50 protein-coding genes (2 of these 50 only partly in view) are annotated in these 56,666 nt (G+C 70.3%); 15 read left to right on the top strand and 35 right to left on the bottom strand.

All coding sequences use genetic code 11. From position 1 onward, the window contains the following. On the top strand, nt 1-1,447 hold the 3' portion of the coding sequence (acnA, locus tag PZE19_RS10190) for an aconitate hydratase AcnA (RefSeq protein WP_277860506.1). 1,271 nt of this gene lie to the left of the window's left edge; only the last 1,447 of its 2,718 coding nucleotides appear in the window; its start codon lies beyond the left edge, outside the window; it ends in the stop codon at nt 1,445-1,447. A gap of 469 nt (nt 1,448-1,916) precedes the next feature. Here the strand turns inward: acnA and PZE19_RS10185 are convergent, their stop codons facing one another. The 4 genes from PZE19_RS10185 to PZE19_RS10170 all read right to left on the bottom strand — a co-directional run bounded on the left by PZE19_RS10185 (nt 1,917) and on the right by PZE19_RS10170 (nt 8,266). Next, entirely contained in the window at nt 1,917-5,126 is a 3,210-nt protein-coding gene (locus PZE19_RS10185; protein WP_277860505.1) for an ice-binding family protein, read from the bottom strand. A 905-nt stretch (nt 5,127-6,031) separates the two neighbouring features. Next, the gene (locus PZE19_RS10180; RefSeq protein WP_277860504.1) at nt 6,032-7,315 is read right to left on the bottom strand and encodes a hypothetical protein; all 1,284 of its coding nucleotides are present in this window, start codon (nt 7,313-7,315) and stop codon (nt 6,032-6,034) included. Continuing rightward, entirely contained in the window at nt 7,200-7,748 is a 549-nt protein-coding gene (locus PZE19_RS10175; RefSeq protein ID WP_277860503.1) for a hypothetical protein, read from the bottom strand. The genes PZE19_RS10180 and PZE19_RS10175 overlap by 116 nt, the downstream gene beginning before the upstream one ends. Beyond that, on the bottom strand, nt 7,745-8,266 hold the full coding sequence (locus PZE19_RS10170) for an RNA polymerase sigma factor (RefSeq protein WP_277860502.1): 522 nt from the start codon (nt 8,264-8,266) through the stop codon (nt 7,745-7,747). Before PZE19_RS10170 ends, PZE19_RS10175 begins: the two co-directional genes overlap by 4 nt. A 444-nt stretch (nt 8,267-8,710) precedes the next feature. On the opposite strand from PZE19_RS10170, the gene pdhA reads away from it, so the two are divergent. From pdhA to lpdA, 4 genes are all read left to right on the top strand, one after another. After that, on the top strand, nt 8,711-9,724 hold the full coding sequence (gene pdhA / locus PZE19_RS10165; RefSeq protein WP_277860501.1) for a pyruvate dehydrogenase (acetyl-transferring) E1 component subunit alpha: 1,014 nt from the start codon (nt 8,711-8,713) through the stop codon (nt 9,722-9,724). 2 nt (nt 9,725-9,726) lie between these two features. Beyond that, the gene (locus tag PZE19_RS10160; RefSeq protein WP_277860500.1) at nt 9,727-10,704 is read left to right on the top strand and encodes a pyruvate dehydrogenase complex E1 component subunit beta; all 978 of its coding nucleotides are present in this window, start codon (nt 9,727-9,729) and stop codon (nt 10,702-10,704) included. A gap of 79 nt (nt 10,705-10,783) precedes the next feature. Continuing rightward, the gene (locus PZE19_RS10155; RefSeq protein WP_277860499.1) at nt 10,784-12,112 is read left to right on the top strand and encodes a dihydrolipoamide acetyltransferase family protein; all 1,329 of its coding nucleotides are present in this window, start codon (nt 10,784-10,786) and stop codon (nt 12,110-12,112) included. A gap of 188 nt (nt 12,113-12,300) precedes the next feature. Further along, on the top strand, nt 12,301-13,686 hold the full coding sequence (lpdA, locus tag PZE19_RS10150) for a dihydrolipoyl dehydrogenase (protein WP_277860498.1): 1,386 nt from the start codon (nt 12,301-12,303) through the stop codon (nt 13,684-13,686). A 96-nt stretch (nt 13,687-13,782) separates the two neighbouring features. Here lpdA and PZE19_RS10145 read toward each other — a convergent pair whose 3' ends face one another. The 3 genes from PZE19_RS10145 to PZE19_RS10135 form a co-directional block, all read right to left on the bottom strand. After that, nucleotides 13,783-14,535 (bottom strand): PEP-CTERM sorting domain-containing protein, encoded by a 753-nt coding sequence (locus tag PZE19_RS10145; protein ID WP_277860497.1) that lies wholly within the window; start codon nt 14,533-14,535, stop codon nt 13,783-13,785. A 70-nt stretch (nt 14,536-14,605) separates the two neighbouring features. After that, a complete protein-coding gene (locus PZE19_RS10140; RefSeq protein WP_277860496.1) occupies nt 14,606-15,304 on the bottom strand; it encodes a ferritin-like domain-containing protein in 699 nt (232 codons plus the stop codon). 139 nt (nt 15,305-15,443) lie between these two features. Continuing rightward, nucleotides 15,444-16,313: an RNA polymerase sigma factor gene (locus PZE19_RS10135; protein WP_277860495.1), complete on the bottom strand. Its 870-nt coding sequence runs from the start codon at nt 16,311-16,313 to the stop codon at nt 15,444-15,446. A 217-nt stretch (nt 16,314-16,530) separates the two neighbouring features. Here PZE19_RS10135 and PZE19_RS10130 point away from each other — a divergent pair, with 217 nt between their 5' ends. Together PZE19_RS10130 and PZE19_RS10125 are read left to right on the top strand one after the other, a co-directional pair. Continuing rightward, nucleotides 16,531-16,947, top strand: a complete 417-nt coding sequence (locus PZE19_RS10130) for a hypothetical protein (RefSeq protein ID WP_277860494.1) — start codon at nt 16,531-16,533, stop codon at nt 16,945-16,947. A 35-nt stretch (nt 16,948-16,982) separates the two neighbouring features. Beyond that, nucleotides 16,983-17,969, top strand: coding sequence for a DUF1559 family PulG-like putative transporter (locus PZE19_RS10125; protein WP_277860493.1), 987 nt, complete (start codon nt 16,983-16,985; stop codon nt 17,967-17,969). 14 nt (nt 17,970-17,983) lie between these two features. Here the strand turns inward: PZE19_RS10125 and PZE19_RS10120 are convergent, their stop codons facing one another. The 7 genes from PZE19_RS10120 to groL (PZE19_RS10090) all read right to left on the bottom strand — a co-directional run bounded on the left by PZE19_RS10120 (nt 17,984) and on the right by groL (PZE19_RS10090) (nt 24,327). Further along, nucleotides 17,984-18,193, bottom strand: a complete 210-nt coding sequence (locus PZE19_RS10120; protein WP_277860492.1) for a DNA gyrase inhibitor YacG — start codon at nt 18,191-18,193, stop codon at nt 17,984-17,986. Next, the gene (locus PZE19_RS10115) at nt 18,193-18,513 is read right to left on the bottom strand and encodes an FmdB family zinc ribbon protein (RefSeq protein ID WP_277860491.1); all 321 of its coding nucleotides are present in this window, start codon (nt 18,511-18,513) and stop codon (nt 18,193-18,195) included. Before PZE19_RS10115 ends, PZE19_RS10120 begins: the two co-directional genes overlap by 1 nt. A gap of 23 nt (nt 18,514-18,536) precedes the next feature. Continuing rightward, on the bottom strand, nt 18,537-19,076 hold the full coding sequence (gene grpE, locus PZE19_RS10110; protein WP_277860490.1) for a nucleotide exchange factor GrpE: 540 nt from the start codon (nt 19,074-19,076) through the stop codon (nt 18,537-18,539). 70 nt (nt 19,077-19,146) lie between these two features. Then, nucleotides 19,147-20,304: a molecular chaperone DnaJ gene (gene dnaJ, locus PZE19_RS10105; RefSeq protein WP_277860489.1), complete on the bottom strand. Its 1,158-nt coding sequence runs from the start codon at nt 20,302-20,304 to the stop codon at nt 19,147-19,149. A gap of 222 nt (nt 20,305-20,526) precedes the next feature. Continuing rightward, nucleotides 20,527-22,152 (bottom strand): chaperonin GroEL, encoded by a 1,626-nt coding sequence (groL, locus tag PZE19_RS10100; protein ID WP_277860488.1) that lies wholly within the window; start codon nt 22,150-22,152, stop codon nt 20,527-20,529. 54 nt (nt 22,153-22,206) lie between these two features. Further along, nucleotides 22,207-22,506: a co-chaperone GroES gene (groES, locus tag PZE19_RS10095; protein ID WP_277860487.1), complete on the bottom strand. Its 300-nt coding sequence runs from the start codon at nt 22,504-22,506 to the stop codon at nt 22,207-22,209. Nucleotides 22,507-22,635: 129 nt separating this feature from the next. Continuing rightward, nucleotides 22,636-24,327 carry a chaperonin GroEL gene (groL, locus tag PZE19_RS10090; RefSeq protein ID WP_277860486.1) on the bottom strand — a complete coding sequence of 564 codons (1,692 nt, stop codon included), beginning with the start codon at nt 24,325-24,327 and terminating at the stop codon, nt 22,636-22,638. 336 nt (nt 24,328-24,663) lie between these two features. Between groL (PZE19_RS10090) and PZE19_RS10085 the strand changes: the two genes are divergently transcribed. After that, entirely contained in the window at nt 24,664-25,629 is a 966-nt protein-coding gene (locus tag PZE19_RS10085) for an alpha/beta hydrolase (protein WP_277860485.1), read from the top strand. Here PZE19_RS10085 and PZE19_RS10080 read toward each other — a convergent pair. From PZE19_RS10080 to PZE19_RS10040, 9 genes are all read right to left on the bottom strand, one after another. Then, nucleotides 25,617-26,555, bottom strand: coding sequence for a hypothetical protein (locus PZE19_RS10080; protein WP_277860484.1), 939 nt, complete (start codon nt 26,553-26,555; stop codon nt 25,617-25,619). The two genes, PZE19_RS10085 and PZE19_RS10080, sit on opposite strands and share 13 nt — an antisense overlap. A gap of 473 nt (nt 26,556-27,028) precedes the next feature. After that, the gene (locus PZE19_RS10075; RefSeq protein WP_277860483.1) at nt 27,029-28,249 is read right to left on the bottom strand and encodes a deiodinase family protein; all 1,221 of its coding nucleotides are present in this window, start codon (nt 28,247-28,249) and stop codon (nt 27,029-27,031) included. A 50-nt stretch (nt 28,250-28,299) separates the two neighbouring features. Continuing rightward, on the bottom strand, nt 28,300-28,707 hold the full coding sequence (locus tag PZE19_RS10070) for a hypothetical protein (protein ID WP_277860482.1): 408 nt from the start codon (nt 28,705-28,707) through the stop codon (nt 28,300-28,302). 25 nt (nt 28,708-28,732) lie between these two features. Next, entirely contained in the window at nt 28,733-29,689 is a 957-nt protein-coding gene (locus PZE19_RS10065) for a DUF1559 domain-containing protein (RefSeq protein WP_277860481.1), read from the bottom strand. 376 nt (nt 29,690-30,065) lie between these two features. Continuing rightward, nucleotides 30,066-30,482: a hypothetical protein gene (locus PZE19_RS10060; protein ID WP_277860480.1), complete on the bottom strand. Its 417-nt coding sequence runs from the start codon at nt 30,480-30,482 to the stop codon at nt 30,066-30,068. A 186-nt stretch (nt 30,483-30,668) separates the two neighbouring features. After that, nucleotides 30,669-32,429 carry an aspartate--tRNA ligase gene (gene aspS / locus PZE19_RS10055; RefSeq protein ID WP_277860479.1) on the bottom strand — a complete coding sequence of 587 codons (1,761 nt, stop codon included), beginning with the start codon at nt 32,427-32,429 and terminating at the stop codon, nt 30,669-30,671. Nucleotides 32,430-32,552: 123 nt separating this feature from the next. Further along, entirely contained in the window at nt 32,553-33,860 is a 1,308-nt protein-coding gene (gene aroA / locus PZE19_RS10050; RefSeq protein ID WP_277860478.1) for a 3-phosphoshikimate 1-carboxyvinyltransferase, read from the bottom strand. A 17-nt stretch (nt 33,861-33,877) separates the two neighbouring features. Further along, nucleotides 33,878-34,201, bottom strand: coding sequence for a DUF167 domain-containing protein (locus PZE19_RS10045; protein WP_277860477.1), 324 nt, complete (start codon nt 34,199-34,201; stop codon nt 33,878-33,880). Further along, nucleotides 34,198-34,899, bottom strand: a complete 702-nt coding sequence (locus PZE19_RS10040; protein WP_277860476.1) for a YggS family pyridoxal phosphate-dependent enzyme — start codon at nt 34,897-34,899, stop codon at nt 34,198-34,200. The genes PZE19_RS10045 and PZE19_RS10040 overlap by 4 nt, the downstream gene beginning before the upstream one ends. Before the next feature lie 133 nt (nt 34,900-35,032). On the opposite strand from PZE19_RS10040, the gene PZE19_RS10035 reads away from it, so the two are divergent. Further along, nucleotides 35,033-35,236: a hypothetical protein gene (locus tag PZE19_RS10035; protein WP_277860475.1), complete on the top strand. Its 204-nt coding sequence runs from the start codon at nt 35,033-35,035 to the stop codon at nt 35,234-35,236. Nucleotides 35,237-35,250: 14 nt separating this feature from the next. Here the strand turns inward: PZE19_RS10035 and PZE19_RS10030 are convergent, their stop codons facing one another. Next, the gene (locus PZE19_RS10030) at nt 35,251-36,498 is read right to left on the bottom strand and encodes a hypothetical protein (RefSeq protein WP_277860474.1); all 1,248 of its coding nucleotides are present in this window, start codon (nt 36,496-36,498) and stop codon (nt 35,251-35,253) included. A gap of 1,384 nt (nt 36,499-37,882) precedes the next feature. Between PZE19_RS10030 and PZE19_RS10025 the strand changes: the two genes are divergently transcribed. Next, complete coding sequence (locus tag PZE19_RS10025; protein ID WP_277860473.1) at nt 37,883-40,324, top strand: exo-beta-N-acetylmuramidase NamZ domain-containing protein; 2,442 nt, start codon at nt 37,883-37,885, stop codon at nt 40,322-40,324. A 16-nt stretch (nt 40,325-40,340) separates the two neighbouring features. Here the strand turns inward: PZE19_RS10025 and PZE19_RS10020 are convergent, their stop codons facing one another. From PZE19_RS10020 to PZE19_RS10010, 3 genes are all read right to left on the bottom strand, one after another. Beyond that, nucleotides 40,341-41,078, bottom strand: coding sequence for a tyrosine-protein phosphatase (locus PZE19_RS10020; protein WP_277860472.1), 738 nt, complete (start codon nt 41,076-41,078; stop codon nt 40,341-40,343). A gap of 226 nt (nt 41,079-41,304) precedes the next feature. Continuing rightward, nucleotides 41,305-42,216 carry a polysaccharide biosynthesis/export family protein gene (locus PZE19_RS10015; RefSeq protein ID WP_277860471.1) on the bottom strand — a complete coding sequence of 304 codons (912 nt, stop codon included), beginning with the start codon at nt 42,214-42,216 and terminating at the stop codon, nt 41,305-41,307. Between the two features lie 233 nt (nt 42,217-42,449). After that, on the bottom strand, nt 42,450-42,926 hold the full coding sequence (locus tag PZE19_RS10010; protein WP_277860470.1) for a hypothetical protein: 477 nt from the start codon (nt 42,924-42,926) through the stop codon (nt 42,450-42,452). 377 nt (nt 42,927-43,303) lie between these two features. Between PZE19_RS10010 and PZE19_RS10005 the strand changes: the two genes are divergently transcribed. The 5 genes from PZE19_RS10005 to PZE19_RS09985 all read left to right on the top strand — a co-directional run bounded on the left by PZE19_RS10005 (nt 43,304) and on the right by PZE19_RS09985 (nt 48,460). Further along, complete coding sequence (locus tag PZE19_RS10005; RefSeq protein WP_277860469.1) at nt 43,304-44,173, top strand: hypothetical protein; 870 nt, start codon at nt 43,304-43,306, stop codon at nt 44,171-44,173. Nucleotides 44,174-44,377: 204 nt separating this feature from the next. Beyond that, nucleotides 44,378-45,937: a YcjF family protein gene (locus tag PZE19_RS10000; RefSeq protein ID WP_277860468.1), complete on the top strand. Its 1,560-nt coding sequence runs from the start codon at nt 44,378-44,380 to the stop codon at nt 45,935-45,937. 33 nt (nt 45,938-45,970) lie between these two features. Continuing rightward, a complete protein-coding gene (locus PZE19_RS09995; protein ID WP_277860467.1) occupies nt 45,971-47,413 on the top strand; it encodes a YcjF family protein in 1,443 nt (480 codons plus the stop codon). Next, entirely contained in the window at nt 47,410-47,850 is a 441-nt protein-coding gene (locus tag PZE19_RS09990) for a hypothetical protein (protein WP_277860466.1), read from the top strand. The genes PZE19_RS09995 and PZE19_RS09990 overlap by 4 nt, the downstream gene beginning before the upstream one ends. Before the next feature lie 40 nt (nt 47,851-47,890). Next, on the top strand, nt 47,891-48,460 hold the full coding sequence (locus tag PZE19_RS09985) for a hypothetical protein (protein WP_277860465.1): 570 nt from the start codon (nt 47,891-47,893) through the stop codon (nt 48,458-48,460). Nucleotides 48,461-48,653: 193 nt separating this feature from the next. Here PZE19_RS09985 and PZE19_RS09980 read toward each other — a convergent pair whose 3' ends face one another. From PZE19_RS09980 to PZE19_RS09945, 8 genes are all read right to left on the bottom strand, one after another. Next, complete coding sequence (locus tag PZE19_RS09980) at nt 48,654-49,526, bottom strand: hypothetical protein (RefSeq protein ID WP_277860464.1); 873 nt, start codon at nt 49,524-49,526, stop codon at nt 48,654-48,656. Between the two features lie 6 nt (nt 49,527-49,532). Then, nucleotides 49,533-50,039 (bottom strand): ExbD/TolR family protein, encoded by a 507-nt coding sequence (locus PZE19_RS09975; protein ID WP_277860463.1) that lies wholly within the window; start codon nt 50,037-50,039, stop codon nt 49,533-49,535. Between the two features lie 50 nt (nt 50,040-50,089). Continuing rightward, nucleotides 50,090-50,563 carry an ExbD/TolR family protein gene (locus PZE19_RS09970; protein ID WP_277860462.1) on the bottom strand — a complete coding sequence of 158 codons (474 nt, stop codon included), beginning with the start codon at nt 50,561-50,563 and terminating at the stop codon, nt 50,090-50,092. Nucleotides 50,564-50,604: 41 nt separating this feature from the next. Then, the gene (locus PZE19_RS09965; RefSeq protein WP_277860461.1) at nt 50,605-51,525 is read right to left on the bottom strand and encodes a MotA/TolQ/ExbB proton channel family protein; all 921 of its coding nucleotides are present in this window, start codon (nt 51,523-51,525) and stop codon (nt 50,605-50,607) included. A 388-nt stretch (nt 51,526-51,913) separates the two neighbouring features. After that, nucleotides 51,914-53,281 (bottom strand): DMP19 family protein, encoded by a 1,368-nt coding sequence (locus PZE19_RS09960; RefSeq protein WP_277860460.1) that lies wholly within the window; start codon nt 53,279-53,281, stop codon nt 51,914-51,916. 40 nt (nt 53,282-53,321) lie between these two features. Further along, entirely contained in the window at nt 53,322-54,074 is a 753-nt protein-coding gene (locus PZE19_RS09955; protein ID WP_277860459.1) for a 3-keto-disaccharide hydrolase, read from the bottom strand. Nucleotides 54,075-54,193: 119 nt separating this feature from the next. Further along, the gene (locus PZE19_RS09950) at nt 54,194-55,855 is read right to left on the bottom strand and encodes an alpha/beta hydrolase (protein ID WP_277860458.1); all 1,662 of its coding nucleotides are present in this window, start codon (nt 55,853-55,855) and stop codon (nt 54,194-54,196) included. A 200-nt stretch (nt 55,856-56,055) separates the two neighbouring features. Continuing rightward, nucleotides 56,056-56,666: the 3' portion of a purple acid phosphatase family protein gene (locus PZE19_RS09945; RefSeq protein WP_277860457.1), read on the bottom strand. 1,417 nt of this gene lie beyond the right edge of the window; only the last 611 of its 2,028 coding nucleotides appear in the window; the start codon falls outside the window, past its right edge — the gene reads right to left on this strand; its stop codon occupies nt 56,056-56,058.

Raw genomic sequence — 56,666 nt, 5'->3', positions numbered from 1 at the left:
CCTCAAGCACGGCTCGGTCGTGATCGCCGCCATCACGAGCTGCACCAACACCTCGAACCCCTCGGTCATGCTGGCCGCCGGGCTGGTCGCCAAGAAGGCCGTCGAGCGCGGGCTGGAGACCAAGCCCTGGGTCAAGGCGAGCCTCGCCCCGGGGTCGAAGGTCGTCACCGAGTACCTCAAGTTCGCCGGCCTCGACACGTACCTCGACCGCCTGCGGTTCAACACGGTCGGCTACGGCTGCACGACCTGCATCGGCAACTCGGGCCCGCTGCCGGCCGACATCTCCGACACGATCCAGAAGAAGGACCTCGTCGCCGTCGCCGTCCTGAGCGGCAACCGCAACTTCGAGGGCCGGATCAACGCCGACGTGCGGGCCAACTACCTGGCCTCGCCGCCCCTGGTCGTCGCCTACGCCCTCGCCGGCACCATGGACGTCGACCTCGCCGTCGAGCCGCTCGGCCTCGACAGGCAGGGCGAGCCCGTCTTCCTCAAGGACGTCTGGCCGACCCAGCAGGAGGTCCACGACACGGTCATGGCCTCGGTGAAGTCCGACCAGTTCCACAAGGAATACAGCGCCGTGTTCGACGGCGACCCCCAGTGGCAGGGCCTCCCCACGCCCCAGGGGGATCTCTTCGCCTGGGAGGACGACTCGACCTACGTCCAGAACCCGCCCTACTTCGTGGGCATGCAGCTTCAGCCGACCCCGCCGAAGCCGATCGAAGGCGCGCGGGTCCTGGCCGTCCTGGGCGACAGCATTACGACCGACCACATCTCGCCCGCCGGCTCGATCAAGGCCGACGGCCCCGCCGGCCGCTACCTGATCGCCCACGGCGTCAAGCCGGCCGACTTCAACTCCTACGGCTCGCGCCGGGGGAACCACGAGGTCATGGTCCGGGGGACGTTCGCCAACATCCGGCTGCGGAACAAGCTCGCCCCGGGCACCGAGGGGGGCTGGACCCGCTACCTCCCCGACGACGAGGTCATGAGCATCTTCGACGCCTCGGTGAAGTACCAGGCCGCGGGGACGCCCCTGTTCATCCTCGCCGGCAAGGAGTACGGCTCGGGCTCCTCGCGCGACTGGGCCGCCAAGGGGCCCAAGCTGCTGGGCATCTCGGCCGTCATCGCCGAGAGCTACGAGCGGATCCACCGTTCGAACCTGGTCGGCATGGGCATCGTCCCGCTCCAGTACGAGCCCGGCCAGAACGCCGAGAGCCTGGGCCTCACCGGCGAGGAGATCTTCCGGATCGAGGACCCCGACGGGTCCGTCGCCCGGCGCGTGGCCGCCGCCAAGTCCCTGGTCGTCGCCGCCGAGAAGGCCGACGGGACCGTGACCCGCTTCCCGGTCCGCGTCCGCATCGACACCCCCCAGGAAGTCCACTACTACGAGAACGGCGGCATCCTGCCGTACGTCCTCCGCCAGCTCCTGAGCGTCAAGACCGACCTCTGAGATCGGCCGTCGACGACCGCCGCCTCACGACGCCCCCCGCCCGCGCGGGGGGCGTTTGGGTTTCGAAGATGGGCGAATCTGGACCTCGCCGCGTTGCGATCCGGATTCGTGCTTTCGTCGGCATGGGCCCCTTGAGGGACCGGCTTCGATTTGGGTCCGTCCGCTCGCCAGGCCAACAAAGCCATTCGACGCAACGCTTGATTCAGATGGTCTTTAAGTTCGGAATTTCGCACGTCGACGTCGGAAAGACACTCGTGTTTTCTTCTTGTCGGAGCGGGTCGTCTTCGATCGGGTCGATGGGTCTCGATCGGCCCGAGACGCAACCCTTCAAAGGGACTATGGGCCCGGCTCGCCGATTGGCGAAGAGAAAAGGGGCGGGCTGCGGCCGACGGCCCTCCCAATCGCTGACGACGAGCCGGGCGGTCGGGTCCTGATTCCGTCCCGGGCTCGTCATCGTAGCGGTCGAGGGTCAGTTGGCGGAGGTCATCGTCCCGGCCATGTAGGACGGGAAACGAGCGGACAGGCCCGCTCGCAACGACAGTCCGGCGCGAGGCTGGGTTGCCGTCTGCCGCGCCGCGACGGTCGACGGAACGATCGATCGGGTCGACAGGACGCTCGCCACCCGGGGCAGGCGAGCCGTCGGGGTGGACGTGACCCGGGCCGTCGCGGGGGCCCGTCCCGCCAGGGTCTTCATGGAGATCACGGCGACGTAATCCGTGCCGGGGCTGCCGGCCCCGGCGAGCGGGCCGCCGTCGAGGCCCGCGACGCCGTCGGGTGCTGCGCCCAGGATCGTGAGCTGGTAGAGGTAGTGGATGTTCAGGCGCTGAGCCAGGTGCAGCGTGACGGTCTGCGCGATCGGATCATAGTCGACCTGGGTCACGTTGATGACCATTCCCCGGTGGCCGGCCTGTCCCGGCCCTCCCAGCAGGCTGATCCGATAGTTAGCCGGGTCCTGGGCCCCGACCGGGTCGAGCGGCGTGCTGAAGCCGATCACCAGGGTCGTCGCCTGGGCGTGGATCCCGAACCGCTGCAGGGCTACGACCACGGGGGACACCGGCGTGATCGGCAAGGCTGCGACGATCGCGGCGGCGGTCTGCGAGTCGTTGGCCGGATTGAGGTCGGTGGTGATCGTCGACGCGGACGCCGTGTTGACCACCTGGGTCCCGCCGGGGAACGAGGGGGCGATCATGACCGTCACGGTGAAGACGGCCGACGCGCCGGAGGCGAGCGAGGCCAGGGTCCCGCCGATCGAGCCCGTGCCGCCGACGGCGGGCGTGGTCAGGGCGAACGTCGGACCGGCCGTCTGCACGGCCGAGAGGAACGTCGTGCCCGCCGGGACCAGGTCGGCGAGCGTCACGCCCTGCGCGTCGCTGGGGCCGACGTTGGAGACGGTCACCGTGTAGGAGATCGCCCGGCCCGCCACGACCGTGCTCGACGAGACCGTTTTGGTCACCGCGACGTCGGCCTGGGCGGCGACGGCGGCGCTGGCGCTCTGGGAATTGTTGGCGGGGACGGAGTCGGTCGTCGCGGCCGTGACCGACGCGGTGTTGGTCACCAGGGCGCCGTTGCCGGTGGATGGCAGGATCAGCAGGGTGACCGTGAAACTCGCCGAGGCGCCCGCCGCGAGCGAGGCCAGGGTGCCGGAGATCGAGCCCGTCCCGCCGACGGCCGGCGTCGAGAACGTGAACGTCGGGCCCGCCGTCTGGACGACGGCCAGGAACGACGTGCCGGCGGGGACCAGGTCGGCCAGCGCCACGCCGACGGAATCGCTGGGGCCGACGTTGGACACGGTCACCGTGTAGGCGATCGCCCGGCCCGCCACGACGGGGCTGGACGAGACCGTCTTGGTGACCGCCAGGTCGGCGACGGCCGCGACGAGGGCGTTCACGGTCTGCGAATTGTTGGCGGGGACGGGGTCGGTGGTGGTCGTCGACGCGGACGCCGTGTTGACCACGAACGTGCCGTTGCCGGTGGAGGGCAGGATCAGCAGGGAGACCGTGAAGCTGGCCGAGGCGCCCGCGGCGAGCGTGGCCAGGGTCCCGCCGATCGCGCCCGTGCCGCCGACGGCGGGCGTGGTCAGGGCGAACGTCGGACCGGCCGTCTGCACCGCCGAGAGGAACGTCGTGCCCGCCGGGACGAGGTCGGCGAGCGAGATGCCCTGCGCGTCGCTGGGGCCGACGTTGGCGACGGTGATCGTGTAGGCGATCGCCGAGCCGGCCACGACCGGGCTCGACGAGACCGTCTTGGTCACCGCGAGGTCGGCCACGGCGGAGACGGCGACGATCACGGTCTGCGAGTCGTTTTCCGGGTTGGGGTCGGTGGTCGTCGTCGTCCCGGTGGCGGTGTTGGTCACCAGGGCGCCGTCGGCGAGCGACGGCGAGGCCAGGACCGTCACGGTGAAGACGGCCGACGCGCCGGAGGCGAACGAGGCCAGGGTGCCGGAGATCGCGCCCGTGCCGCCGACGGCGGGCGTGGTCAGGGCGAACGTCGGACCGGCCGTCTGCACCGCCGAGAGGAACGTCGTGCCCGCCGGGACGAGGTCGGCGAGCGAGATGCCCTGCGCGTCGCTGGGGCCGACGTTGGCGACGGTGATCGTGTAGGCGATCGCCGAGCCGGCCACGACCGGGCTCGACGAGACCGTCTTGGTCACCGCGAGGTCGGCCACGGCGGAGACGGCGACGATCACGGTCTGCGAGTCGTTTTCCGGGTTGGGGTCGGTGGTCGTCGTCGACCCGGAGGCGGTGTTGACCACCAGGGCGCCGTCGGCGAGCGACGGCGCGATCAGGACCGTCACGGTGAAGACGGCCGAATTTTCGGAGGGGAGCAGGTCGAGCGAGCCGGAGATCAGGCCCGTGCCGCCGACGGCGGGCGTCGTGAGCGCGAAGGCCGCTCCCGAGGTCTGGACGGCGGAGACGAACGTGGTGCCGAGGGGGACCTGGTCGGTGAGGACGACGTCGGCGGCGTTGCCGGGGCCGATGTTGGAGACCGTCACCGTGTAGGAGATCGTCGAGCCCGCGACGACCGGGCCGGGGACTAACGTCTTGGCGACCGCGAGGTCGGCCTGCACCGCGGTGACGGAGTTGGTATCCAGCGTCACCGCGCCGTTGATCGCCAGCGCCCGCCCCTGGATGCTCGCGCCGGTGGTCACCGAAATGCTCTGGTCGGCGAGGATGTTGCCCGCGAAGGCCGTGCCCGTCCCCAACGTGGCCGAAGTGCCGACCTGGAAGTAGACGTTGTCGGCCTGGGCGCCGTTGATGAGGTTGACGGCCGCACCGGTCCCGGTGATGAACGTCGTCCCGATCCGGAAATCGAAACGGGCGTTGGGGTCGCCCCCGGCGTCGAGCGTAAGCGTACCGGTCAAGGGGGCCGACGTCGCGAAGAAGTAGACGCCCGGAGAGAGCGTCTGCCCGCCGAGGTCCTGGCCGGTCAGGATGTTCGCGGGCAAGACCGGCTCGCCCGCGATCAGGGCGTAGGCCGTCGCGGCGTCCGCCTGGGCCTGGACCGCCGTGGCGTCGTTGGAGTGGATCGCGCCGCCGGTGACCACGCCCGGGGGGAAGCCGGTGACGGCCGTGCCCGGGCTCACGCCGAGGTCGCCGACGATCGCCGACGGGCCCGTGTTGGTCACCGTCGAGCCGCCGAGCACCGCGAAGGTCTGCGCCGCGCCCAGGATGGACGCCATCAAGACCCGGTCTTCACACTGCTCGATCGCGAGATCCGCCAGCCGGCGACGACCCCGGCCTCCTCGTCCGGCGGCCGAAATGGCACGTGATCGGATGGTCCGCGTACGGAGGCTGCTTTCGGGGATCATGGGGGCCTTTCCGGAGGTGGAGAGCCGTCGTCGGCCTCCAACGACGCGGGCGCGCCGTCACCGAGATGATGAGGGACGGCCCGACGTCTCAAGGGCGAAGGGATGCGGCGCGTCGGCGAGCGGGCGGGGCCGGGCTCTCGTCCCGGACTCCGCGGGGGAGGATCGGCCCGGCCTTATCCGAATCCCGCCGCCGGACTTCGGCCTGGGGGCCGCGCGGGGCGCGGCTCGGGGCTTTCGCCGTCGTTCGAGGTCCGGCCCGGCGTTCCGATCGGCGGATATTGATAATTAATCATGTGAAAAATTATGGATATGTCTTGTCGAACGCTTCCTGCGTCGTGCACGAGGCACCTGATTTGAATCATACGACGCGGCGTCGCTCGGTGCGTGCGACATTTTCCTTAAAAGGGCCGAGGGGTGCGGCCTGAGGGAAGCCCCAGGTTTTCGACGGAGTGTCTCGGCAAAATTGTTTGAGGCAGAAAGACTTTCTGCAAAAAGATTTGAGTCGTGTGTGGCGGCGAGGTGAGGACGTTGATGCTCGGCGAGAGAAGCGTCGTTTTCTTTTTGCTTATTTTTTCCGAATTGTCGACCGGCAGGGGCCGACGCGCCGGAGGGAAGCCGGATCGCCTCGGTGCGGCCCGCGGGCCGAGGCTCGAAGACCTGGCGGCCCTGCCTTGCGATGGGGACCGCCCGGGCCCCGTTCAGGAGGGAGGCGACGCCCGCGGGCGGAATCGCCGACCCCCCGGGGTGGGACCTCCGCGAGCCGTACACGGAGAGGCTCAAGGGGCTTCCGGGTCGTTACGACGGCTTGAGGCCCAGCCCACGTCCTTGTCCTTCGTCAGGGTGCCGCCGTCGTCGACGAGGTTCTGGCCGACGGAGTAGATCAGCCAGCCGGCCGGGCCCTTCTTTACGATCAGGGGCTCGTCGGTGAAGGGGTCGAGGGTGGCTTCGGGGGGGAGGCCCAGGGCCACCAGGTCCGCCGGGGCCGGGGCGTCGGCGGGGGTTCGCGCCAGCAGGGCGTTGAGCACGCGGAGCGACCGGACGGCCGCCCGCTGGCGCTCGGCGCTCTCGCGCAGGAGCGTCATCGCGGGTTCGAGGAGCTCGGCGAGGACCTTCAGCGGGTGCCGGTAGCCGTCGAGGCTCGAACGCGCCGGCGTCGACCGGAGCTTGGGATAGGGGATCTCGGACCTCCGCAATTGCTCTTCGTAGAGGTCGAGGAACATCAGGACCAGGTTGTTACGCATCCAGCCCCGGAGCCAGAAGAGGTTGTTCGACATCTCCGCGGCCGATGTCAGCGAGAAGGCCCGCTCGTTCTTGAGGGCCTGCCGCACGGGTTCGAGGCCGTCGTGGTCCGTCAGCTCGGCGTCGAGGCGGCGATGGGCCTCCCCGGAGACGGTTGCGGACTGGAGGACTTCGCTCGCGGCCTTCATCGCCACCCGGGCGCAGGCGATCGACGTGAAATAGGCGGTGAGCGTCGGCAGTCGGCGCGCGTGCCGCGCCAGCCTCAAGGCGTCGATCTGGGCGTCGAGCGCCTCGTCGGCCCGGCCCTCGGCGACGAGCAGGGCCGACCAGGCCTGCAGGATCCGGGCGATCCGGCGATGCTTCTCGCAACGCGTCATGAGAGTGAGTGCGAAATTCGAGGACGGCAGCGTGACGTCGAGGGGAGGGTTGTAGTCGGGCCGGGCGGCCGCCTCTTTCAGCAGCGGGACGAGCCCGGGATACTTGCGGAAGAGCCCGGCGAGCTTCTCCCGCCGCTCGGTCGGGAGCGTCCCGATCGCCGCGGCGCCGTCGGGGAAGCTCGCGAGGAACTCCTTGTGGGCGAACTCCAGGTCGACGTCGGCGCGGCGGAGCGGGACGTCGGCGTCGACCTCGGGCGGGATCGCGATGCGGGCGAAATCGGCGATCGACAAGGGTTCGCCGGGCCGGGGGATCGCGGCGAGCCGCTCCTCAAGCCGGCGTGCCGTGACCCGGGTGTACCAGGCGCTCCACAAGAAGAAGCCGGCCAGCAGCAGGCCGGTCGCGATCGCGGCCCACTTGAGGAATTTCACGAGGCGTCGCTTCATCGTCGTCCTCCCGGAGATCGAAGGTCAGGTCGCGGAGCAGGCGTTCCAGGTCGGCGGCGTGGCGCCGGAGGTCGGCCTCGGTGGTGGCGGGGGGCGGCGCCGCGAGGCGCTCGAAGACCCAGCGGCCGGCGACGGGGCCGGCGGCCGCGGCGACGTCGCGGGCCGCCGCGACGGCCTCTCGCTCGATCGGACGGGGGCCGAAGACCCGTCCCAGCCGCTCGTCGTTCGCCCGGTTCGTCCATTCGTCCAGCCCCACGCTCGCGATCAGGGCCGCGGCGACGGCGGCCAGGACGGGGAAGCGGCGCCGAGGCCGACGGGAGGGGCCGGCCGCCGCGAGTTCCTCGGCCACGGCACGCAGCACGCGATCGCGGAGGTCGGCCGGCGCGGGGCGGGGGGTGGCCTGATCCAGGAGCCGTTCGACGTCGTCGTTCATCGCCGCTCCCTCACGAGGTGGGTCCGCATCCGGTCCAGGGCCGCGCGATGCCGCATGGCGACGGTCGTCAGGGGCCGGCCCAGGATCGCGCCGATCTCGCGGAAGGTCAGGCCGGCGTAGGTCTTCAGCTCCACGATCTCGCGGTCCTCGTCGTCCAGGCTCGCCAGGGCGCGGGCGATCGCCTCGGCGGTCTCGCGGGCCTCGAGATCGTCGGAGTCGGCCTCGGCGAAGAGGCCCCGGGCCGTCGCCGCGACGATCGTCGCGCCCCGGCGGCGGCGGGCGTCGAGCCAGCGATTCGCCTCGTTGCGAGCGACCGTGAATGCGAAGGAAACGGTGTTTTCGACCCCGCGCCACCCTTGCCGATTCCGGACGAGCCGGACGAAGGTCTCCTGGAGGACGTCGTCGGCGTCGGCCGATGCCCCTAGACGAGCCACCAGATAATGGTGCAGGCGGTCGCCGACCGCTTCGTACAATCGGGCGAACGCCTCGGGGTCGCCCCGGGCGAGTCGGTCGGCCAATCCATCCATCGTCGCTCCGGGGGGTGGCCTGGCGTCGTCGGTGCCTTGGCGGCGGGCCGGTCTGCAAGAAGAGACCCGTGTCGGCGCGAGATTTTCCAGGGTTCTTTCGATGGGGGCGAATTTTTATAGAGGGCGGGCGCGGGCTGCGGGTTCGATTCTTGGTCAACCTTCCTGGCGGCGGACGGGAAGTTTCGTATAAAATGACAGAATCAAAATACGATCGACGGACGGTGGACCTGAAAGACGGCCCGGCCGCGGCGTCCCTCCGGTTCGGGCCGCGAGCCCCACGACCCGTCGAGAGGAATCGTCGCCCTCGACGGGCGGACGATGAGCGCGACCTTCCCCCCGCCGCCCGACGTCGCCCGATGGATCAGCCTCCGAACTCGCCGTCGCCGGCCCCCCGGCATCCGCTTGGTCCGCCGTTCACTCAGGAGTCAGGTTGATATGGCCTCAGTGCAAACGGAAGCGAAACCGATCGTCGACGAGTCCAAGGCCCTGGGCTGGCTTCGACAGATGATGCTGATCCGCCGGTTCGAGGAACGGGCGGAGATGCTCTACCAGAAGGGCAACAAGATCGGCGGCTTCTTCCACCAGTACAGCGGCCAGGAGCCGGTGGCGGTGGGGTCGATCGGCGTGCTCCGCGAGGACGACTGGGTGATCACCGCCTACCGCGACCACGGCCACGCCCTGGCGCTGGGCATGACGGCCCGCGCGGGGATGGCCGAACTGCTGGGCAAGGTGACGGGCTGCTCCCGGGGCAAGGGGGGCTCGATGCATTTCTTCGACGCCGAGAAGGGGATGATGGGGGGCCACGCGATCGTCGGCAGCCACATCCCGCTGGCGGCGGGCTTCGCCTTCGCCAGCAAGTACCGCGGCGAGGACCGGGTGGCCCTCTGCTACCTGGGCGACGGCGCCATCAACCAGGGCTCGGTCCACGAGGCCCTGAACATGGCGGCCCTCTGGAAGCTGCCGGTCATCTACATCGTCGAGAACAACCTGTACGCGATGGGGACCTCGCTGGTCCGCTCCAGCTCGCACCAGGACCTGACCATCCGCTGCGCCACGCCCTACGGCATCCCCGGCCACCGGATCAACGGCAACGACGTCGAGCTGATGGCGAAGACCACGCTGGAGGCCGTCGACCACGCCCGCGCCGGCGAGGGGCCGAGCTTCATCGAGGCCATGACCTACCGCTACAAGGGCCACTCGATCAGCGACCCGGGCAAGTACCGGATGCGCGACGAGCTGGACAGCTACATCAAGAAAGACCCCATCGTGGTCTACGAGACCCTGCTCAAGCAGCGCGGCTGGATCGACGACGACGCGATCGAGGCGATGCACGAGGAGGTGAAGGCCGAGATCGAGGAGGCGATCGAGTTCGCCGAGAAGAGCGAGAACCCGCCCCTCGAAGCGGTCTACGAAGACATCACGGTGGCCCCCTTCATCTCGCAGGAGTGACCATGTCGGCTTTTTCGTATCGTGAGGCGCTCAACCAGGCGATGACCGAGGAGATGGATCGCGACGATCGCGTCTTCCTGATGGGCGAGGAGGTCGCCGAGTACGACGGCGCCTACAAGGTCAGCCAGGGGATGCTCAAGCGGTTCGGCCCCCGGCGGGTGATCGACACCCCGATCTCGGAAGAGGGCTTCGCGGGCATCGGCATCGGCGCGGCGATGGTGGGGCTGCGGCCGATCATCGAATTCATGACCTTCAGTTTCAGCCTGGTGGCGATCGACCAGATCGTCAACAACGCGGCCAACGTGCGGTACATGAGCGGCGGCCAGTTCGCGGTGCCGATCGTCTTCCGGGGCAGCTCGGGCATGGCCGGCTGCCTGGGGGCGACCCACTCGCACCGGCTGGAGGCCTGGTACGCCCAGATTCCCGGCCTGACCGTCGTGATGCCGGCCACCCCCGCCGACGCCAAGGGCCTGCTGAAGACGGCCATCCGGTCCGACGACCCGGTCATCTTCATCGAGCACGAGGTCCTCTACCACGAGAAGGGCGACATCCCCGACGGCGACCACACCGTCCCCTTCGGCAAGGCCGAGGTCCGGCGGCCGGGCAAGGACGTCAGCCTGATCACCTACTCGCGGTCGCTCAAGCCGACGCTCGCCGCCGCCGAGGAGCTGGCCGCGCAGGGCGTCGACGCCGAGGTCATCGACCTCCGCAGCATCCGCCCGCTCGACCTGGACACCCTGATCCAGTCGGTCGTCAAGACCCACCGCGCCGTGATCGTCGAGGAGGACTGGCCCTACTGCGGCCTCGGCGCCGGCATCTCCGACCGGATCACCCGCGAGGTCTTCGACGAGCTCGACGCCCCGATCCTCCGCGTCGCCTCGGCCGACGCGCCGATCCCGTACAACAAGCAGCTCGAGGCCTCGATGCTGCCGTCCGTGCCGCGGATCCTCGCGGCCGTGAACGACGTGGTCTACCGCTGATCCGACCGACGACAACACGAACCTTCCGCCCGTCGCCAAAGGGCGGGGGGCCGTCGCGACGGCCCCGAGGAGCAGACTCGTGCCGATCGAAGTGACAATGCCCAAGCTCAGCCCGACCATGGAGAGCGGGGTCATCGCGCAGTGGCTGGTGAAGGTGGGCGACGCCATCAAGGAAGGCGACGCCCTGGCCGACATCGAGACCGACAAGGCCACGATGCAGATGAAGTCGTATGACGACGGCGTCATCGCCCACATCGACCACGCGGCCGGCGACGAGGTGGCCCTGGGCGCGCGGGTGATGGTCCTGGCCAAGAAGGGCGAGGACCCCAAGCAGGTGGCGGCCGGCGTGACCGGCGCCAAGAAGCCCGAGGCCAAGGCCGCCGCCCCGGCCGACGCCGCGGGCAACGGCAAGCGCCCGGCCGAGGAGCCCGAGGCCGACGACGGCGAGGAGGCCGTCGCGGTGAGCGGCGGCCGCGTGCGGTCGAGCCCGCTGGCCCGCAAGATCGCCGCCGAGGCCCGCATCGACCTGGCCCGCGTCCCGGGCACCGGCCCCGGCGGCCGGATCGTCCGCCGCGACGTCGAGGACTTCCTCGCCGGCAAGACCCAGGCCCCGGCCGCCAAGGCCCCGGCCCCCCCGAAGTCGGCGCCCGCCGCCGCGACCGCGCCGGCCGCCGCCCCCCGGACGCCCATCCCGGCCGCGCGGATCTCCACGGCGCCGCTCGAAGAGAAGCGGATCCCCAACTCCCGGATGCGCAAGACGATCGCCCAGCGGATGGCGCAGTCGAAGCAGACCGTCCCCGAGATCCACGTCACGGTCGACGTCCGGGTCGACAAGCTCGCGGCCCTCCGCGAGACGCTCAACAAGGAGCTGGCCGCCGAGAAGGTCAAGCTGTCGGTCGGCGACTTCGTGACCAAGGCCGTCGCCGTCGCCCTCCGCCGCCACCCGGCGCTCAACGCGACGTTCGAGCCCGACGCCATCATCCGCCACGGCGAGGTCAACATCGGCATCGCCGTCGCCCTTGAAGAGGGGCTGATCGTCCCCGTCCTGCACCACGCCGACGAGCTGGGCCTGATCGAGATCCGCCGCGGCAGCGAGGGCCTGGCCGCCGCCGCGCGGGGGGGCAGCCTCGCGGGCGAGCAGCTCTCGGGCGGCACGTTCACGATCAGCAACCTGGGCATGTACGGCGTCAAGCAGTTCGACGCCATCATCAACCTGCCCGAAGTCGCCATCCTCGCCGTCTCCGCCGCCGAGAAGCGGCCCGTCGTCGAGGGCGACGCGATCGTCGTCGGCACCGTGATGTCGCTCACCCTCAGCGCCGACCACCGCGCGGTCGACGGCGCGACGGCCGCCGACTTCATGCGGACGCTCAAGAACCTGCTGGAAGAACCGGCGCGGATGCTCCTCTGATCCGGCCCCCCGCACGCAGGCCCCGTCCCGACCTCGCGGCGTCGCGAAGGCCGGCGACGGGGCCGTCGCGCTTCCGCCCCTTGTCGCCGTCGTCAATATATAATAAGGGCGAACGAGACGCGTCGCGGCCCGCCGCGAAGGGGCGTCCGGCTCCTACCCATTTTTCTGGAAATGCGACCAACACGACCATGGCCAACGACTACGACATCGTGGTGATCGGCGGCGGCCCCGCCGGCTACGCCGGGGCGATCAGGGCGGCCCAGCTCGGCAAGAACGTGCTCTGCGTCGAGCGCGACAAGCTCGGCGGGATCTGCCTGAACTGGGGATGCATCCCGACCAAGGCCCTGCTCTCGAACGCCCACCTCGTCGAGATGGTCAAGCGGCACGGCGAGCGCTTCGGCTACCACGGCAAGGGCGAGTGGAACTTCGGCGAGATGATCGGCCGCAGCCGCGGCGTCGCCGGCCAGCTCAACAAGGGGATCGAGGGGCTCTTCCGCAAGTACAAGGTGAAGTCGAAGTTCGGCGTCGCCCAGGTGATCGCCCCGAACAAGGTCAAGGTCGGCGACGAGGTCGTCACCGCCGACGCCATCGTCGTCGCCACCGGCGCTCGGCCGCGGCCCTTCCCGGGCGTCGAGTTCGACGCCCAGAAGGTCATCACCTCGAAGGAGGCCATGTCGCTGCCCACCCAGCCCAAGGCGATGCTCATCATCGGCGCGGGGGCGATCGGCCTGGAGTTCGGCTACTTCTACAACGCGATCGGCACCAAGGTCACGGTCGTCGAGATGCTCGACCGCGTCCTGCCGATCGAGGACGAAGAGGTCTCCGACGCGCTCAAGAAGAGCCTCGTCGCCAAGGGCCTGGAGATCTTCACCAGCTCGAAGACGACCAAGCTGGAGAAGACCGCCAAGGGCGTGAAGGCCGAGGTCGAGACGCCGCAAGGCAAGAAGACCATCGAGGCCGACGTGGCGCTCGTCGCCATCGGCGTGACCGGGAACGTCGAGGGCCTGTTCGCCCCCGAGGTCAAGGTCGAGATCGACCGGGGCCACGTCAAGGTCGACCGCGAGAACGGCTTCGTCACCAACGTGCCGGGGATCTACGCCGTCGGCGACGTCATCGGCCCCCCCTGGCTGGCGCACGTCGCCCACCACGAGGCCGTCTACTGCGTCGAACGCATCGCCGGCCACTCGAAGCACTCGGTCGACTACTCGATCATCCCCGGCTGCACCTACACCGAGCCCGGCGTGGCGAGCGTGGGCCTGACCGAGAAGGCGGCCCGCGAGGCCGGCCACGAGATCCGCATCGGCAAGTTCCCGTTCGCCTTCAGCGGCCGGGCCCTGGCCGCCGGCGAGAGCGAGGGCTTCGTCAAGCTGATCTTCGGCAAGAAGTACGGCGAGTTGCTGGGGGCCCACATCATCGGGGCCGTCGCCACCGAGATGATCTCCGAGATGGTCATGGCCATGCGGCTCGAGGCCACCGAGGAGGAGATCGTCCACGCCATGCACCCGCACCCGACCTTCTCCGAATCCATCATGGAAGCGGCCGGCCAGGGCCTGGGTGAGTCCATCCACATCTGATCGCCGACGCCGCCGCCGAATTCGAAAGCGAGACGCCCCGCCCACTCGATCCGTCGAGGGGGCGGGGCGTCCTAGTTTTCGATCGTCGCGTGAGGCTCAGGCCGGCGACGCGACGTTGGCGCGACGGCGGACGGCGACCGCGACGACCCCGGACGCCCCGAGGAGCAGCGAGATCAGGCTGGCCGGCTCGGGCACCGCGGTCGAGCCGCTCGTGACGAAGGCCTGGAACCGGCCTTCGGGGGCCGGCGAGCCGATGTCGTCGCCGACGACCGCGAACGCCCCGATCCCTTCGAAGCCGGCGAGCGTGCCAGCCTCGAAGCCGCCGCCGGGCAGGCCCACGCCGTTGAGCGCGAAGCCGTCCAGCAGGAGCGCCGAGGGGAACATCTCGTCGACCACGTTCACGACGCCGAGGCCCAGCGTGTGGACGCCCGCGGCGGCGATGGTGAGCGAGAACGTGGCGATGCCGGACTCCATCGCGAAGCTCGTCATCGACGTCGTGAACGTCGTCGTCGCCACCTCTGCGAGGAGCGTGGGGTCGGCCCCGTCGAGGCTGACGAAGGCGAAATCGTTGATCAGGTCGGCGATCGCCCCGGGATCCTCGTTCGTCAGGAAGTTGAAGCGGAACGACAGCACGTCGCCCGCCGCGGCGCTGAAGCTCGTCCGAAGGCCCGACCCGTCGAACGCCGGGGCGGCGAGCCCGTCGAGGGCCCCGGCCGAGAGGCCCAGGAACGATTCCAGATCGGCGGCGGATACGGCGTCCCCCGCCCGCGCCGGGGTCGCGATCAGGAGGGACGCGAGGACGACGGCCGCGGCGAACGGCCGGCGAGCCTGGATGAAACAAGGACGCATGGGTATGAAACTCCTGATCGATGCGACTCGGTTCGGGCGGGGGAGACGCTGTTAATCATCGCGGCGGGGCTCAGAAGAACCGGGGCACGTTGATGTTGTAGAACTCGGCCTCGAGGTACTCGAGCGCAAGTGCGAAGTTGAGGATGTCGACGTCGTTCATCAAGGGCAGAAGCGGCGGCCCGCCGTTGAGGTCGAGGAAGAACGGCCCGGCCAGCTCGACCACCTTCTCGGGCGTCAACGCCTGCTCGAAGCTGTTCTTCTCGCCCAGCGCGTTGACAGTGATGCTGTCGTTGAGCAGCGTGTTCAGGTAGCCGGCGTGGCGGGCCTCGATCAGCGCGATGGAGCCGGCGGCTCCCAGGTAGGCCGTCGACTGGATCAGCGGCAAGGCGCCGAGGTAGGCGCCGACGCCCGTATTCTCCAGGGCCTGCGAGACCCTCGCGAACGCCTGCGCGTTGGGCTGGATCAGGTTCTGGAAGGTCGGCTTGGGGCGGGCCGCCGTCCCCAGCGCGTTGACGAGGTAGTCGACGTGGGCGTTCTCGTCGGAGCGGATGTCGGTGAAGTTCTTGGCGTTCCAGCCGCGGTAGAGGGTCGGGATGTAATTGGGGTTGGCGGCCCTGGCGGTCGAAGTCGAGAGCGCCGCGACGGCCGCGGGGGCGGCCGTGGCGGCCATCGCCGACTTCATGAACGAGCGGCGGCCCTCGCGGGCGGCGGGCTGGCTGGCCGGGGCCGTGTTCAGGCTGCGGCCCTTGCGGCGTCGGTCGATCTTCATGGGAGCGGCTCCTTGGCTTGGTGGTCGTTCCGGGTGCGAAAGGTCAACGAGATGGCGAGATGAAATTATGAACACTTGATGAAAAACGAGGCGAGGCCGTCCCGCCGCGCGGGTCGCGTCGGGCGGCGGGTGACGGGCTTCAGAAGCAGACGCTCCGGAAGACGTCGGTCAAGTTCGCCGGCAGATCGTCGCGGTCGATCCCCGGCGGCGGGCTGGGCCGGATGATGGCGTCGGTCGCGGTCGCGGCGACGGCCACGGCGGCCGTGAGCAGCAGGACGGCGCGGCAGATCGCCGTCCAGTCGAGCGGCCCGGTCCTGATCCGAGCCGTCGCGACCCGGCCGCCGGCGGACCCGGTCGCGCGGAGGGTCGACTCGACGAGGCTCGGCGGCGCGGCCCCCGCCTCACGCCTCCAGACCAGCACGAGACCCGCCCCCAGGGCGACCTTGCGGCGGTCGAGACGCTCGCGGAGCAGTTTCCGGCCGCGGACGAGCCGCACCTTGACCGTGCCCGTCGCCCAGCCGAGCTGCTCGGCCGTCTGCTCGTGGGTCAGGCCTTCCAGGTAGCAGAGGATCAGGGGGGCCCGATACTTGTCGGGGAGGCCGTCCAGCTCCTGGCGCAGGATCAGGAAAAGCTCGTGGTCGGACTCCGGCGCGTCGTCGGAGGAGGGGTCGAACAGGTCGCTCGAACATTCCCGCTGGGCCACGCGGATCGAACGCCGACGAATCCGGGCGGCCGTCTTGTAGGCCGTCCCGCAGAGCCAGCCCCGCAGGCTGCCGGGGTCCTGGATCGATGCGGCCTTCTTGTAGAAGACCAGGAACGTGGCCTGGAAGGCGTCCTCGGCGAGGTGGGCGTCGTAGAGGACGGTGCGGCAGATCCGCAGGACCGACGGCCCCAGCCGGGCCACCAACGCGGCGAACGCTTCGGGGTCGGACTTCCGCAGGAAGTCGGCCAGCAGGCGTGCGTCGTCGTCGGGGGTGGTCATGGGGGAGTAGCTCGGGTGTCGTTCCATGGTGGTGGTCCTGATCTCATTCTGCACCCGTCGACCCCTGCGGGTTCAACTAAATTTGCGGCCCCGAAATTGCGAGCCTTGAGGCGATATCGTTTGTGATCGCGCGATCACGACTGATGGCAGTCGGGCAGGTCCGGGCGATCCGAATGCAAGGATGAGGCCGGTCGACCGGCGGGTCCTCGGATTCATGCAAAAACGGATGAGAATATCGACCACGTTGCTGTATCTTGGTCTCATGGCGACGGACCTCGGGTGTTCCGGCGGGGCCCGGGACGGGCGAGTGCCGGTCTCGGGCGAGGTCGTCGTCGACGGCCGGCCGCTGGACGCGGGGGCCGTCTCGCTGGAGCGGGCCTCGGAGGGCCGGCAGGAGGTCGTCGGCTCGCGGATCCGCGCGGGGGCCTTCGCGATCCCGCAGTCGAAGGGCCCGACCCCGGGCGTCTACCGGGTGCGGATCTACGCCAGCGGCCGGGAGCAGGCGCCGCCGCCGCCGGGCGTCTCGGATCGGGCGCGGCGGCCGATGGTCGAGCGGATCCCCGCGGAGTACAACGCGCGTTCCACGAAGACGGTCGAGATCCGGCCGGGCCGCGGGAACCACCTCAAGTTCCAGATCGCCACGACCGCGCCCGGCGGATGACGGACACGTTCCTCGCACATTTTCAGGAGGCGTCGATGAAAACGACGGACGGCCGCGAACGGGGCTTCACCCTCATCGAGCTGCTGGTCGTCATCGCGATCGTCGGCATCCTGATCGCGCTCTTGCTGCCCGCGGTCCAGTCGGCCCGCGAGGCGGCCCGGCGGGCGCAGTGCACCAACAACCTGAAGCAGATCGCCCTGGCGATGCACGGCTATCACGACGTCCACGGGGTGCTCCCCCCGGGCAAGAAAGGCTGCTGCTGGGGGACCTGGCTGATCTTCGTGCTCCCCCAGATCGAGCAGCAGCCGCTCTACAACGCCTGGAACCACTTCGGCACCAACGCCCCGGGGCTGCCGGTCGGCTACGACGAGGAGCTGAGGTATTTCGGGCCGGCGAACCGGACCGTGACCTCGCAGTTCGTCGACGCCTACCTCTGCCCGAGCGACGTCCGCAACGCGCCCCTGTCGCAGCAGATGAACGGCGCGACCTTCGCGTGCACCTCGCAGAATTACGCCGTGAACTTCGGCAACTCGATCCAGCTGCAGGAGGACTTCCAGGACGTCCGGTTCGGCGGCGCGCCGTTCGTGGACGTCGGCTCCCCGCTGACCGATTTGAAGAAGCCGGGGAAGCCCACCGTCGGCTTCGCCGCGATGGTCGACGGCATGAGTTCGACGCTGATGGCGTCGGAGGTGGTCGTCGGCCAGGGCCGCGACCTGCGGGGCTTCTCGTGGTGGGGCGACGCCGCGGGGTTCGAGACCTTCCTGGCCCCGAACAGCTCGTTCCCGGACGTCCTCTTCAGCGCCTATTACTGCCAGGACGGGCCGCCCAACCCGCCGTGCCTGGGCACGACCACGGCCCTGCCGGACAACTACGCCGCGCGCAGCCGCCACGCCGCGGGCGGGGTCAACGCGGCGATGCTCGACGGCGGCGTGCGGTTCATCAAGGACGAGATCGCCATCCCGGTCTGGCGGGCCCTGAGCACGACCGCCGGCGGCGAGGTGATCTCGGCCGAGGAATACTGAGGCTGGGGCCGGTCTCAGTCCTCGTCGTCGTCGGCCCCGGGCGGGCGGCCGGCACCCTCGGTCTCGAGATCCGCGGGGGGGCCGGGGACGGCGTAGGCCTCGTCGATCCAGCGGCCGAGGTCGAGGAGCCGGCAGCGTTCGGAGCAGAACGGGAAGGTCGGCAGGTCGTCGATGGCGGCGACCGCGAACGACTTCTTGCAGGTGGGGCAGCGGCCCTTGATCATCAGGACGACCCGCCGCCGGACGGCGTCGACGGCCCGGACGGGGTCGAGGCCGGGGGCGTCGCGGCCGGCTTGGCCGAGTCGCCGCCCGACGACGAGCCGCCGGCCGTGTCGGCCTTGGCCGCCTTCTTGTAGGAGTCGCTGCGGTAGTCGGTCTGGTAGAAGCCCGAGCCCTTGAACAGGATGGCCGCGCCGGGGCCGATCTTGCGCCTCAGGGTGTGCTTCTCGCAGGCCGGGCAGAGGGTCTGGGCGTCGGACTTGATGGACTCGTACGCCTCGAACTCGTGGCCGCAGGCGTCGCAGATATAGTCGTAGGTCGGCATCGGGCGGAATTCCTCCGGTCAGGTCAGGGCTTGACCGAGACGGCGACCTTGCTGGGCCTCAGCACGCGGTCGTGGATCTTGTAGCCCTTGCCCAGCTCGGCGACGACGGTCCCCTCGGGGGCGTCGGCGGAGGGCTGCTGCATCAGGGCCTCGTGGAAGTTGGGGTCGAAGGCCGTGCCGAGCGCCTCGATGGGCTCGACGCCGTACTTCGCCAGGGTCGCCAGGAACTGCTTGTGGACCATGTCGAGGCCGGAGACGACCCCCTCGGTCGCCGTGGCGCGGAGGGCCTCGGTGGCGCGCTGCATGTTGTCGAGGACGTCGAGCAGGTCGCGGCCCAGGTTGCCGATGGCGTAGAGGCGGTCGGCCTCGGCCTGCTGCTTGTTGCGCTTCTGGTAGTTGACGAACTCGGCGCGGGTGCGGAGGAGCTGGTCGCGCGCCTCGTCGCGCTCCTTCTCGAGGAGCGCGACCTGGCCTTGCGGGCCGGCGTTCGACGAGGGCTCGTCGGGGGCCTCGGCGGCGTCCGCGTCGGGGGATCGTTCGGGGCGGTTCACGGCGTCGGACATGGCTGCGGATCTCCTGGCCGACGGCCTCGGGCGGGCAGGCGTCGGGGTCCGGCCCCGCCCGGCGGGCGCGTCAGGCGTGCTCGCGTTGCTCAGGCTCGGCCTCTTCGGTGAAGTAGTCGCGGAGCTTCTCGAAGAAGCTCTTGCGGCGAGGGCTGACCTGTTCGTGCTCGGTCTCGGCGAACTCGCGGAGCAGCTCCTCCTGTCGGGGGGTGAGCTGGCGGGGCGTCTCGACGACGACCTCGACGATCTCGTCGCCCCGGCCCCGGCCGCTGATGTCGGGCATGCCCCGGCCCTTGAGCCGGATCTGGTCGCCGCTCTGCGCCCCGCGGGGGACCTGCACCCGGCCCGGGCCGTCGAGCGTGGGGACCTCGACGTCGGCGCCGAGCGCCGCCTGCGCGAAGCTGATCGGGACCTGGCAGAGCAGGTCGTTGCGCTTGCGTTCGAAGAACTGGTGCTTGCGCACCATGATCTGGATCTGCAGGTTGCCGCGGGGCCCGCCCATGTCGCCCAGCTCGCCCTGCTGGCGGAGCTGCAGCCGCATGCCGGTCTCGACGCCCGGGGGGACGTCGACCTGCAGCTTGGCCCGCTGGGGGACGCGGCCCGAGCCGTGGCAGGAGGGGCAGGGGTCGGTGATCTTGACCCCCTCGCCGCCGCACGACGGGCAGGTGGTCGCGACCTGGAAGAAGCCCCGGGCCTGGACGACCTGGCCGCGGCCGCCGCAGTAGTTGCAGGTGGTCGCCACGGTCCCCTTGCGGGCGCCCGAGCCCCGGCACTCGCCGCAGAACTCCTGGCGGTCGACGTCGATCGACCGGGTCGTGCCGCGGGCGGCCTCGTTGAGCGTGATCTCAAGCCGCATCAGCAGGTCCGGGCCCTGGCGGGGCCCGCGACGGCCGCCGCCGCCGCCCCCGAAGAGGTCGCCCAGCAGGCCGCCGCCGAAGATGTCGCCGAAGGCCGACATGATGTCGTCGGTCGAGCGGAAGTCGTGGAAGGCCGCGCCGTCGAGCCCGGCGTGGCCGTAGCGGTCGTAGCGCTGGCGCTTCTGGGCGTCGGAGAGGACGTCGTAGGCCTCGGCGGCCTCGCGGAAGCGTTTCTCCGCCTCCTGGTCGCCGGGGTTGCGGTCGGGGTGGAACTTGAGCGCCATCTGCCGGTAGGCGCGCTTGATCTCGTCGGCCGTCGCCTCGCGCTTGATCTCGAGGACTTCGTACAGGTCGCGTTTGGTGGTTGCCATCGGCGCGGCGTCTCGACGGTCGAGGGTCCCGGGACGCGTCGCGACGGCCCTCCCTGAGCCGCGCGCGATCCCCTGTCCAGGATCAAAATCTTAACATACGGGCCCGCATCCTCCCAGCCGGAACGGGCGAGGTGGGCTCGGCGGCGAGGGGCCGGAAACGGGCCGGGGCGCCGCTCGATCGAGCCGGCGCCCCGGGGACCGGGAGTCCTGGAGGGACTCGGATCAGCGGACGGAGCCCTCGGCCCGGGGGCCGTTCTCCTTCTCGTCGTCCTTGATGTTGGTGATCAGGGCCTCGGTCGTCAGCAGCAGGCCGGCGATCGAGGAGGCGTTCTGGAGGGCCGTGCGGGTGACCTTGGTGGGGTCGATGATGCCGGCCGCGAACATGTCGACGAATTCGCCGCTGTTGGCGTCGTAGCCCTGCGAGCCGCCGGCCGCCTTGACCTCGTCGGCGATCACGGCGCCGTCGTAGCCGGAGTTCGAGGCGATGTAGCGGACGGGCTCTTCCAGGCCGCGGAGGACGATCCGGGCGCCGAGCTTCTCGTCGCCTTCGAGCGTCTCGATCAGCTTCTCGACGGCCGGGATGGTCCGCAGCAGGGCCGTGCCGCCGCCGGGGACGATGCCTTCCTCGGCCGCCGCGCGGGTGGCGTGGAGGGCGTCCTCGATGCGGGCCTTGGTCTGCTTCATGTCGGCTTCGGTCGGGGCCCCGACGCGGATCAGGGCGACGCCCCCGGAGAGCTTGGCGAGCCGCTCCTGGAACTTCTCCTTGTCGTACTCGCTCTCGGTCTCCTCGATCTGCCGCCGCAGCTGGTCGATCCGGCGCTGGATCTCCTCACGCTTGCCGGCGCCCTGGATGATCGTGGTGCTGTCCTTGTCGATCTTGATCTGCTTGGCCTGGCCGAGCTGATTGAGCTGGATGCTCTCCAGCTTCAGGCCGAGGTCCTCGCTGATCACGGTGCCGCCGGTCAGCACGGCCATGTCGCCGAGCATCGCCTTGCGGCGGTCGCCGAAGCCGGGGGCCTTGACGGCGGCGATGTTCAGGATGCCGCGGAGCTTGTTGACGACCAGGGTCGCCAGCGCCTCGCCCTCGACGTCCTCGGCCACGACCAGCAGGGGCTTGCCCGACTGGGCGACCTTCTCCAAAAGCGGGATCAGCTCGCGGAGGCTGCTGATCTTCTTCTCGAAGAGGAGGATCAGGGCGTCCTCGAAGATCACCTCCATGGTGGTCGGCGAGGTGACGAAGTAGGGGCTCAGGTAGCCCTTGTCGAACTGCATGCCCTCGACGAACTCGAGGGTGGTGGAGGCCGTCTTGCCCTCCTCGACGGTGATGACGCCGTCGCGGCCGACCTTCTCGACGGCGTCAGCCAGCATGGCGCCGACGGCGTGGTCGTTGTTGGCGGAGATGGCGCCGACCTGGGCGATCTCCTCCTTCTTGGAGACCGGCCGCGAGATCTTGTCGTGCAGCTCGGCGACGGCCGCCTCGACGGCCTTCTCGATGCCGCGCCGCAGGGCCGTCGGGTTGGCCCCGGCGGTGACGTTCTTGAGGCCTTCGCGGTAGAGGGCGCGGGCCAGGATGGTCGCCGTCGTGGTGCCGTCGCCGGCGACGTCGGACGTCTTGGACGCGACGACGTTCACGAGCTTGGCGCCCATGTTCTCGAACGGGTCCTTCAGCTCGATCTCCTTGGAGACCGTGACGCCGTCCTTGGTGACGAGCGGGCCGCCGAAGGACTTGCTGAGGATCACGTTCCGGCCCGTCGGGCCGAGGGTCGATCCCACGGCCTGGGCCAGGACGTCGACGCCTTCCAGCAGCTTGCGGCGGGCGGCGTCGGAGAAGAGCAGTTGCTTAGCCACGGAGAAAGGCTCCTCGGTCGATGGATGAGTGCGGGGTCAGCGACGCGGCCCGGTTCACTTGACGATCTTGGCCAGGATGTCGGACTCGCGGAGGATCTTGACTTCCTCGCCGTCGACCTTGATCTCGGTCCCCGAATACTTGCCGAAGAGGATCTCGTCGCCGACCACGACGCCGATCGGGCTGCGCTCGCCCGAGTCGAGGAGCTTGCCGGGGCCGACGGCGAGGACCTCGCCGCGCTGGGGCTTCTCCTTGGCGGTGTCCGGGAGGACGATGCCGCCGGCCGTCTTGGCCTCGGCCTCGATCTGCTTGATCACGACGCGGTCTTCCAGGGGGCGAATCGTCAGGGTGGCCATGTCCGTTTGTCCTTCTCGTCTGCTCGAATGAATCGAATCGGTGTTCGTGGATCGTTCGTTACGGGGTGGGGGCGGGGCCCCTCGCGTTCGCGGGGGCCCGGGGGCCGGAGGACGTCGCGGGGACGTCGCTCACATCATGCCGCCCATTCCGCCCATGCCACCCATTCCGCCCATGCCACCCATTCCGCCCATCGGGTCCATGCCGCCGCCATGGTGGTCATGGCCGCCGCCGCCGGCTTCCTTCTTCTTGGGGGGCTCGGCGATCATGGCCTCGGTCGTCAGCAGCAGGCCGGCGACGGAGGCGGCGTTCTGGAGGGCCGTGCGGGTGACCTTGGCCGGGTCGACGACGCCGGCCTCGAGCAGGTCGCCCCAGACGCCGGTCTCGGCGTTGTAGCCGAACTTGGGGTCGTCGGACTTCTTGACCCGGTTGACGACGACGGCGCCGTCGATGCCGGCGTTCTCGGCGATGTAGCGGGCCGGCTGCTCGCAGGCGCGACGGATCATGTCGACGCCGAACTGCTCGTCGCCTTCGAGCTTGAGGTTCTCGATGGCCTTGGAGGCGCGGATCAGGGCGGTGCCGCCGCCGGGGACGACGCCTTCCTCGATGGCCGCGCGGGTGGCGTGCAGGGCGTCCTCGACGAGCGCCTTACGCTCCTTCATCTCGGTCTCGGTGGCGGCCCCGACGTTGATCTGGGCGATGCCGCCGGCGAGCTTGGCGAGCCGCTCCTGCAGCTTCTCCTTGTCGTACTCGCTGTCGGTGGTGCCGACCTCGCGGCGGATGGCGTCGGCGCGGCCCTTGATGGCCTCGGAGGAGCCGGCGCCCTCGACGATCGTGGTCTCTTCGCTGGAGATGGTCACCTTGCGGGCCCGGCCCAGGTCGGAGAGCTGGACGGCGTCGAGGTCGATGCCCAGGTCCTTGAAGATGGCCTTGCCGCCGGTGAGGATCGCGATGTCCTCGAGCATGGCCTTGCGGCGGTCGCCGTAGCCCGGCGCCTTGACGGCGGCGATCTTGAGGATGCCGCGGAGCTTGTTGACGACCAGGGTGGCCAGCGCCTCGCCCTCGACGTCCTCGGCGATGATCAGGAGCGGCTTGTTGGCCTTGGCGATCTTCTCGAGCAGCGGGATCAGCTTGGTGGGCGAGCTGACCTTCTCCTCGTGGATGAGCAGGTAGACGTCCTCGAGGACGACCTCCATCCGGTCCTGGTCGGTGACGAAGTGGGGGCTGAGGTAGCCGCGGTCGAACTGCATGCCCTCGACCACGTCGACGGTCGTCTCGAAGCCCTTGGCCTCTTCGACCGTGATGACGCCGTCGGTGCCGACCTTCTCGAACGCGTCGGCCAGCTTCTCGCCGATCGACTTGTCGTTGTTGGCGGCGATGGCGGCGACCTCGGCGATCTCCTTCTTGCCGTTGATCTTCTTCGACTGCGACTTGACGTTCTCGACGATGGCCGCGACGGCCTTGTCGATCCCGCGCTTGATCGCCATCGGGTCGGCGCCGGCGGCCAGGGCCTTGAGGCCCTCCTTGAAGATGGCCTCGGCCAGGACGGTCGCCGTGGTGGTGCCATCGCCCGCGGCGTCGGAGGTCTTCGAGGCCGCTTCCTTCACGAGCTGCGCGCCCATGTTCTCGTAAGGATCGGTCAGCTCGATCTCCTCGGCGACGGAGACGCCGTCCTTGGTCACCGTGGGCGCCCCCCACCCCTTGTCGATGACGGCGTTCCGGCCCCGCGGGCCCAGCGTGCTGCGCACCGCGCGGGCCAGCTTGCCGACGCCGCTGGCCAGCTTCTGGCGGGCCTCTTCATCGTATGCCAGTATCTTCGCCACGTTGATCCTCCAATCGACGACCCGGACGTGTCGGCCGTGGGCGCTGGCCCGGCGCGACGCGGGAGTCTTGCCAAAAACGACTCCCAGAGTTACTCGATCCACCCTAAATGCAACTGGCGTACCGACGCATTGAGTGTGTCTTAAGTCATTTCTGGTAAGTGTTTTAAGTTTCGCTTTCGGGTGCCGCGTGCTCCGTCCGTCTGCCGTTTTGACAGGGCCGGCCGCATTTGGCGCGGGGGCCGACGGCGGACGGTTGCCGGCCCCCGCGGCATGGTCTACGATCGGGGCCGTCGCGAGGTTCCGGGCCGTTTCCAGGCGAGACGAGGAGGTGACGCGGTGGTTCGTCGAGTGCACATGACGCGCGGTTGGCTGGCGATGGCCGCCTTCGGGGCGATGGGCGTGGCTGGGACGGGGACGGCCGGAGCCGACGCGCTCGAAGGGGCGTCCGAGGTCGTGAAGCTCTGGGCCCAGGGCGCGCCCGACGCCAAGGGAACGGACCCGGCGAAGGACGTCCCCACGCTCTCCGTCTTCCTCCCCAAACCGGACGTCGCCACGGGCGCGGCGGTCGTCGTCTGCCCGGGGGGCGGGTACGGCGGGCTGGCGATCGACCACGAGGGGAAGCAGGTCGCCGAGTGGTTGAATTCGATCGGGGTCGCGACCTTCGTGCTCAAGTACCGCCTCGCGCCGGCCTATCGGGAGCCGGCGATGCTGCACGACGTCAACCGGGCCATCCGCGTGGTGCGCCAGGGGGCGGCGAGGTGGGGCGTCGACCCGGGCCGGATCGGGCTGCTGGGCTTCTCGGCGGGGGGACACCTGGCGTCGACGGGCGGCACCCACTTCGACGCCGGCAAGGCCGACGCCGAGGACCCGATCGACCGCGTCAGCTCGCGCCCTGACCGGCTGATCCTGGTCTACCCGGTGATCGCCATGGCGACGCCCTACACCCACCAGGGTTCGAATCGCAACCTGCTCGGCGAGCACCCCTCCGAGGATCTCCTGAAGTTCTACTCGAACGAGCAGCAGGTGACCCCCGAGACGCCGCCGACGTTCCTCGCGCACACCAACGAAGACTCGGCGGTCCCGCCCGAGAACAGCCTCCTGTTCGCCCTCGGCCTGCGCAAGGCGAAGGTGCCGCTGGAGCTGCACGTCTTCGAGAAGGGTCAGCACGGCCTGGGCCTGGGGAGCGGCTCGAAGGAGCACAAGATCGCCCCGAACCCGGCCTTCCAGTCCTGGCCGAAGCTCTGCGAGGTCTGGCTCAAGGGCCAGGGCTTCCTCGACAAGAAGGCCCTTCAGTCGCCCTGAGCGGCGCTTGCATCGGCGGCGCGGGCGGTCGGCGTCAGGGCTGGCCGCTCGGCGAACGCGCGGAAGGCCCCCTCGACGACGCGGGCGTCGGCCGTCTCCAGGCGGTCGGGGGCGATCAGGCGGGCCAGCTCGTCGGGGATCGCCCGTTCGGCCCCCTCGGGGACGTCGATCATCGCGAACGACCACGAGATCGGGATGCCGGCGAACGTCTTCGCCCTGACGTGGAGCGGGCCATCGACGATCGCCGGGGCCTCCAGCTCGCGGACGACGCTCGGAGCCCCGCCCGCCGCCGGCTTGCAGACGAACAGCCGCAGCCGGCCCGAGGCCGGTTCGACGAGCACCGCGTAGAGCACGTCGAGCGTCTCGTGTCGGGCCCCCACCAGGCAGGTGGTCGGCGTGCGCAGAATGGCGAAGGTCGGCGTCGCCGCGGCGAGCTTCGCCCGGCCCAGCTCGCGCGAGCCCGCCGCCAGGATGATCCGCTCCTTCGTCGACCATGAGCCCGACGCATCGCCGACGTTGGTCGCGGCGACGACCACGTCGCCCCCGTCCGCTCCGACGATCGGCGCGGAGAGGCCGACGCCGAGCCGGCGGATCGCATACGGGGCCGCATCCGACTTCCGCGCCACGTCGGCCAGGATCACCAGCCGGAGCCGACGGGCCGTCGCGAACGCTTCCTTCGACACCGTATCCAGGTCGCCCGAGGTCAGGGCGGGCGTCGACTTCAGGACGACGTCGCTCCAGTCCGCCGGCGGCCGGTCGTCCCGGAACCGGGTGCCGGCCGGCAGCCAACTCAGGACGGGGACGTCGGCGGGATCATGGACCTCGGCGCCTGAGGCGTTCCGCGGGGCCAGGACGGCCTCCCTGCGGGGTGCAAACCCGGAGGTCAGGAACGGGACCGCGGCGAGCACGATGACAACCGCTCGCATCCCGACCCGAGGTGACAACTTGGCGGGCGTGCTCAAAATAGAACTCTCCACGTCCCCCGATAGACCGGGCTCTTCGAACCTCGCCGCTCGAAGATGGACGATGTTGAAATCTCGTAGGTTGACTGCGTTCTCTATCTTAACACAGGCGTCCGGTAAACGGAACGCAACGTCATCGTTCCAGAACGAGTCGACGCGGGGGGGAGACCCGCGATGCTTCCGTGGTGCAAACGAGATTCGCACGATGCAAAGGGCGTTCCCGAGCATGTCAGGACTCGACGCCTCGTCAGGTCGGAGCCCCGCGATCGAGAGGAGGTGGCGATTGTACAGTCTGTGCGGCTTCGCGGGCTACCCGAGAGTCGAGGTGGTCATCCCGGCGTAAGCTCCCGCGGCGGCCAGTCCGGGTCAGAAACGCCGACGGCCCCGGGGGGAGATCCGGGGCCGTCGGGGTGGGTTTTTTGGTAGTCGAGGGAACGTCAGCGGGCCTCGGCGCGGGCCTGGTGATCGCTCGTCGAGCCCTCATCCTGGAGCAGCAGGATCAGCGACTGCTCCAACTCGGCGGGCTTGAAGCCGAAGGGGCCACGGGCGTTCTTGAAGGCGATCTTGCCGGACTTGTCGAGGAGGTAGAAGCGGCCGGGCATGCCGCTGTAGCGGGCCCCAACGGCGTCGTCGATGGTGTCGACGAGCATGGGGAAGCCCAGGCTGAGCAGCTTCCCGCAGCGCTGGGCGACTTCGGCCCGCTCCTCGTAGGTCTTGGGCTGGGTCGTCGTGACGCCGACGGAGTCGTTGGACTGCATCCGCCAGCCGTCGCTGGGATGGGCCTCGCGGACGTAGACCATGACGAACGTGGCGCGGTCGCCGTAGCGGCGGTTGAGCTTCTCGAAGTTGCCGGCCATGCTGCGGAACGGCCCGCAGGTGAAGTTGCCGAAGATGAGGACGACCGGCTTGGGGCCGATGAGCTTCGAGAGGGTCAGCTCGCCCTGGCCGTCGGCCCGCTTCAGGGTGAAGTCGGGGGCCGACTCGTCGAGCTTGGGGCCGCTCTGGAGCGAGCCGATCTCCTGGCTGAAGAGGCCCTTGATGAGCTGGGCCTTGGTCGGCCGGTCGCCGGGGCCCATCGAGCCCGACGGGGCGGGGAGCGCCCGTTCGAGGTCCAGCCGCGAGAGGAAGCCGGCGTCGTCGCCGTCGGCCGCCTTGAAGAACTTCTCGACCTCCTCCCTCACGACCTTGCCGTCGCCGTCGCGGTCGAGTCGCGAGAAGAGCATCGAGCCGGGAGACGGCATGTAGGCCCGCGAGAAGTCGAAGTCGGGCTCGGCGAGCGCCGAGTCGCGGTCGCGGTCGAGGCGGGCGAACGACGCGTCGTCGCCGGGGTATTCCTTGCGGGCGACCTTGCCGTCGCCGTCGCGGTCGTACTTGGTGCGGACGGCGTCCCAACCGTAGCGGGTCTGGGTGGCGGACGTGCGGAACCAGCCGTTCGTGGGGCCCATGGGCTCGTCGGCGAGGATGGCCGTGTACATGTCGAGCCATTCGGGGCGGTCGGGCCAGGCCTCGCGGAGCGCCTTGCCGGCCTCGTCGCCGGAGATGGGCGCGGTGGCGAGGGTCGCCGCCTGGGGCTTCGACGGCTCCTCGGCGGTCGCCGGGAGTCCGAGGCCCAGCCCGGCCGCGACGGCCACGAGGCGGATCGAGGTTCGTGCGATCATGGGGGAGATCCTCCGTTGTTCAGGGATCGGCGGAGACGCCGGATGGGTGCTCATTTCATCATATCGCGGAAGACGGTGACGGCGGGGCTGGTGGTCACCAGGTAGTGGGCGTTCCGCTCCACCTTCTTGCCTTTGGCCGTCAGGTTCAGCTTCACGCGGACTTCCAGGTTGGCGTCGGCCGGGGAGCCGTCGCCCTCGACGTGGTAGTCGACCAGCTTCGCGCCCGACTGCCATTCCATGTCCTGGACGACGATCGGCGACGCGGCCGTCTTGAGGGACTCGGGATCCTTCCCCTCCTTCCAGGCGTCGAGGGTCGTCTTGAGCGCGACCATCGCCCCGCCCGGGTCGACCGGGTGGGCGACGCCCGTGCCGCAGCCGGTGGCGGCGGAGGCCAGGCCCAGCGCCAGGGCCAAGGCCCCGGCGGTCCGCCGCGTCTTCATGTGCTCACGAATCGACATGCGAAGTCCTCCCGGAGGTTGGGCGTCAGTACGCGTCGCTGCTGATGACCTCGCCGCCGGAGATCGTCCCGAGGGCGCCCCACGCGGCCCGATCGACCGAATCCTTGATGTACCGGACGGAGCCGTCGGCCAGCAGCAGGTTCACGCCGCCGGGGTGGAAGCTGCTGGGCGGCATGATCGCGCGGTTGGTGACGAAGAACCCGCACGAGCGGCCGTTGGGCGGGTTGATGTGCTGGAAGACGTGCTGGCCGGTGAGCCAGGGGGCGCCCATGAACAGCGGGAACTGGTTCGACAGGTTCTGGACGTCGACCGCCTGGCACATCGTGTACGCCTGGTCGACCGTGGTCGGGGCCAGCGGCGAGAAGAAGACGTCGGCGACCTTGCTGACGACCGCGTTGTTGCCGTCGGCCAGCACCCGCTCGGAGAACATGCCGGTGTTCGACAGGCCGTCGGTCACCGCGGCGAACGTCTTCGAGGTGTTGCCGTGGAACAGGCCGTTGGGCTCGGGCAGGCCCGCGTTGCCGCTGACGGCCTCCTGCCAGACGATCCCGCTGCCCATGTCGGCCATGTAGTTCGTCTGGCCGCCGAGCGCGGGGAGCGGGCTGCTCTTGTCGGACGGGCAGACGAAGCCCGATACGATGGTGTACTTCGACGTCGAGTTGACGGGGTCGTCGTACTTGAACGAGAAGTTGATCGCGTTGTACACGGCCGGCTGCTCCATCTGGGGCAGCAGCATGCTGAGGGCCGAGAGCCCGGTCGTGCCGAAGACCATGTTCGCCCCGGGGAGAGCCCCGCGCGACTCGTGGTAGTTGTGGCAGGCCAGGCCGATCTGCTTGAGGTTGTTCGTGCACTGGATCCGCCGGGCCGCCTCGCGGGCCGACTGCACGGCGGGCAGGAGCAGGGCGATCAACACGGCGATGATTGCGATGACGACCAGCAGCTCGATGAGCGTGAAGGCCGAGCGACGGAGACGAGGAAGCATGAGGGAACTCCTGGATACGATTGAAAAATAAAATATGTCGATCAGATACGGACGGAGCGGGCGTAGCGAAGCGGCCTTCTCCCCTCCTTGGGAGAAGGTGGCCCGAAGGGCCGGATGAGGGGGACCGTCAAGGTCCTTGGACCAACGACGGCGCCCGGTGGATCGCCTCCACTTCCAACTTCCAGGCCGTGGCCCGGCCCGAAAGACGATGGCCTGCCTCGGATGACGAGCCCCTAATCCAGCCCTGCGGGCCACATTCTCCCACGAGGGGAGAAGGACGAAGGCCCCGGCCCGCGAAAGAGTCCTCGCGGAGCCGCATCGCCCCGTGCAGGGGAGGGCCGTCATGGGCGGATCGAAAGGTCGCGGGCGTTCCGGCTCAGACGCCGCGCGGGGGGCGTTCGAGGGCCAGGGCGGTGAGGATGGGCGACAGGAAAGGGTCGGCCCAGGCGACGGCGACGGGGTCGCGGGAAGCCGGGGCCAGCGTGAGGCCGGCGAGGCAGCCGTCGTCGCGATCGGGGAGGGGGGCCGGGATCGGCGCGTCGGCCGAGGGGGCCTTGGACTGGCAGCGGGGGCCGTTGCAGGGACGCCCGGGCGGGGCCCAGGTCGTCGCGTCGCCCGTCTCCGCCAGCTCGACCACCTGCAGCGCGGTGGTCGCTCGACGCAGGGTCGTCGCGCCCGCGGGGTGCGAGCAGCCGGCCATCGCCTCGCCCGAGACGACCGCGCAGGCCACCAGCGACGCCAGCAAGGGCGCGAGCCGGAGGAGTCGATGTCGTCGCGGTTGCGGCGTCGTCATGGGATGCGGATTCGCACGGGGCCCGGGGGCCGGGACGGATGCATGAGTTGCGTGAAGATCAATGTATCCTAACGGCCCGAAGTGTCAACGATTTTCCACCGCGCCATGCGTGGAAACGCCGAACGCCGCAGGGAACAGGTCCGTGCGGCGTTCGGGGACGTCGATCGTGACGGAAAGGTCGATCCGTCAGGTCGATCGGATGTGGAGTTCCTTGAGCTGACGCAGGTCGACGGTGCCCGGTGCGCCGGTCATGATGTCGGTCCCCTTGGCGGTCTTGGGGAAGGCGATGCAGTCGCGGATGTTGGTCAGGCCGGCGTAGAGCATGACGAGCCGGTCGTAGCCGAAGGCGATGCCGCCGTGGGGCGGCGCGCCATTGCGTAGGGCGCTCAGCAGGAAGCCGAACTTCTCCTCCGCCTGTTCGGGTGAGAGGCCGAGCAGGGCGAAGATCTTGGACTGGATCACCGGGTCGTGGCAGCGGATCGTCCCCCCCGCGCCTTCTTCGCCGTTGATGACGAGGTCGTACGCCTGGGCCCTCACCTTGGCCGGGTCGGTGTCGAGCAGCGGCAGGTCCTCGGCGAGGGGCATCGTGAACGGGTGGTGCTCGGCGACGTACCGGTTCTCCTCGGCGTCCCACGCCAGCAGCGGGAACTGGATGACCCAGGAATAGTGGAACGCCTTGGGGTCGTACAGCTTCAACTCGCCGGCGAGCCGGGCGCGGAGGTTCGAGAGCGCCTGGCTCGTGACCGCCTGGGTGTCGGCGACGATCAGGATCAGGTCGCCGGCCTTCGCGTCGAACCGCTCGCGGAGCTGGGCCTGGACCTCGGGCTTGAAGAACTTCGCGGTCGGCCCGGCGAAGGTCTCGGCCTCCACCTTCAGCCAGACCAGGCCCTTCGCGCCGAAGGTCCCGGCGAACTCGGTCAGGCCGTCGAGGTCCTTGCGGCTGTACTTCTCGCCGCCGCCCGGGGCGCAGAGGCCGCGGATGCGGTTGCCGGCCTCCTTCGCCTGCTGGAAGACCCGGAACTCGGTCTGCTCGGCGACGTCGGCCAGGTCCTTCAGCTCCAGGGCGTAGCGGAGGTCGGGCCGGTCGCTGCCGAACCGCTCCATCACGTCGTGGTACTTGAACCGGGGGAGCGGCAGGGTCAGCTCCTCGCCGCCGAACTCCTTCGCGAGCGCGGCGATCAGGCCTTCCATCGTCGTCATGACGTCCTGGTCCTCGACGAACGACATCTCGACGTCGAGCTGCGTGAACTCGGGCTGACGCGTGGCGCGGAGGTCCTCGTCGCGGAAGCAGCGGGCGATCTGGAAGTAGCGGTCGAAGCCCGAGACCATCAAGAGCTGCTTGTAGAGCTGCGGCGACTGCGGCAGCGCGTAGAAATGCGACGGGTGGACGCGGCTGGGGACCAGGAAGTCGCGGGCGCCCTCGGGCGTGCTGCGGCCCAGGACGGGGGTCTCGACCTCGAGGAACCCCAGGTCGGAGAGCGTCCGGCGCATCGTCTGGCCGATCTTGTGCCGCATCACGAAGACGCGCTGGAGGTCGGGCCGGCGCAGGTCGAGGAAGCGGTACTTGAGCCGCAGCTCCTCGTTCGGCTCGGGGCCGTTGATCTCGAACGGGGGCGTGGGCGAGGCGTTGTAGACGACCAGCTCGACGGCGCGGACCTCGATCTCGCCGGTCTTGAGCTTGGGGTTCGCCTTGCCCGCGAGCCGCGGCGCGACCTTGCCGCGGATCCCCACGACGTACTCGTTGCGCAGCTCGCGAGCCTGGGCCTGCAGGTCGGCGCCGGCCTCGGGCTCGAAGACGACCTGGGTCACGCCGTAGCGGTCGCGGAGGTCGATGAAGACCAGGCCGCCGAAGTCGCGCCAGGCGTCGACCCAGCCGTTGAGCGCGACGGCCTCGCCGACGTGCTCCTTGGTCAATTCCCCGCAGGTGTGCGTCCGTTTCAGCAGCATGGTTCGCTCGGCGGCCTGTCGATTGCCGTAAATTCCAACGCCGTCCGGATTTGGGTCGCCCCCAGGAGGAGCCGGACGGGCCGTCGTCAAGTCGTTCACGATACCCCGCGCTCTTCCAGAGCGTCAAGCCGTCGGGGCGGTTCGGGTCGCGGCCAGGTCGTCCCAGAAGCCCGGGTAGGTCTTGGCGACGCAGCCCGGGTCCTGGATGACCACGCCGGGGATCTTCAGGCCGGCCAGCGCGAAGGCCATGGCCATGCGGTGGTCGTCGTACGTCGCGATCGAGGCCGGCCGCAGGCCGCCGGGGGGCGGGGGGATGATGAGCAGGCCGTCGGGCTGCTCGTCGACGTCGGCGCCCAGCTTGCGCAGCTCGGTCGCGAGGGCGGCGATGCGGTCGGTCTCCTTGTGGCGGATGTGGGCCACGTTGCGGATGCGGGTGACGCCGTCGGCGAAGAGGGCGACGACGGCGAGCGTCATCACGGTGTCGCTGATGGCGTTCATGTCGACGTCGAACGACCGCAGCGGGCCGCCGGTCACGGTCGTCCGGTCGGCCTCGCGGACCACGGCGCATCCCATGTGTTCGAGGATGTCGACGAAGTGCACGTCGCCCTGGATGCTCGACGAGCCCAGGCCCTCGACCGTCACCGAGCCCCCCGTGATCGCGGCCAGGGCGAAGAAGTAGCTGGCGGCCGAGGCGTCGGGCTCGATCGCATACTCGCGAGAGTCGTACCGGCCCGGCTTGACGATGAACCGCTTGTACTTGCGGTTGTCGACCTGGAACCCGAAGTCGCGCATCACCTTGAGCGTCATGGCGACGTAGGGCCGCGAGACCAGCACGCCCTCGACCTCGACGACCGTCTCGCCTCGGGCGTAGGGCAGGGCCATGAGCAGGCCGCTGAGGAACTGGCTGGAGACGTCGCCGCGGACGAACGCGAAGCCGCCGTCGAGGCCGTCGGCCTTGATGACGACGGGCGGACAGCCGGTGTCCAGCTCGCTCTTCGTGAAGGCCCCCAGGCCGTTGAGCGCCTGCAAGAGGTCGGCGACGGGCCGCTGGCGCATCCGGGGGGTGCCGTCGATTCGGTAGCTCCCCTTGCCGGCCGCGAGCGCGGCCGTCAGGAACCGCAGCGTGGTCCCCGAGTTGGCGACGTAGAGGTCGGCCTCGCCCGTGGGGAATCGGCCGCTGCAGCCGGTGACGCGGATCGTGGCGGCCTTCGCGTCGTGATCGATCGCCACGCCCAGCTTCTCGAGGGCGTCGATCATGACGCGGGTGTCCTCGCTGTCGAGCGCGTCGATGAGGACGCTCGGGCCCCGGGCGAGGGCGGCGACGATCAGGGCGCGGTTGGTCAGGCTCTTGGAGCCGGGGACGCGCACGGCGGCGGCCGGCGGGGGGCCGGTCCAGGGGTCGATCGCGAGTTCGGCGGGATAGTCGGGCATCGGTCTTCCGTTGGGCCTTAACGAGAATCGACTTCGGGCTTGGGGATAGGGAGGGCCTCGGCGATTCGTCGGCCGGCATCCTCGGGGGTGATGTCGGCGAGGAGGACTCGCTTGCGGCGCGAGGTCTCGCCGGAGATCAGGGCGAGCTGCGAGGTCCGCAGGCCGAGCGCCTGGGCGAGGACGTCGAGGATCGCGGCGTTGGCCTTCCCCTTGTCGGGGGCGGCGGTCACGGCCACGCGGATCGCCCCGGCGTGCTCGCCGAGGACCCCGCTGCGGCGGGCGCCTGGCTGGGCGTGGACGTTCACGAGGACGCCCTCCTTGCTAGGAGTCAGCTCGATCACGGCTCGACCCCCTCGAAGAGCGCGGAGCCGACCCGGACGAGCGTCGCGCCCTCCTCGACGGCGGCCTCGTAGTCGTTCGACATCCCCATCGAGAGGCTTCGCAGCGGCAGGCCGGTCAATCGGGCCAGCGAGTCGCGGATGGCCCGGAGGCGGACGAACGAGGGTCGGGCGGTCTCGGCGTCTGTGCCGTAGGCGGCCATCGTCATCAGGCCGGCGACCTTGATGCGGGAGCAGGCGGCGATGGCGTCGGCGTCGGCGAGGACCGAGGCGTCCTTCCAGCCGTGCTTGGCCTCCTCGGCCGACGTGTTGACCTGCAGGCAGACCTCGGGCGGGTCGGCGACCTCGGCGGCCAGGTCGTCGAGCGTCTTCAGCAGCTTGAGCGAGTCCACGGCGTGGATCAGCCGGACCATCGGCAGGGTCCGCCGGGCCTTGTTGCCTTGCAGGTGGCCGATCAGGTGCCAGCGGATCGGGGCCGGGGCGCCGGACAGAGCCTCGACCTTCTCCCAGAGTTCCTGCGGGTAGTTCTCGCCCAGGTCGAGGGTGCCGGCCTCCAGCAGGGGCCGCAGCAGCTCGACGGGCCGCTTCTTGGTGACGGCGACGAGCGTCACCGCGGCCGGCTCGCGGCCCGATCGGCGGGCGGCCTGGGCGATCCGGCCCTGGACGGTGAGGAGGTTCTCGCGGATTCGGTCGCTGTTCATGTCGGGATGGTCGGCCTGGAGCGCGGGGGCGTCGGGGTGACGCGGGACGCCGCATCGGTTATCTTCGGGGCGTTCGAGTCGGGTCGTCGGCGAAGTCGGCCCGCGCAACGCGATGGACCGAGGCGACCTTTCGATGAAGCCGCTCCTCATCATAACCGGAATCCTGTCCGCGGTCCTGATCACGACCCAGGCCGTACTCGGACTCCTGATCCGGGGCGGCGGCAGCCCCAGCCTGGCCAAGAGCCATTTCCACACCGGCATGCTGACCGCCGTGGTGGTGCTCGTCTACGTCGGCCTCTCGCTGACGACGATCCTGAGCAAGCCCCGGGACCGCTGAGGCGAGCCGACGGCTCAGGGGAGCGTCACGATCACGTCGACGTCCCCCTCGGGCGTGAACCGGCCGACCAGGAACCGGGCGGTCGTCGAGCAGCCCAGGAACGACCGCCGCGTCGCGGGGCCCAGGCTGCGGTACACCACGAACGTCTCGGCCCGCCCCCAGCTCACCCGCGCCGCCCAGGCGGCCTCCGGCGGGCAGGCCTGGCCTTGCTCGGCGACCGTCAGCCGCCGCCACTGGAGCGGCTTGCGGTGCCGCGCGTGGTCCCACGAGACCACCAGGGGGAGCCACGCCCGGCCCTCGACCGGGACCTGGGGCAGCACGAGCCGCCGCGACTCGGCGTCGAACGTGAGCCGGCCGAGGCCGATCGGGATCACCTGGGCCGACTTCCCGGGGCCCCCCGTCCTCAAGAGCAGGGCCTCGGCGTCGGGGATGGTCGCCACGGCCAGGCCCTCGGGCACGGCCAGGCGCGTTTCCAACGTCTCGGCGGATCGGGCCCCCTCGACCTGGTCGGCCAGGATGGCCAGGCGGCGGCCGCGCAGCATCAGGGCCAGGCGGGTGACTTGCAGGTCGCCGGCCCGGAACGTCCACTCGGCGACGTCGGCGCTGGAGTTCGTCGCCCAGGCCGTCGGTTCGGCCGCGGACGTCGGCGTCGGCGACCCCGGCGGTCCGGGGGCCGCCCAGTTCGGGCCCAGCCAGGGGACGCCGGCCCCGTACAGCTCGAACCGCGTCCCGCCCCCGTCTTCACGCTGATCGAAGGTCAGGAAGTCGCCCCGGGGCGTCCAGTCCGCCCGGAGGACGCCGAGCGCCCGATCGGGGCTCGACCAGGCGGGCAGGGGGGGCGGGACGGGTTCGAAGTCGCGACGCGGGAACCACCAGCTCAGGACGCGGTGGACGTCCCCCGCGGGGAAGGCCGAGGCGATCTTCGACCAGGACGAGGCGGGCGTGCGGAAGCCGGCCGGCGCGGCGCCGAGGGCCGACGGCCGGCCGTCGGGCCGGGTGAACCTCAAGAGCATCCGCACGAAGTCGGTCAGCCGGTCGTCGAGCGGCTGGGGCCAGCCGGGTCGGGCGCGACGCGCCGTCGCCAGGCGGTCGAGAGCCGGCCACCACGCGGCGAGCGGCAATCGCGTCGGGGCCCCCGAGGATTCGAGTTCCTGCGCCGTCCATCCTTCCAGGGGGGCGGCCTCGCCCTGATTCTCCCAGGCTGCGATCGCCGGGATGAAGCCTACATCGAAGGGCGGCCCCGACGTCTCTTCGTTAAGCATGCGTGAAAACCGTCCCAGCTGGCTTGATGGTGCCCGAATTCGAGAAGACACCCAGTCATCATGCCCGGATTGTCTCTTCCTGACCTCGGGGGTCGGGTCCGATTGTCATCCGGAACACTCGATTCGCGATCCCAATCCCGCCGAGTCCCGGATGGTCACTCATCAGGCCAATAGTGTGTTGATCTCTTCGGCAGGACCTGCCTGGATCTTGTGCGATGCCACCAAGAGATCGGATTGAGAATTGTTGGATCGAGGCCCGCGGGCTGAATTTCCGACGTCTCCTCGAAAAAAAATCCCTCGTCGTAAACTATTCGGAGATTTGGGAAATCCGCGATCGGATGGGGGTCCTCTCGGCGTTCCCGAGGCCTCCCGTCGATCCGTTTTCGGGTTCTGGCACTGCCTTTGCTTTTTACTCCTGGCGTCGAGACGAGAACGAAGGTAAGGACGAAAGTCGAGTCGGTTCCTAAAGTTGCAACCGAGTCAAGACGAGGGCCGGAAGGCTCCAACCAACTTACAAGAAGCCACCCCACTGGCGACGATCGTGTTACACGATTGCCCCGCCAAAGGGCGAGCGGGATGCCTCGCACGACCCCCCGCTCGCCCTTTCTCACACCGAGGTTCCGATCCCCGCCGGCACGAAAGGCGGGGAGACGTCGAGCCCGGACGATCCAACCGGTTAGTGGATACGGTGTTCCGCGGCGAAGGGAGAGGTCGTCGCGGAGTATCGGCTCTCTGACCGGTTTTTTCCACCAGGTTCCGGCCCCGAACAGGGCCGTCGAGCCACCAAGCCAACCGGCAGTTTGACGAGGTTTCTTGCGGACGAGGGAGAGGCGTCCGCAGGGAATCGAATCGCTGCCGGTTTTTACAAAAGGTTCCGACCCGCCCCCGAGCGAGTCGTCGAGCCGCCAGGCCAACCGGTCAGTGGATACGGTGTTCCGCGGCGAAGGGAGAGGTCGTCGCGGAGTGTCGGCTCTCTGACCGGTTTTTTCCACCAGGTTCCGGCCCGAAGCGGGCCGTCGAGCCAGCAAGCCAACCGGACGTCGTTCCGGATGTTCTCGGCCGAGGGAGAGGCGGCCGTGAGTGTCTTGGGCGCTGTCCGGTTCCTTACAACGCAAGCCAACCGGCTCGTTGATTTGGGAGTTTCACGACGAAGGGAGAGGTCGTCGTGAAGGTCCCGGTCGGCGGCCGGTTTTTTCTTTTCGAACGCCCTCGATCCTGAGGCGTTCGGCGTCGAAGCGGCCGCCTCCGGCCCATCCTCCGCTATGGTGCGAGCGGCGATGCGCCTGCTACCGCGGCCCGTCCGAACTCCTTAAAATGAACCCTGCGATGCCGCCGGGTGGCGCATCCGGGATGTTCGGCTCCTCGTGGCACCAGGTGGATGATCGTGAAACAGCCGTTCGATGGTCGACTCGCGGCGTGGTTCCTGGTCGGCGTGTTCGGCATGGGCGGCGGGATCGCCCGGGGGTGGGAGGAACCGGCGCGGGCGGGGGACCCGGAACCGGACGCCGAGACCGCGGCGCAGCTCGGTTTCGACTCCGACCGCCTGAAGCGGATCGACGCCGTCGTGGAGAAGGCCGTCGCGGCGGAACAGATCCCCGGGGCGGTGGTCCTGGTGGGCCGCAACGGCGGCGTCGCCTACGCCCGGACCTTCGGCCGGCGGGCCGTCGAGCCGACCGCCGAGCCCATGACCCGCGACGCCGTCTTCGACATGGCCTCGCTCACCAAGCCCATCGCAACCGCGACCTCGGTCCTGGTCCTGATCGAAGAGGGGAAGCTGCGGCCGTCCGACCCGATCGTCAAGTACTTCCCCGAGCTGGACAACCACGGCAAGGGGAAGATCACCGTCGAGCACCTGCTGCGGCACCGCGCCGGGCTGATCCCGGATAACGCGATCGACGACTACAAGGACGGTCCCGAGGCGGCCTGGAAGAAGATCGCCGAGCTGCAGCCGGTGGCCCGGCCGGGCGCGAAGTTCATCTACTCGGACGTCGGCTACATCATCCTGGGCAAGCTCGTGGAAAAGGTCTCGGGCCAGCCCCTGGACGTCTTCGCGGCCGAGCGAGTCTTCCGGCCGGCGGGGATGGCCGACGCCCACTTCCGCCCGCTCGCCGGCGACGCCGCGGGCCGACCGGCGGTCGACCGGATCGCGCCGACCGAGAAGGAGGGCGAGGCGTTCCTGCGGGGCGTGGTCCACGACCCGCGGTCGCGGGCGCTCGGCGGGGTGGCCGGCCACGCCGGGCTCTTCGCGACGGCCGACGACCTGGCGACCTACGCCCGGATGCTCCTCGACGACGGGCTCGCCCCCAACGGCGCCCGCATCCTCAGCCCGCTGGCCGTCCGTCGCATGGCCGACCCGGCCGACACCCCCGAAAACCAGCGCCGGGGGCTGGGGTGGGACGTCGCCACCAGCTACAGCAGCCCCCGGGGCGAGCTGTTCGGCCCGTCGAGCTTCGGCCACACCGGGTTCACCGGCACGAGCCTCTGGATCGACCCGGAGACCCAGACCTTCGTGATCCTTTTGACCAGCCGGCTGCACCCGACCGGCAAGGGGCCCTCGCCGATCGCGCTCCGCCGCGACCTCGCCACGCTGGCCGCCGCGGCGCTCGCCGACCCGCCCGATCACCGGCCGGCGTCCGCCCCCGAGCCCGAGCCGGCCCCGGAAGTCGCGTCGGCTCCCGCGCCGACGGCGGCGGTGAAGTGCGGGATCGACGTCCTCGCGGCGCGCGGCTTCGACGTCCTCAAGGGCAAGCGGGTCGGCCTGGTTACGAACCACACAGGCCGCTCGGCCGACGGCCGCCCCACGATCGACGTCCTCTTCCACGCCCCCGAGGTCAAGCTCGTCAAGCTCTTCAGCCCCGAGCACGGCATCCGCGGCGCGCTCGACGTCGACAAGATCACCGACGGGATCGACGAGGCGACCAAGCTCCCGGTCGTCAGCCTGTACGAGGGCAAGAAGCGCAAGCCCCAGGACGCGGACCTCGCCGACGTCGACGTCCTCGTCTACGACATCCAGGACATCGGCGTCCGCTACTACACCTACATCTCGACCCTCGGTCTGGTGCTCGAAGCGGCTAAGGCGAACGGCAAGGGCGTGGTCGTCCTCGACCGCCCCAACCCGATCGACGGGGTCTCGGTCTCGGGCCCGGTCCGCGACGATGGGATCGAGACGTTCGTCGCCTACCACGCGATCCCCATCCGCCACGGCATGACCGTCGGCGAGATGGCGAAGCTGTACAACGCCGAGCGCAAGATCGGCGCCGAGCTGACGGTCGTCCCCTGCGAGGGCTGGACCCGAGACGCCGCCTTCGACCGCACGGGGCTGCTCTGGGTCAATCCTTCGCCCAACATGCGGAGCCTTACCGAGGCCTTGCTCTATCCCGGCGTCGGCTGGCTCGAAGGGACGAACCTGGCGACCGGCCGCGGCACCGACACGCCCTTCGAACGCGTCGGCGCGCCCTGGATCAAGCCCGTCGAATGGGCCCGCTCGCTCGACGCCATGGCGATCCCGGGCGTCGGCTTCACCCCGATCGAGTTCTCGCCGACCGAGCGCCAGTACAAGGGAGAGAAGTGCGGCGGCGTCCAGATCCAGATCACCGACCGGGCCGCGTTCGACCCGATCAAGCTGGGCCTGGCCCTGGCGCTCACCCTGCGTCGGGAGTACAAGGAGCAGTGGAAGCCCGAGCGCATGACGACGCTGCTCACGGATCAGGCGACGTACCAGGCGATCCTCGACCTCAAGAGCATCGAGCAGATCGAGGCCCTCTGGGGCCAGGAGCTGGCCGAGTTCGACGCCGTCCGCCGCCGCCACCTGATCTATCCCGAGTGATCAGAGCCGCCGCGGCTCACTTGGGCCGCCGCGGGCCGGCGGGGAGCGGGCGGGGGTCGCCCGGGGGGTCGGGAGCCCGGTACTCCTCGCGCGCCCAGCGGCGGAACCGGTCGGGCGCGTGGGACAGCCCGCGCTCCTTGAGCCAGGCGGCGTACTCGTCGATCGGCTCGTGGAGGTGCTGGGTGCCGAAGATCGGGAAATGGCCGTGGAAGACGGTGAAGGCCGCCATCGCCTCTTCGGGGGGCCGGCCCAGCACCATCAGGTTGTAGACGACCGTCGCCAGGCCGGTGCGGTCGGCCCCGGCGCGGCAGTGGATCAGCAGCGGGGGCCGGGCGGCGACGAGCACGTCGATGAGCAGCAGCAGCTCGCGGCGGCTGGGCCTGCGCACGGCGCTCAGGGGGAGGTCGAAGAAATCGACGCCCGCCCCGGCCGTGGTTCGGACCTCGTGGGCGTACCAGTCGTCGCCGGGCTCGCCCCCGCGGAGGTTGAGGATCGAGGCCAGCCTGTGCTCGTCGATCAGGCCCTTGAGCCCCGAGGTCGGCTGCGCCGAGCGGAGGGCGCGGCCGGGTGCGATCACGCCCAGGTTCTGGCTGACGTAGGGTCGCAGCGCCAGCGACCCGAAAAAGAGCAGGGCCGCCAGCCCGAAATACTGGGCCGAGCGCCGGAAGAGACGGCTGACGCGTCGCGGCGGCTCCGGTCGGACGTCGACCCGGGCCGGCGCGGCGTCGGGGACGACGGTCGCTGGTCGGAGCATGATCAATCCGGGCCTCCCTCGCCGCGTCGCGGTTGTTCCGGACGTCATCTTGGGCCCGGCGGCCGGTCCGGTCAATCCGTCTTGGCGGTCGAGGTCGGGGTCGATCAAGGGACGTCTCCGAGCCGAGGACGACGCGAAACGACCCGACCGCGGGCGTGGCTCGCCGGCGGTCGGGTCGGTGGTTCGCGTCGGGGTCGAATTCACGAGATCCGCTCGTCGGGCCGGGTCAGCGGGCGCCCGGCTGGGTCAACAGCGAGGGCGTCGTGGTGGTCCCGGTCCCGGCGCCCCCCGCGCCCTGCACTCCCACGGCGGCGAACTGCACCGACCGGATCGTGAAGGCGCTCTGGAGGATCGTGTTGATCACGGTCTGGAACGGGGCGGCGATGCGGTCGAGGAAGATCGTCGTCCTCACGATCGGGTCGCGGTAGACCACGAGCCGGTCGCCGGGCATGAGCTGGTAGTTGGTCGTCGGGTCGCCGCCGCTGGTGATCGCGGCGATGTTGACCGGCAGGAGCTGCTCGCAGCAGGCTCCCGGGGGCGCCGGCCGGACGAGCCGGATGTTCTGGGGCGCGGCCGTCGGCATCAGGCCGCCGGCGTACTGGATCGCGTCGAGGACGGTCTCGTTGCCCGTGATGGGCAGCTTGCCCGGGGCCCCGACGTCGCCCAGGACGTAGTAGTTCTTGCTGTTGTAGGCCGTGACGTCGACGAACACCCGGTCGGTGTCCTTGGGGTCGATCGGGATCGGCTTGCCCGTCTTGGGGTCTTCCTCGAAGAGCCCGAGCAGGTCGTCGCTGAGATATTTGCGGAGGTGCAGGACGATCTTCTCCTTGACCTCCGGGATGGTCAGGCCGGCGACGTAGACTTCTCCATAGAAGCCCAGGGTGATCTTGCCGTCGGGGCGGACCAGGCGTTCGCCGGAGATCGGCCGGCCTTCCAGGGCCTCCAGCACCTCGACGAGGATCAGGTCGGGGGGCTCGACGACGTAGTCCGGCATCGAGACCTTCTTGAACTCGGTCGGGATATTGCTATTGGCGATCGCCTCTTCCGGCGTCTTGACCGTCTGGCAGCCGCAGGCGGCGCAGGCGGCTGCGATCATCACCAACCAGCCGGCCCGGCGGATACTCCCTGTGCGTTCCATGCCTTCTCCTCCCGGCACTCCGAGACCGGCTCGGCAGAGATCCCTTCTCCTGCATCGAGCGGCCGCCGCGGTCCTTCGCGACGTCACCCGCTCGCCGGATCCCCAATTCCCTATCCGTTCTTCGGTCGCCGTCGCGTCGAATCCCGACCCGTCGACCCCGCGAACGGCCTTGACACGACTTAAAATCGGCATATTCCCCCGCCCGCTCAAATCCAAAGGGGCGGGATTCCGCGTTATCGGACCCCTTCGGGGAAGAATCCGGCCGGCCGATTGTAATAATTGCGGGTCGTGGCCGTGCTCGTCGGGGCCGAGACGTTGGTCGCCGTCCCCCCGCCGTAGCGGTTGAAATACCCCGACGCCTGCCCTCCGGGGGCTCGCAGCGTCGGCTTCCGCGGGGCGGCCGCCGACCCCCGCTTGGGCTCGGGCCCGCCCCGGACGCCGCTGACGCGCCCCGAGCCGATCCCCGTGAACCGCGAGGCCGACGACATCGCCGACAGCCCGGCCTGGCCCCGCGTCAGCGGGATCCCCGTGCCGTAGAGCATCTGCGCCGCCAGTGGGTCGACCATGACCGCCTGCCCCGACGACGGGTTGAACATCATCGTCGGCTCGGCCGCGGCCTGCGTCGCCTGGCCCCTCGCCGCGCCCCCCAGGGCCGCCGCGACCGCGAAGGCCGCCCCCAGGCGGGCGACGCGCCGGATCCCTTCGTTCATAGGTCGCTTCCCTTCCAATTACAGGACCGGACCGTGAAGGGCCCGACCGTCCCCCCGCCGTGCACGTCGCCCTCGGCGGGCGCGTCGCGACGGAGATCAGTTCCCACGTCCCTAGATCGGCGGCGGCCGTCCCCCCAATCCAATCCTTCGCATGGGGACGACCGGGGGGTTCCGCATATTCCTTCCTTTCGGCGTATCGCGATTTTTCGTCATTTGCGTAAAACCCGGATACTACGTCAGTTCCCCATTTTATCTACAGGCTGGGACGCGGCGGACCCGATCGTAGGGCAGGAGCCGTGAAGGCGAAGTCGCGTTGGGTCGGCCTCCCCCAGGAGATCCGGAGGCGAAGCGTGCAACCCGATCGGACGAGGCAAGGAATGCACACGAAATCATCGAGAAGGCTGCTCGCGGCGCTGGTCGTCGCGGCGGCGGCGAGCATCGTGCTGACGGAGTCGGCCCAGGCCCAGCAGACGGGGCTCCTGCCCCTGCACCCGATCAAGCGCAGGCGGGTCCCGTGCAGCCAGGAGGATCCGGTCTACCGGATCTATAAGGACCAATATTTCGGCTACCACCCCACCCTCTGGCGGCGGTTCCCCAGCGGCTGGGGCGCGCCCAGCCCCGAGGCCCCGGACGCCAAGGCCGCGTTCAAGGAGCTGCCGCTCCAGCCCCCCGAGTGGGCCGCTGGCGACGATCAGGGCCAGGGCCCCGATCAGGGCGGCGATGCGGCCGGGCCCGGCCCGGCCGATCCGGCCAAGCCCAAGCTGCCGACCCCCCCGAACGAGGACGACCGCAGCCCGTTCGAGATGGACGACAAGGCCAACGCCGCGCCGCCGGCCGCCGCCCCGCCCCGCCAGGGCGTGGACCCCGCGCCCCCGGCCGACGCCGCCCCCGCGGCCCCGGCGAACGACCCGAATCGCTCGCCCTTCGACACGCCAAACCCCCGGACGAACGCCCCGCGGCCCAAGCCCCCCGAGCTGGATTCGCCGACCGGCCCGACCGCGTCGCGTTCCGGCCGCGCCACCGAGGTCGACGCCGCCGAGGCGGGCGGCCCGCTCCTGGCGATGCCCGACACGAGCGTCGACGAGGGCTATGAGGCCCCGGCCCTCGGCGGCCCCGCCCGCGGCCATGATCACGACCACGACCATCAGCATCCCGCGACCGGGGCGGCCCGCCCCCAGCAGGCCCCTCGCCGCAATCGCCTGGCCGCGATGATGGACAACCTCGGCTGGAACGTCAGCCGGCGCTGAGCCGGCCGGCGCAGGGATTTCGCCCCGAAGAGGGCGGGACTCGGGGCGTTCGTCCGGACCAACGGACCGACGCCCGGGAGCCCGCCCTCTTCGGCGTCGCGGGCCGCCCGATTCCCGGCCGAGCCCCTGGCGGGGGGCCGTGGGACGTCGCCACAATCATAGGGTGTCTCGACGCACCCCGCCCCAGGCGAGTACCCTCACGGAATGCGACCCTCGCGCCTCTCTCAAAGCCTCCTCATCCCCCTCGCCGCCGCTCTGACGGCCGCGGCCCTCTTCCTGGCCGTCGCGATGAGCGGCGACCGTCTCGGCGGCGGGAAGCCGGCGCTCCTGATCCCGCTCGGCCTGGCCGTGGCCCTGACCCTCGCCTGGGCCGGATGGACGGCGCTCGCGACGCGCAAGGCCGAGGGCCGGGACGAGCGCGAGGAGTCGCCGCCGCTCGACCCCGTCTCGCTGGCCGAGGCCGCCGAGCTGCAGGCGGCCCGGGCGCGGGAGCACATCGAGAAGATCCGCGACGTCCGCCGGCGCGAGGAGCTGCGGGGCGAGCTGGACCGGCTGGACGAGGGCCGGGTCGCCACGACGTCGGAGCTGGACGTCGTCGTCTTCGGCACGGTCTCGGCCGGCAAGACGTCGCTCATCAACGCCCTGATCGGCCGCGAGGTGGGCGCGACCGGGGCCGTCATGGGGACGACGCGTCAGGGCGAGAACCACGTCTACACGCTCGAAGGCGTCGAGGGGATCGTCCGCCTGGTCGACACGCCGGGCCTCTCCGAGGCGGGCCTGGGCGGCGGCGAGCGCGAGCAGGACGCGCGGCGGCTGGCCCAGCGGGCCGACCTGCTGCTGTTCGTCGTCGACCACGACCTGGTCCGGGGCGAATACGCCGCCCTGAACGAGCTGGCCAGGCTGGGCAAGCGGACGATCGTCGTCTTCAACAAGAAGAATCGCTTCCCCGACGCCGACCGGACGGCGATCCTCGCCCGGATCCGCAGCCGGGTGGAAGGCGTCGTGCCGGCCGACGACGTGGTGACGATCGCCGCCGCCCCGCGGCCGATCCCGGTCCGCGTCATGCAGCCCGACGGCTCGTCCCAGACGGTTTACGAGGTCCAGGATCCCGACGTCCAGGCCCTCCGCGACCGGATCGCCCGGGTGCTCGCCAACGAGGGGCGGCTGCTCCGCGTCGCCAACCTGCTGCTCAAGACCCGGCTGCTGGGCCGCGAGGCCGAGTCGACGCTGGACGCCGAACGTCGGCTCAAGTGCGACGAGCTGGTGGATCATTACCAGTGGGTCACGGCGACGACCGTCTTCGCCAACCCCGTCCCGGCCCTGAACCTGCTGCAGGGCGCGGCCGTGCAGCTCGACCTGATCGCCGACCTGGCGCGGGTCTACGATCTCGATCCGGGCGCGGCGAGGCTCCGGGCGCTGGGCGGGCGGCTGGCGCAGGCGATGCTCAAGGTCGGCCTGGTCGAGGCCGCGTCGTCGGTCGTCGCGGGGGTCTTCAAGCGGACGCCGACGACCTTCGTGGCGGCGGGCGCGGTGCAGGCGGTCACGATGGCGTATCTCGCCCGGATCGCCGGCAAGACCCTGGCCGACTACTTCCGGGACGGCGAGACCTGGGGCCCGGAGGGGATCGAGGGGGCCGTGCTCCGGCAGTTCGAGGCCAACAGCCGGGCCGACTTCCTCCAGGAGTTCGCCCGCCAGGCGATCGACCGCTTCCTGTCCAAGGTTCGCCGCAAGGCCGCCCCGGTCCCGGACCGCCACGCCTCCTGAGGCAGCCGACGCGACGTCGAAGGGATATTCCGAATGGGTACGACGCCGGGCGGTCAGAAGCCCGATCAGGACGCCGGGGCCGGGGCGCTCGGCCCGCTGCTCGACGACCTGCAGCACGCCGCGGACGTCGCCGCCGGAACGACCTCGCCCGACGCCGTCGAGCGGGCCCGGGACAGCCTGAAGGCCACGCTCGACGCCCTCCAGCTCACGCCCGAGGAAGCGAAGGCGATGGCCCCGGAGCTGGCCCGGCTCCGCGAGCTGGCCGTGAAGCTCGACGAGACGACCGTCGAGATCGTCGCCTTCGGGATGGTCAGCCGGGGCAAGTCGTCGGTCCTCAACGCCCTCCTCGGCCGCGACCTTTTCGAGGTCGGCGCGACCCACGGCACGACCGTCCGGCGTTCGACCCAGGAGTGGGCCGAATCGGGCGGCGGCGGGTTCCCGGAGGCCCGCCTGATCCTGGTCGACACCCCCGGCATCGACGAGGTCGGCGGCGAGGTCCGCGAGGCCCAGGCCCGCGACGCCGCCCGTCGCGCCGACCTGATCCTGTTCGTCGTCTCGGGCGATATGCAGCGGATCGAGATCGACGCCCTGATCGAGCTTCGCCGCCACAAGAAGCCGATCCTGCTCGTCTTCAACCAGGTCGACCGCTACCCCGACGCCGACCGCGACGCGATCCACGCCATGCTGGAGGACGAGCGCGTGAAGGGCTTCGTCCGCCCCGAGGACGTCGTCCTCTGCGCCGCACGGCCCGACCCGGTCCTGGTCAAGGTACGGACCCCGGACGGCGCGACCCGGACCGAGTGGGAGCGCCCCGCCCCCCTGATCGAGCCCCTGAAGGTGCGGATCCTCGACGTCCTGGAGCGCGAGGGCAAGGCGCTCGTGGCGCTCAACACCCTGCTGACCGCCGGCGACCTCCACGCCGAGATCCTCGAGCGCAAGGTGCGGATCCGCGAGGACGCCGCGAACCGCCTGATCTGGAACTACTCGCTGGCGAAGGGGGCGGCCGTCGCGCTCAACCCGATCCCGGTGGCCGACCTGGCGGGGGGCCTCGCGGTCGACGTGGCGATGATCCTGGCGCTCAGCCGGGTCTACGGCATCCCCCTCTCGCGGTCGGCCGCCGTCCGGCTGGTCCGCGACATGAGCCTGGCCCTGGGCGCGACCGGCCTGATCCAGGTGGCGACCCGGCTCGTCGGCAGCGGCGTGAAGGCGTCGATGGCGGGCCTGACCGTGATGTCCGGCGGCCTGGCCGCGCCCCTGACGGCCCTGGGCTACGGGGCGATCGGGCTGACGCAGGCCGTGGCGTCGTCGTCGGCCTCGTACGTCATCGGCCGCGCCGCCGGCACGTACCTGAGGCAGGGGGGGCAATGGGGCCCGCGCGGCGTCAAGACGGTCGTCCAGGAGCTCCTCGCCCAGGCCAAGGCCGACTCGATCGTCGATCGCCTCCGCGACGAGCTGAAGTCGCAGCTCAAGCGATGAGCCCCAAGGCGCGCAACGTCCTGATCGTCGCGGCCGGCGTCGCCGTGCTGGCCGGGGGCCTCGCCTTCGAGGTCGTCGCCACCCGCCCCGTGCGCCAGGCGGTCCGGGCCTATTCCGAGCTGATCGCCCTCGCCAACCGGCCCGACCTGGCCGATCCGGCGCGGATCGAGGCCGCGCGGCCCTACTACACCACGCGCTACCTGGCCTCGCACCCGATCCGGCCGGCGGCCGAGGGGGGGATCGTGGGCCTCCCGCGCTACATCGGCAAGAATTTCCAGGCGTGGCGGCAGGGCGCCGGCGTCTGGATCTGCCCCACGAACCGCACGGGCTTCGTCTACCAGCTCGTCGAGGAAGACGGCCGCTGGCGGTTCGACGGCCTCGTCGGCCTGCTCCAGAGCCGCAACGTGCTCGTGCCCGTCGACGAGACCCCCGAATGATCCCGGCCCCTCCGGCCGTCACCCTACCAGGACCCTCTCGATGAAACGCGCTCTCGTCCTCTCCCTCCCGTTCGTCTTCGCGACGCTCTGCCCGACGCCCGTTCCGGCCCTCGCCGAGGAGCCCCGGCCCGCGGGGACGGTCCGCAGCAGCTCGCTCTCGGCCGAGGACCTGGCCGACTTCCTGGGCATCGGCGCGTGGGTCTTCGAGTACGAGGGGGGCCGCCCGAAGTGCTGGCTGGAGGCCGAGGAGGTGGGCCAGAAGACCGTCAGCAAGAAGGAGATCCTGCTCGTCAAGGAGGCCAACAAGACGCCGGGCGCGGACCGGGGCAAGATCCTGTTCTTCCTCCGCCCGTCGGACCTCCAGCTCCGCATCCACTCCGAGGCCTCGCGCGGGGGCTCGGGGATCGCGCTGCCCCCGGACGCCCTATGGTGGGGCTGGAAGGCCTTCGCCGGCTCCACGACCCGGATCGAGAAGCCCGTCGCCCCCAAGCCCGGCGAGGACGTCGTCCTCCTCCGCTACGAGACCCAGGAACTCGAGGCCGACGCCAAGGATCCCAAGCACCCCCGGAAGGTCGTGCTGACCCTCAAGCTGGCCATCGAGGCCGACTGATACGCATCAAGGCAACCAGGTGCAATCATCCCTTCTCCCCCCGGGAGAAGGTGGCCGGAACGGCCGGATGAGGGTTATGGCGCTTCGAGGACGCCTTTGTGTTCCGTCACGCCTTCCGAACTCCGTCGACCCTCATCCACCGCTGCGCGTCAACTTCTCCCGGCGGGAGAAACGCGTCTCATCGGGATCCGGATCACGGCGGCGCCGCGTCCTCGTCGTCGCCTTGCGACTCGACCCAGGCTTGCAGGTCGTCGGGCGGGATCTCGTCGGGGAAGGTGCGCGAGGGCGTGCCGTTGCGGCGGGGGAAGGTGAGGTAGTGCAGGAGTTGGGAGACCCAGCGCGCCAGGGAGACGAGGAACAGGACGCCGACGACGACCATCGACCAGTAGAGGACCTTGTTCGACTCCTTGACGGGCGAGTCGGCGGGGCGGGGCTCCCAGCCGAGCTTGCCCACGAGCACCGGCGCGCCCCGGGCGACGTCGGCGGCCTGGTACTTCATGACCTTGAGGAAGTAGCCGTTGAAGGCCACCCGCTCGTTGATCTCGGTGCCGATCGGGAACCCGTCCGGGGGCTGCTCGAAGACGCAGTCGTAGGGATAGCGGCGCGCGTCGGGGGTGACGACCCAGGCCTCGTAGAGCCAGCCGGTCTTGCTGAGTTTGGACTCGAACCGGGCCACCCGGAGCGCCGCGCCCTGGATGTGGACGGGGACGCCGCGGTAGTGCTCGGGCCGCTCCCACAGGTGGGTCAGGAAGACGTCGCGGCGGGCCTGGGCGGCGAGTTCGGTCGGGGAATGGGCGCGGGCCTTCTCCAGCAGGTAGGCGTAGGCGGCGTTGTCGCGGAACGTCATCGGCGTGCGGTCGGTCACGGTCTCGAAGACTTCGGAGCGGTCGGGCTCGACGGCGACGGGCGGGGCCCCGGCACGGAGCGGGGGCTCGGGGGCGGGGCCGGGGGGCCGGTTGGCGAAGTACCAGACGGCGCCCCAGCCGGCGAGCGCCACGGCCGCCAGCAGGGCCAGGCGGGGCAGCTCCGACCCGCGGAAGAACGGGCTCGGTCGATCCATGGCCATGGCGGCTCAGCCTCCGTCGTCGCCCCGCAGCTCGTCGAAGCTCAGCTTGGGCTCCTTCTTCGCCTTGACGAACGCGTTGGTGAAGGCGTCGATGATCGTCATCAGCTCGGCGTAGCGCAGGTTGGGGTCGACCTTGATGAGGGTCTGGTCGAAGGGGGCGTCGGGGTCCAGGAAGTGGCGGTCGAGCTCCTGCTCCAGGGCCTTCGGGTCGTTCGAGACGTCGACCTCGGCGATGCTGACCTGCGCCAATCGGCCGGCGTCGTCGGCCCTCAGGACGACGGGCAGGGTCCGCAGGGTGGCCGGCAGGTCGTTGGCGGCCGACGCCTCGGCGGGGGCCGCGGCCATCGAGGTCGCGGGCTGGGCGGGGAGCAGGTTCATCACGAACTGCCCCTCCACCGGCGCGGCGCGGTAGGTCAGGACGAAGAACGTCAGGAGCTGGAACGCCATGTCGAGCATCGGCGCGACCGGCACGTCGGGCCCGTCCATCTCGATCCCACCGCCTCGACGCGCCACGGCCGGCCCCCCTGCTTGAACGATCGATCGACGGATTCCGACCTGTTTAATCAGCTGCGGATCATGGCCTTGAGGGCGAACTTGCGGAAGCCCTGGGCCTGGCACGCCTTGATGATCCCCAGGACGGCGCCGAAGGAGGTCTCCTTGTCGGCGCGGAGGATGATGGTCGTGGGGAGCGAGCCCGTGGCCGCGTCGAACTTGACGCCCGACGCCTTGAGGCCCAGCTTCACCAGGTCGGCCTGGTGTCGGATCGTCTGAACGGCCGCGTCGATCCCCTGCGCCTCGTCGCCGTGGAGCAGCCGGCCCTCGGAGTCGACGTTGAGGACCAGGCGGTCCTCGGAGATCCGCGCGTCGTCCTCCACCGGCCGGGCGGAGCCGGCGTCGGGGAGGTTGACGCGCTGGTCGTAGTTGTCGCTGGCGAAGTTGATGACGAGCATGAAGAAGGTGATCAGCTGGAACACGATGTCCAGCAGCGGCGTGAGGTTCGGCTCCGCTTTCTCCTTGGAGATCACTCCCCCGCTCATCGTGGCGTCCCTCCGGGCTTCGGGCTCGGCTCGACCGGCGTTCAGGCCGTGGGCTTGGAGGTGGTCTTGGCGGCCGTCACCAGCGAGTTGATGGTGCGGTCGGCGACGCGGTTGGCCTCGATGGTCATCGCGGCGACCCGGTTGCGGAAGAAGGCGAAGAAGAAGATCGCCGGCACCGACAGCGAGACGCCCTCGAGCGTGATGAACAGGGCCGTCGAGATGCCGGCGGCCACCTTGTCGGGCCGGGGCTGGGCGCCGGCGGCGGTGGCGATCTCGCGGAAGCTCTCGATCATGCCCCAGACCGTGCCCACCAGCCCGATCATCGGGCCGAGCGTGCCGATCGTGGCCAGGTAGCTGATCTTCATCTCCAGTTCGGTGACGATCTCGGCCGACGTCGTGGCCATCGCCTCCTTGGCCTCGGCGCGGCCGTTGGGGAGGTTGGCGATCCCGGTCCGCACCAGCCGGGCCAGGAACGAGTCGTTGTCGCGGCAGAGGTCGTACGCCTCCTGGAACTTCTTGTCGCGGATCGCCGCCTCGAGCTTCTCGACCAGCGGAGGCGGCACGGCCTCGGTCACGCGGTACTCGATGAACAGGCGGATGACCAGGGCGGTGAAGTAGACCGACAGGAAGACGAGGAAGACGCCGATCGGCCCCGAGGCGCGGATGGCCCACTGCAGCATGTTCTCGGGCGCGGCCGGGGCGGTCCCTTCTGCGGCGGGCGTCGCGGCACCTTCGGCCCTGGCGGGCTCCTCGGCCTTGCCGTCCGCGGGCGGAGCGGCCGCTTCGGGCTGGGCCGGCGCGGGGGCCGGGGCTTCCGCGGCCGGGGGGGCCGTTTCCTTCGCCGGCTCCTGGGCCGAGAGCCGCGCCGCGCCTCCGGCCGCCAGCCAGGCCAGCAAGGCCGTCGCCGCCGAGAACGCCAGCCAAGCCCCGCCCGTCCGGCGGATCCCCTGTCGCAGACGCATGTGCCGCCCCCTCGCCTGACTCGCCCAGGAATGCCGAAGATTTCCGACGTGACCTGCGCCGACCGTCGACCCGTGATTCACTATCCGACGCCCGCACGAGCGTGTCAATCCGCTGGAATTCGGACCCGCCGCCTTTGCCGCGGGCCGGCTCCGTTCGGGTCCGCTCGGACCGCCCCGGCCGAGGCGTCGTCCGCCTAAAGGCTTATCAAATTGGCCGTTGCAGACCGCGCGCGGCCGTCGAAATTGGGTCCGTTCGCTCAAAAAAATGTTGATTTCCGGGGCCGTCGGGCGGTTGGTTAGGCTCCAGCCTGAGATGGCCCGTCCGAGCCCCTCGCGGCCGACTGCGCATTACTATACGACGTAACGGGCGAATCGCGACGGGCGACGCTCATCGAAAATCCGCGGCGTGGGCGATTACAAACCGGCCCGTCAGGACGTCGACGCTCTCCTTGGACTCGTACCAGCGGTCGTCGATCGGGTCGAAGGCGTCGGCGTCGGCCCTGGCGATCGCGTCGAGCTGGTCGAGCCGGGTCGCGCGATCGGCCGACGGCGGCGTCGCGCCGAAGCGGGCGACGGCCTCGTTCAGCAGGCCGGCGAGTTCCACGGAGCCCATCTCGCGGAGGCCCTCGACGGCCTCCTTCCAGCGGTCGCCGCTGGAGTTGACGAAGTACTGGTCGAAGCCGCCGTTGAGGACCTCCATGTCGAGCATCAGGACGGCCGCGGCGAGCTTCTGCGAGCCGTTCCAGGTCGAGGAGTCGGTCTCCCACAGGCGGTCGTCGAAGCCCTCCAGATCGTGGAAGGCGAGCAGGCCCTTCATCGCGGCCGCGCCGTCGCCCCCGGCCGTGCGGGCTTCGAGGAACTCGCGGTCCTCGGGGACCCGGGCCTGGCCGAGCAGACGGTAGGCCCCATCGAGCGCGGCCCGGACCGGCTCCTTGGGGTCGGCCTTCTCCAGCTCGGCGATCAGCGGGCGGACGCGTTCGACGGGCGCGGGGATCTGGACGTCGGCGAGGGCGTGGAGGGCCCGGGGGAACGAGGACGGCCGCGCCTTCCAGTAATCGTCGGAGAGCAGGTAGGCGGCGGCGCGGTCGCGATCCAGGCGCACCAGCACGTCGGCGGCGTAGGCGTCGCAGGACCCGGCCTCGACCAGCTTCCGGACGTCCTCGTACAGGCTGGGCCGGATGTCGAGCCCCGGGCGGCCGTCGCGGAGCGCCATCTGGAGCCCCAGCAGCGCCTGCTCGGCGGCCTCGCGGTCGGCCCCGCCGAGGATCTTCTTCAGCGGGGCGACGGCCTCGGGGAGGCCGGCGCGGCCCAGGACGAAGGCCGCTTCCTCGCGGATCTCGGCGACGGGGGACTCGGCGTAGCGGGCCAGCGGATCCACGACCGACGCCGGCGGGGCGTCGCCGAACAGGCGGCAGACGCGTCGGAACGGCTGGGCGCCCGCGTCGGCCGCGTCGCCGAGGATCTCCAGGGCGGCCGCGTGGACGCGCGCGCCGAGCTGCTTCAGCACCTTCTCGTCCGACCCGCCGTCGAAGACGAAGGTCTCGACCTCGCGCGCGAGGATCGCGTCGTCCCAGCCCTCCGCCTCCTCGCGCAGGCGACGCTCGGTGCGATCCTCGTCGTCGCCGCCGGCCGTCGGGGGGGGCGGGGCGGCGACGACGTTCGGGGCCGCCGGCGGGGGGGCGGCGGCGTCCGGCGCGCGGCCGCAGCCCGACGCCGCCGCGAGCATCAACCCGATCAAGGCCGTTCGCATGAACATGTTCAGGTCCGTGTCGAGGCTCGGGCGGCCGGGTCCCGGGTCAGTCCAGCGTCTTGATCGCGATGTTCTTGAACTGGACGAGGCTGGGCGGCCCCGCCCATTCGCCGGCCTTGTTCTTGCCGCCGTGGTGCTGGAGGGCGAGGCGGCCCTTGGCGGGCAGGTCGGGGATCGTCGCCTTGTCGACGACGACGACGCCGTTGAGTACGGTCGTGACCGTCTTGCCCTTCACGGTGATCTCGAAATGGTTCCACTCGCCGATCGGCTTGTCGGCCTGGTGCTTGGGGGTGACGGCGGCGCGCAGCTCGGGGGAGGTGGAAGCCTCGGTGCGCAGGCCGTACATCTCGCCCGAGCCGACGGGCCAGCACCAGATGTTGGCCTGGTACTTGCCGTCGCCGCGGAGGAAGACGCCCGAGTCGGCGTCGGGCAGGGCGAGCTTCATCTCCTTGCCGTGGATGTCCTTGGCGTGGGTTCCGTCGGGCAGGATGTAGGGGATGCCCTTGTTGATGTAGGGGGCTTCCTTCAGCCGCCAGTCGATCTTCAGGATGAAGTCGCCGTACTCGCGCTCGGTCCAGAGGTTCTTGTCCCCCTTGGCCTCGCTGAGGGCGTCGTAGTCGATGGCGCCGTCGACGACCTTCCAGTGGCCGCCGTCGCCCTCGGGCGCGGTCCAGCCGGCGAGGTCCTTGCCGTTGAACAGCGGGGTGAAGCCCTCGCCGTCGGCGGGGGCGCCGGCCCGGACGGCGGGGGCCGTCGCGAAGGCCAGGGTGGCGAGGAGGGCGAATCGCGTCTTCGACATGATGGGGCTCCTGGGTGCGTCGCTCGTGTCCCGGGCGATCGGCCCCTGGCGCGGGCCGTGCGTCACCATGGTGTCGCGGCGGCGAGGCCGTGGCAACCCTCCGCCGGCCGGAGAATCCCTCAGGGGCCGAACGCCGTCTCCGCGGGGAAGGCCCAGTAGGGGTGGGCGCCGGTGATCGCTTCGAGGGGCGTGGGGACCCGGCGGTCGGGGGGCCAGCCGAGGTTGATGAGGATCTGCAAGTCGGCCAGCAACGGCCTCACCTCGGCCCAGTATCCGTGCCCGAGCAGCGAGGTGTCGGCCCGGCTGGCGTCGATGCTGTCCAGGCCGTCGAGGAAGAGGCCGGCGCGGCCCGCGCGGGGCTCGCCGGGGTGGCGGATCTCGGAGGCGAGCAGGGCGTTGTCGTTGGGGTTGAAGTAGAGCGAGACCCGTTCCGAACGCCGCCTCGCCGCGGGGAGCAGCCGCGTGAACTCGTCGACCGAGACGTCCGGCGCCGCCAGGACGATCTCCCCGAACGGCGAGGATCCGGCCGGGAGCTGGGCGTCGAGCGCGGCGAGCGCCCGCAGGGTGACGCGGTTCCCCAGGCTGTGGGCGATGACGTGGACCTTGCCCCGCGACGCCGCCGGCCGGGACGCCCGCTCGTCGACGACCTGCTTCAGGACGGTCGTCAGGTCCTTGACGCTCCACTCGGCGTTCGCCTGATCCTGGCCGTAATCCCAGGCCGACCCCAGCGACGGCCAGCTGAAGACCATGGGGATCCCCGCGAATTTGAGGTCCTGGACGATCTGCGCCAGCCGCACCACCGCGAAGTCGAACGGCGTGTTGAAGCCGTGGACGTAGACGAGCGCGTCGCCGCGGGTGTCGCCGCCCCGCATGATGTCGCGAAAGCCCCGTTCGTCGAGCATGTTCGTGGCGTCGATCAGGAAGTACAACGCCGGGTCGGGGCGGCTGAAACGGCCCGGCAACTCCAGCCTGCCGCGCTGGTGCGACTCCAGCGGGATGTTCACCAGGCACGAGCCGTAGCGGAGCGTCGCGCCGAGTTCGTCGCCGAAGCGCGCCGAGGGGGGGCCGGCCTCCGCCCTCACCCTCCGGTTCGTGGCGAACAGGACCGATCGCTTGTGCAGCTCGACGAACGGCGACTCGTGCGGGACCACCCGGGTCGGGGCCGCGGGCGCCTGCGCCCCCGGGAAGGTCTTGGCCTCGCCCCCGGGCGAGGGCATGGTCTTCCCCGGCGCGACGGGCGAGGGGAGGTCGAGGACGACCGGACCGGTCGCGGGGCGGCGGCCCGGCGGCAGAATCCATCGGGTGGAGGCGAAGAACACCTCGTCTTCGCCGATCCTGCCCATCAGGGTGTAGCGCATCGACCCGACATCAGGGCCGACGTCGATGGCGGCGTGCGGGACGACGATGGACGTCTCCACGATGCCGCCGCCGCCCGGCCGGGCCGACGAACTCGCGATCCGGAACCGGCCTTCCGGGCCCCGGAACGCCTCCCCCCTGGCCTTGAGGTAATTCGGCGGGGTGGGCGGGGTGCCAGGAGGGGCCGGCGGGGTCTCCGCGACCGCATGGACTTGCAGGTCCACCCGCTCGATCCCCGGATAAAGCAGGATGCTCGCGGTCAGCCGGTCTCCCGGAGGATCCTGCGAGCCGTTCGGGGTCAGCGTCAATCGGAGCAGGGTGGCCCTGGGGGGCGGGGCCAGGCTGAGCTGGCCGAACGACGACGAACCGAGGAGCGCGACCATCCCCACGAGGATCGGTCCAGGACCGAAGCGACGCCGTCTCATGCTGCCTCCGCGAGTCGCCTACGTGCCGTCGTCCCTAGCGAAGTCCTTCCGAAGCGTGGGACCTCGATTTCGGGGCTCTGCGGGCTCTGGGTAATCCGCATTGGACACGGTCCGAGCCGCTTTGTCCAACGGGAAGCGGCGGATTCGGGGCGATCGTCATCGGCCGGATCAGGAGTTCCGACTTGCCTTGGATCACGAAGTCAGCGGCGGTCCGGGGCGTCGTCGGAGCCGGCGACTTGCTTGACCTGGGTGTTGGACGACCCTTTCGCCAGCGTGCGGCGGGGGTCGGGGGCGGGCTTCTGGATGACGAACGAGTCGGCGATGCCGCCGTCGATCGTCCAGGCGCGGAAGGTCAGCCGGCGCGAGGGCTCGTCGATCTCGATCGTCTGGTAGGTCGAGACCTCGGTGCGGCCGACCTCGATGTAAGGGCGGGGGGGCTGGTCCAGGACGAACTTGTCGCCCGAGACGGCGACGACGTAGGTCGTGCCCTCTTCGGAAGTCGAGACGCGCTCATGATTGCGCATCGGGGGAGTCCGGAGGTAGGCGTGGTCGTGGCCTTGCAGGACCATGTCGACGTGGTGGCGGTCGAACACGGGGACCCAGTGCTCGCGGATGACCGGGTTGTCGCGGGTCGGGTGCGAGGGGTAGATCGGGTGGTGGAAGACCACGAACTTCCAGTCGGCGTGGGCGTTCGCGAGGGCCTCGTCGAGCCACTCGGCCTGCTTGCGGGCCTGCGTCTCGCTCATGACGGCCGCGGTGCTGTCGAGCACGGCGAAGAACGCGCCGCCGTAGCGGAAGCTGTAGACCAACC

It is taken from the genome of Paludisphaera mucosa (genome assembly GCF_029589435.1).
GTDB lineage: Bacteria > Planctomycetota > Planctomycetia > Isosphaerales > Isosphaeraceae > Paludisphaera > Paludisphaera mucosa.
The sequence above is the reverse complement of the archived record's forward strand: the minus strand, read 5'-3'. Positions and strand labels throughout refer to the sequence as shown.

Coding starts and splice junctions, on each gene's coding strand:
- lpdA (WP_277860498.1), top strand. CDS start 12,301: ATGGCCAACGACTACGACATCGTGGTGATCGGCGGCGGCCCCGCCGGC.
- PZE19_RS09950 (WP_277860458.1), bottom strand. CDS start 55,855: ATGAGACGGCGTCGCTTCGGTCCTGGACCGATCCTCGTGGGGATGGTC.
- PZE19_RS10040 (WP_277860476.1), bottom strand. CDS start 34,899: ATGAACAGCGACCGAATCCGCGAGAACCTCCTCACCGTCCAGGGCCGG.
- PZE19_RS10120 (WP_277860492.1), bottom strand. CDS start 18,193: ATGATCAAGGGCCGCTGCCCCACCTGCAAGAAGTCGTTCGCGGTCGCC.
- PZE19_RS09970 (WP_277860462.1), bottom strand. CDS start 50,563: ATGAGCGGGGGAGTGATCTCCAAGGAGAAAGCGGAGCCGAACCTCACG.
- PZE19_RS10080 (WP_277860484.1), bottom strand. CDS start 26,555: ATGCGAGCGGTTGTCATCGTGCTCGCCGCGGTCCCGTTCCTGACCTCC.
- dnaJ (WP_277860489.1), bottom strand. CDS start 20,304: ATGGCAACCACCAAACGCGACCTGTACGAAGTCCTCGAGATCAAGCGC.
- PZE19_RS10070 (WP_277860482.1), bottom strand. CDS start 28,707: ATGTCGATTCGTGAGCACATGAAGACGCGGCGGACCGCCGGGGCCTTG.
- PZE19_RS10010 (WP_277860470.1), bottom strand. CDS start 42,926: ATGAACGAAGGGATCCGGCGCGTCGCCCGCCTGGGGGCGGCCTTCGCG.
- aspS (WP_277860479.1), bottom strand. CDS start 32,429: ATGCTGCTGAAACGGACGCACACCTGCGGGGAATTGACCAAGGAGCAC.
- PZE19_RS10185 (WP_277860505.1), bottom strand. CDS start 5,126: ATGGCGTCCATCCTGGGCGCGGCGCAGACCTTCGCGGTGCTCGGCGGC.
- PZE19_RS10125 (WP_277860493.1), top strand. CDS start 16,983: ATGAAAACGACGGACGGCCGCGAACGGGGCTTCACCCTCATCGAGCTG.
- PZE19_RS10075 (WP_277860483.1), bottom strand. CDS start 28,249: ATGATCGCACGAACCTCGATCCGCCTCGTGGCCGTCGCGGCCGGGCTG.
- PZE19_RS09955 (WP_277860459.1), bottom strand. CDS start 54,074: ATGTCGAAGACGCGATTCGCCCTCCTCGCCACCCTGGCCTTCGCGACG.
- PZE19_RS10135 (WP_277860495.1), bottom strand. CDS start 16,313: ATGGAACGACACCCGAGCTACTCCCCCATGACCACCCCCGACGACGAC.
- PZE19_RS09965 (WP_277860461.1), bottom strand. CDS start 51,525: ATGCGTCTGCGACAGGGGATCCGCCGGACGGGCGGGGCTTGGCTGGCG.
- PZE19_RS10140 (WP_277860496.1), bottom strand. CDS start 15,304: ATGAAGATCGACCGACGCCGCAAGGGCCGCAGCCTGAACACGGCCCCG.
- PZE19_RS09995 (WP_277860467.1), top strand. CDS start 45,971: ATGGGTACGACGCCGGGCGGTCAGAAGCCCGATCAGGACGCCGGGGCC.
- PZE19_RS10035 (WP_277860475.1), top strand. CDS start 35,033: ATGAAGCCGCTCCTCATCATAACCGGAATCCTGTCCGCGGTCCTGATC.
- PZE19_RS10115 (WP_277860491.1), bottom strand. CDS start 18,513: ATGCCGACCTACGACTATATCTGCGACGCCTGCGGCCACGAGTTCGAG.
- PZE19_RS10015 (WP_277860471.1), bottom strand. CDS start 42,216: ATGGAACGCACAGGGAGTATCCGCCGGGCCGGCTGGTTGGTGATGATC.
- PZE19_RS10180 (WP_277860504.1), bottom strand. CDS start 7,315: ATGAAGCGACGCCTCGTGAAATTCCTCAAGTGGGCCGCGATCGCGACC.
- aroA (WP_277860478.1), bottom strand. CDS start 33,860: ATGCCCGACTATCCCGCCGAACTCGCGATCGACCCCTGGACCGGCCCC.
- PZE19_RS10030 (WP_277860474.1), bottom strand. CDS start 36,498: ATGCTTAACGAAGAGACGTCGGGGCCGCCCTTCGATGTAGGCTTCATC.
- grpE (WP_277860490.1), bottom strand. CDS start 19,076: ATGTCCGACGCCGTGAACCGCCCCGAACGATCCCCCGACGCGGACGCC.
- PZE19_RS09980 (WP_277860464.1), bottom strand. CDS start 49,526: ATGGCCATGGATCGACCGAGCCCGTTCTTCCGCGGGTCGGAGCTGCCC.
- PZE19_RS10005 (WP_277860469.1), top strand. CDS start 43,304: ATGCACACGAAATCATCGAGAAGGCTGCTCGCGGCGCTGGTCGTCGCG.
- PZE19_RS10175 (WP_277860503.1), bottom strand. CDS start 7,748: ATGAACGACGACGTCGAACGGCTCCTGGATCAGGCCACCCCCCGCCCC.
- PZE19_RS09960 (WP_277860460.1), bottom strand. CDS start 53,281: ATGTTCATGCGAACGGCCTTGATCGGGTTGATGCTCGCGGCGGCGTCG.
- groES (WP_277860487.1), bottom strand. CDS start 22,506: ATGGCCACCCTGACGATTCGCCCCCTGGAAGACCGCGTCGTGATCAAG.
- PZE19_RS10000 (WP_277860468.1), top strand. CDS start 44,378: ATGCGACCCTCGCGCCTCTCTCAAAGCCTCCTCATCCCCCTCGCCGCC.
- PZE19_RS09985 (WP_277860465.1), top strand. CDS start 47,891: ATGAAACGCGCTCTCGTCCTCTCCCTCCCGTTCGTCTTCGCGACGCTC.
- PZE19_RS10145 (WP_277860497.1), bottom strand. CDS start 14,535: ATGCGTCCTTGTTTCATCCAGGCTCGCCGGCCGTTCGCCGCGGCCGTC.
- pdhA (WP_277860501.1), top strand. CDS start 8,711: ATGGCCTCAGTGCAAACGGAAGCGAAACCGATCGTCGACGAGTCCAAG.
- PZE19_RS10065 (WP_277860481.1), bottom strand. CDS start 29,689: ATGCTTCCTCGTCTCCGTCGCTCGGCCTTCACGCTCATCGAGCTGCTG.
- PZE19_RS09990 (WP_277860466.1), top strand. CDS start 47,410: ATGAGCCCCAAGGCGCGCAACGTCCTGATCGTCGCGGCCGGCGTCGCC.
- PZE19_RS10160 (WP_277860500.1), top strand. CDS start 9,727: ATGTCGGCTTTTTCGTATCGTGAGGCGCTCAACCAGGCGATGACCGAG.
- PZE19_RS10020 (WP_277860472.1), bottom strand. CDS start 41,078: ATGCTCCGACCAGCGACCGTCGTCCCCGACGCCGCGCCGGCCCGGGTC.
- PZE19_RS10060 (WP_277860480.1), bottom strand. CDS start 30,482: ATGACGACGCCGCAACCGCGACGACATCGACTCCTCCGGCTCGCGCCC.